The 57,671-nt window shown below is 37.6% G+C and carries 48 protein-coding genes (1 of these 48 running past the window's edge); 19 read left to right on the top strand and 29 right to left on the bottom strand.

From position 1 onward, the window contains the following. Positions 1-96 precede the first annotated feature (96 nt). The 6 genes from RBQ61_RS03845 to RBQ61_RS03820 form a co-directional block, all read right to left on the bottom strand. Positions 97-306: a type II secretion system protein gene (locus RBQ61_RS03845; protein ID WP_308139204.1), complete on the bottom strand. Its 210-nt coding sequence runs from the start codon at positions 304-306 to the stop codon at positions 97-99. A gap of 342 nt (positions 307-648) precedes the next feature. Next, positions 649-2,547, bottom strand: a complete 1,899-nt coding sequence (locus tag RBQ61_RS03840; RefSeq protein ID WP_308139203.1) for a nucleoside-diphosphate sugar epimerase/dehydratase — start codon at positions 2,545-2,547, stop codon at positions 649-651. A 17-nt stretch (positions 2,548-2,564) separates the two neighbouring features. Further along, complete coding sequence (locus RBQ61_RS03835; RefSeq protein WP_308139202.1) at positions 2,565-4,397, bottom strand: O-antigen ligase family protein; 1,833 nt, start codon at positions 4,395-4,397, stop codon at positions 2,565-2,567. A 113-nt stretch (positions 4,398-4,510) separates the two neighbouring features. Continuing rightward, positions 4,511-5,416 (bottom strand): LCP family protein, encoded by a 906-nt coding sequence (locus RBQ61_RS03830; protein ID WP_308139201.1) that lies wholly within the window; start codon positions 5,414-5,416, stop codon positions 4,511-4,513. A gap of 439 nt (positions 5,417-5,855) precedes the next feature. After that, positions 5,856-8,648: an S-layer homology domain-containing protein gene (locus tag RBQ61_RS03825; RefSeq protein WP_308139200.1), complete on the bottom strand. Its 2,793-nt coding sequence runs from the start codon at positions 8,646-8,648 to the stop codon at positions 5,856-5,858. Positions 8,649-8,973: 325 nt separating this feature from the next. Continuing rightward, on the bottom strand, positions 8,974-9,522 hold the full coding sequence (locus tag RBQ61_RS03820) for a hypothetical protein (RefSeq protein WP_308139199.1): 549 nt from the start codon (positions 9,520-9,522) through the stop codon (positions 8,974-8,976). Between the two features lie 126 nt (positions 9,523-9,648). On the opposite strand from RBQ61_RS03820, the gene RBQ61_RS03815 reads away from it, so the two are divergent. The 3 genes from RBQ61_RS03815 to RBQ61_RS03805 all read left to right on the top strand — a co-directional run bounded on the left by RBQ61_RS03815 (position 9,649) and on the right by RBQ61_RS03805 (position 14,265). Further along, on the top strand, positions 9,649-10,665 hold the full coding sequence (locus RBQ61_RS03815) for a M14 family zinc carboxypeptidase (RefSeq protein ID WP_308139198.1): 1,017 nt from the start codon (positions 9,649-9,651) through the stop codon (positions 10,663-10,665). Positions 10,666-10,746: 81 nt separating this feature from the next. After that, positions 10,747-11,994 (top strand): competence/damage-inducible protein A, encoded by a 1,248-nt coding sequence (locus RBQ61_RS03810; protein ID WP_308139197.1) that lies wholly within the window; start codon positions 10,747-10,749, stop codon positions 11,992-11,994. 189 nt (positions 11,995-12,183) lie between these two features. Further along, positions 12,184-14,265, top strand: a complete 2,082-nt coding sequence (locus tag RBQ61_RS03805; RefSeq protein WP_308139196.1) for a methyl-accepting chemotaxis protein — start codon at positions 12,184-12,186, stop codon at positions 14,263-14,265. 247 nt (positions 14,266-14,512) lie between these two features. Here the strand turns inward: RBQ61_RS03805 and RBQ61_RS03800 are convergent, their stop codons facing one another. The 8 genes from RBQ61_RS03800 to RBQ61_RS03765 all read right to left on the bottom strand — a co-directional run bounded on the left by RBQ61_RS03800 (position 14,513) and on the right by RBQ61_RS03765 (position 25,506). Then, positions 14,513-16,045 carry a Na+/H+ antiporter NhaC family protein gene (locus RBQ61_RS03800; protein WP_308139195.1) on the bottom strand — a complete coding sequence of 511 codons (1,533 nt, stop codon included), beginning with the start codon at positions 16,043-16,045 and terminating at the stop codon, positions 14,513-14,515. Positions 16,046-16,064: 19 nt separating this feature from the next. Then, positions 16,065-17,168, bottom strand: coding sequence for an alanine dehydrogenase (locus RBQ61_RS03795; protein ID WP_308139194.1), 1,104 nt, complete (start codon positions 17,166-17,168; stop codon positions 16,065-16,067). Between the two features lie 206 nt (positions 17,169-17,374). Next, on the bottom strand, positions 17,375-18,439 hold the full coding sequence (locus RBQ61_RS03790) for a sigma-54-dependent Fis family transcriptional regulator (RefSeq protein ID WP_308139193.1): 1,065 nt from the start codon (positions 18,437-18,439) through the stop codon (positions 17,375-17,377). A gap of 12 nt (positions 18,440-18,451) precedes the next feature. Continuing rightward, positions 18,452-19,321, bottom strand: coding sequence for a MurR/RpiR family transcriptional regulator (locus tag RBQ61_RS03785; protein WP_308139192.1), 870 nt, complete (start codon positions 19,319-19,321; stop codon positions 18,452-18,454). Positions 19,322-19,633: 312 nt separating this feature from the next. Beyond that, positions 19,634-22,111, bottom strand: coding sequence for a Lon protease family protein (locus tag RBQ61_RS03780; protein ID WP_308139191.1), 2,478 nt, complete (start codon positions 22,109-22,111; stop codon positions 19,634-19,636). A 159-nt stretch (positions 22,112-22,270) separates the two neighbouring features. Next, positions 22,271-23,308 (bottom strand): XdhC family protein, encoded by a 1,038-nt coding sequence (locus tag RBQ61_RS03775; protein ID WP_308139190.1) that lies wholly within the window; start codon positions 23,306-23,308, stop codon positions 22,271-22,273. Positions 23,309-23,352: 44 nt separating this feature from the next. Then, positions 23,353-24,255, bottom strand: coding sequence for an NTP transferase domain-containing protein (locus RBQ61_RS03770; protein ID WP_308139189.1), 903 nt, complete (start codon positions 24,253-24,255; stop codon positions 23,353-23,355). 114 nt (positions 24,256-24,369) lie between these two features. Beyond that, positions 24,370-25,506, bottom strand: coding sequence for an ABC transporter substrate-binding protein (locus RBQ61_RS03765; protein ID WP_308139188.1), 1,137 nt, complete (start codon positions 25,504-25,506; stop codon positions 24,370-24,372). Between the two features lie 192 nt (positions 25,507-25,698). Between RBQ61_RS03765 and RBQ61_RS03760 the strand changes: the two genes are divergently transcribed. From RBQ61_RS03760 to RBQ61_RS03740, 5 genes are read left to right on the top strand one after another with little or no spacing between them, the layout of a single operon-like run. After that, entirely contained in the window at positions 25,699-26,739 is a 1,041-nt protein-coding gene (locus RBQ61_RS03760; RefSeq protein WP_308139187.1) for an iron ABC transporter permease, read from the top strand. A gap of 7 nt (positions 26,740-26,746) precedes the next feature. After that, entirely contained in the window at positions 26,747-27,568 is an 822-nt protein-coding gene (locus RBQ61_RS03755; RefSeq protein ID WP_308139186.1) for an ABC transporter ATP-binding protein, read from the top strand. Positions 27,569-27,588: 20 nt separating this feature from the next. Further along, positions 27,589-28,152, top strand: coding sequence for a nucleoside-triphosphatase (locus RBQ61_RS03750; RefSeq protein ID WP_308139185.1), 564 nt, complete (start codon positions 27,589-27,591; stop codon positions 28,150-28,152). Further along, positions 28,149-29,087, top strand: coding sequence for a class I SAM-dependent methyltransferase (locus RBQ61_RS03745; RefSeq protein ID WP_308139184.1), 939 nt, complete (start codon positions 28,149-28,151; stop codon positions 29,085-29,087). Before RBQ61_RS03750 ends, RBQ61_RS03745 begins: the two co-directional genes overlap by 4 nt. Before the next feature lies 1 nt (position 29,088). Then, complete coding sequence (locus RBQ61_RS03740) at positions 29,089-30,276, top strand: molybdopterin molybdotransferase MoeA (protein ID WP_308139183.1); 1,188 nt, start codon at positions 29,089-29,091, stop codon at positions 30,274-30,276. A 235-nt stretch (positions 30,277-30,511) separates the two neighbouring features. On the opposite strand, the gene RBQ61_RS03735 is transcribed toward RBQ61_RS03740, so the two are convergent. The 6 genes from RBQ61_RS03735 to RBQ61_RS03710 form a co-directional block, all read right to left on the bottom strand. Further along, positions 30,512-31,270 carry an OAM dimerization domain-containing protein gene (locus RBQ61_RS03735; RefSeq protein ID WP_308139182.1) on the bottom strand — a complete coding sequence of 253 codons (759 nt, stop codon included), beginning with the start codon at positions 31,268-31,270 and terminating at the stop codon, positions 30,512-30,514. Next, positions 31,270-32,826 (bottom strand): lysine 5,6-aminomutase subunit alpha, encoded by a 1,557-nt coding sequence (locus tag RBQ61_RS03730; protein ID WP_308139181.1) that lies wholly within the window; start codon positions 32,824-32,826, stop codon positions 31,270-31,272. Before RBQ61_RS03730 ends, RBQ61_RS03735 begins: the two co-directional genes overlap by 1 nt. 96 nt (positions 32,827-32,922) lie before the next feature. Then, positions 32,923-34,497 (bottom strand): DNA mismatch repair protein MutS, encoded by a 1,575-nt coding sequence (locus tag RBQ61_RS03725; protein ID WP_308139180.1) that lies wholly within the window; start codon positions 34,495-34,497, stop codon positions 32,923-32,925. A gap of 8 nt (positions 34,498-34,505) precedes the next feature. Further along, the gene (locus tag RBQ61_RS03720) at positions 34,506-35,534 is read right to left on the bottom strand and encodes a hypothetical protein (protein WP_308139179.1); all 1,029 of its coding nucleotides are present in this window, start codon (positions 35,532-35,534) and stop codon (positions 34,506-34,508) included. A gap of 97 nt (positions 35,535-35,631) precedes the next feature. Further along, complete coding sequence (gene ablA, locus RBQ61_RS03715) at positions 35,632-36,882, bottom strand: lysine 2,3-aminomutase (protein ID WP_308139178.1); 1,251 nt, start codon at positions 36,880-36,882, stop codon at positions 35,632-35,634. An 84-nt stretch (positions 36,883-36,966) separates the two neighbouring features. Then, the gene (locus RBQ61_RS03710) at positions 36,967-38,007 is read right to left on the bottom strand and encodes a zinc-binding dehydrogenase (RefSeq protein ID WP_308139177.1); all 1,041 of its coding nucleotides are present in this window, start codon (positions 38,005-38,007) and stop codon (positions 36,967-36,969) included. Positions 38,008-38,297: 290 nt separating this feature from the next. On the opposite strand from RBQ61_RS03710, the gene murI reads away from it, so the two are divergent. The 3 genes from murI (at position 38,298) to RBQ61_RS03695 (ending at position 41,031) form a co-directional block, all read left to right on the top strand. Then, positions 38,298-39,104, top strand: a complete 807-nt coding sequence (gene murI, locus RBQ61_RS03705) for a glutamate racemase (protein ID WP_308139176.1) — start codon at positions 38,298-38,300, stop codon at positions 39,102-39,104. 14 nt (positions 39,105-39,118) lie between these two features. Then, positions 39,119-39,538, top strand: coding sequence for a DUF1934 domain-containing protein (locus tag RBQ61_RS03700; RefSeq protein WP_308139175.1), 420 nt, complete (start codon positions 39,119-39,121; stop codon positions 39,536-39,538). Positions 39,539-39,627: 89 nt separating this feature from the next. After that, entirely contained in the window at positions 39,628-41,031 is a 1,404-nt protein-coding gene (locus RBQ61_RS03695) for a sigma-54-dependent Fis family transcriptional regulator (protein ID WP_308139174.1), read from the top strand. A 58-nt stretch (positions 41,032-41,089) separates the two neighbouring features. Here RBQ61_RS03695 and spoIIR read toward each other — a convergent pair whose 3' ends face one another. The 6 genes from spoIIR to RBQ61_RS03665 form a co-directional block, all read right to left on the bottom strand. Beyond that, the gene (gene spoIIR, locus RBQ61_RS03690; RefSeq protein WP_308139173.1) at positions 41,090-41,791 is read right to left on the bottom strand and encodes a stage II sporulation protein R; all 702 of its coding nucleotides are present in this window, start codon (positions 41,789-41,791) and stop codon (positions 41,090-41,092) included. A gap of 11 nt (positions 41,792-41,802) precedes the next feature. Further along, positions 41,803-42,903, bottom strand: a complete 1,101-nt coding sequence (locus tag RBQ61_RS03685) for a Ger(x)C family spore germination protein (RefSeq protein WP_308139172.1) — start codon at positions 42,901-42,903, stop codon at positions 41,803-41,805. A 37-nt stretch (positions 42,904-42,940) separates the two neighbouring features. Then, a complete protein-coding gene (locus tag RBQ61_RS03680) occupies positions 42,941-44,035 on the bottom strand; it encodes an endospore germination permease (RefSeq protein WP_308139171.1) in 1,095 nt (364 codons plus the stop codon). Then, positions 44,036-45,538: a spore germination protein gene (locus tag RBQ61_RS03675; RefSeq protein WP_308139170.1), complete on the bottom strand. Its 1,503-nt coding sequence runs from the start codon at positions 45,536-45,538 to the stop codon at positions 44,036-44,038. Between the two features lie 9 nt (positions 45,539-45,547). Further along, on the bottom strand, positions 45,548-45,748 hold the full coding sequence (locus RBQ61_RS03670; protein ID WP_308139169.1) for a CLC_0170 family protein: 201 nt from the start codon (positions 45,746-45,748) through the stop codon (positions 45,548-45,550). Between the two features lie 146 nt (positions 45,749-45,894). Further along, positions 45,895-47,574, bottom strand: coding sequence for a sigma-54-dependent Fis family transcriptional regulator (locus RBQ61_RS03665; protein WP_308139168.1), 1,680 nt, complete (start codon positions 47,572-47,574; stop codon positions 45,895-45,897). 268 nt (positions 47,575-47,842) lie between these two features. Here RBQ61_RS03665 and RBQ61_RS03660 point away from each other — a divergent pair, with 268 nt between their 5' ends. From RBQ61_RS03660 to RBQ61_RS03625, 8 genes are all read left to right on the top strand, one after another. After that, on the top strand, positions 47,843-49,021 hold the full coding sequence (locus RBQ61_RS03660) for an acetyl-CoA C-acetyltransferase (RefSeq protein WP_308139167.1): 1,179 nt from the start codon (positions 47,843-47,845) through the stop codon (positions 49,019-49,021). Positions 49,022-49,160: 139 nt separating this feature from the next. Then, a complete protein-coding gene (locus tag RBQ61_RS03655) occupies positions 49,161-49,817 on the top strand; it encodes a CoA transferase subunit A (protein ID WP_374049897.1) in 657 nt (218 codons plus the stop codon). Beyond that, the gene (locus tag RBQ61_RS03650; RefSeq protein WP_308139166.1) at positions 49,817-50,473 is read left to right on the top strand and encodes a 3-oxoacid CoA-transferase subunit B; all 657 of its coding nucleotides are present in this window, start codon (positions 49,817-49,819) and stop codon (positions 50,471-50,473) included. Before RBQ61_RS03655 ends, RBQ61_RS03650 begins: the two co-directional genes overlap by 1 nt. Positions 50,474-50,616: 143 nt before the next feature. Next, positions 50,617-52,101: a cell wall metabolism sensor histidine kinase WalK gene (locus RBQ61_RS03645; RefSeq protein WP_308139165.1), complete on the top strand. Its 1,485-nt coding sequence runs from the start codon at positions 50,617-50,619 to the stop codon at positions 52,099-52,101. Position 52,102: 1 nt separating this feature from the next. Further along, a complete protein-coding gene (locus RBQ61_RS03640; protein WP_308139164.1) occupies positions 52,103-52,777 on the top strand; it encodes a response regulator transcription factor in 675 nt (224 codons plus the stop codon). Positions 52,778-52,909: 132 nt separating this feature from the next. Then, entirely contained in the window at positions 52,910-53,872 is a 963-nt protein-coding gene (locus RBQ61_RS03635; RefSeq protein ID WP_308139163.1) for a metal ABC transporter substrate-binding protein, read from the top strand. Positions 53,873-53,882: 10 nt separating this feature from the next. Further along, entirely contained in the window at positions 53,883-54,659 is a 777-nt protein-coding gene (locus tag RBQ61_RS03630) for a metal ABC transporter ATP-binding protein (protein ID WP_308139162.1), read from the top strand. Next, positions 54,631-55,473 (top strand): metal ABC transporter permease, encoded by an 843-nt coding sequence (locus RBQ61_RS03625; RefSeq protein ID WP_308139161.1) that lies wholly within the window; start codon positions 54,631-54,633, stop codon positions 55,471-55,473. Before RBQ61_RS03630 ends, RBQ61_RS03625 begins: the two co-directional genes overlap by 29 nt. 59 nt (positions 55,474-55,532) lie before the next feature. Here the strand turns inward: RBQ61_RS03625 and RBQ61_RS03620 are convergent, their stop codons facing one another. The 3 genes from RBQ61_RS03620 to RBQ61_RS03610 form a co-directional block, all read right to left on the bottom strand. Beyond that, positions 55,533-56,780, bottom strand: coding sequence for a S1C family serine protease (locus RBQ61_RS03620; RefSeq protein ID WP_308139160.1), 1,248 nt, complete (start codon positions 56,778-56,780; stop codon positions 55,533-55,535). Positions 56,781-57,054: 274 nt separating this feature from the next. Beyond that, entirely contained in the window at positions 57,055-57,417 is a 363-nt protein-coding gene (locus RBQ61_RS03615) for a P-II family nitrogen regulator (protein WP_308139159.1), read from the bottom strand. Between the two features lie 4 nt (positions 57,418-57,421). Next, positions 57,422-57,671: the 3' portion of a hypothetical protein gene (locus RBQ61_RS03610; RefSeq protein ID WP_308139158.1), read on the bottom strand. 113 nt of this gene lie beyond the right edge of the window; only the last 250 of its 363 coding nucleotides appear in the window; the start codon falls outside the window, past its right edge; the stop codon is at positions 57,422-57,424.

Raw genomic sequence — 57,671 nt, 5'->3', positions numbered from 1 at the left:
CATCATCTTCCTCAGAATCATTCACTCCACCAACATCATCAGCATACGCACTACACCTAGCCTCACCATCAGGACAAATTTTCTGATCATACTGACTTAAGAAGGCATTAAAATTAACATCAGTATCCGATTTATCATTCTCAACAAGATATATTTCATGTGCAATTCTACTCTACTAGCCTCACATACATCTCTTCTGACATTTTCACTAATAGTTAAAAACCTAGTAATTGCAATTAATGATATAATTCCAAGTATAGAAAGAACTACTATTACTTCAATTAAAGTAAACCCTTTATTATTCATAAGAATCACCTGATATACCTAAGTCACAATTTCATTTACAACTGTCAAGGATTCCTTGATCATTCATTTTTCAATGTCTCAAATTCGATTATATTAAATATTTCACTTGTCGCAAATTAAGCAACAACTCAAATATAATAATCAATCTCACTATTAGTGTAGACAAATTATGCCCTTACTGCAGTTATCAATTCGTCAAACGATGCGTATCTATTTGAATCCTAGTTAAACTTATTTTGAACTACTCAAAATTTTCGGGTAGTTGCCAACTTTTCTAATTCTCCACTTTTATAGATTTCTTTAATATGATAATTAACAGTATAAGATTCTACCTTAAACAAATCAACAATGAGCATATTCAACACTCGTATCTCCACTGTCATTCAAGGTTCTTTTATACGTAGGAACAAGTCTTTCTATTAAAAATATTATTTTATCTACATCCAAATCATAAGCTGCTTTTTCCAGTTGTCCTATTAATTCAAACAATTCCTGTTCGTCAAACTCTGTTGGTCTCTCTATGAATATTTTATCTATACTTGTCTTAATTTGGTTTTTACCATGGCTTATAAGCAATTCTTCATACAACTTTTCACCGGGTCTTAGTCCGGTATACTCTATATTTATATCAACTTCCGGCTCCAGTCCTGACAGTCTGATTAAATTATATGCTAATTCCTTTATCTTAACAGGCTCACCCATATCCAGCACAAAAATTTCACCACCATCAGCCATGGACGAAGCGCGAAGAACTAATTGTACCGCTTCCGGTATTGTCATAAAATATCTTGTTATTTCTTCATGAGTAACAGTTACCGGTCCGCCCTCTCTTATTTGTTCTTTGAATAAAGGAATAACTGAACCGTTACTGCCCAGTACATTTCCAAATCTAACTGCAACAAATTCTGTTTTACTGTGATTATTATAGGATTGAATTATCATTTCTGCAATTCTTTTTGTTGCACCCATTATATTAGTTGGGTTGACTGCTTTATCTGTTGATATAAGAACAAATTTTTCAATTTCATGCTCATGGGCAACCTGTACAACATTGTATGTTCCAATTACATTGTTTTTAATTGCCTCCTCAGGATTTTTTTCCATAAGAGGCACATGCTTGTGAGCAGCAGCATGAAATACAATATTAATATGATTTAATTCAAATAATTGATTCAGTTTGTTTTTATCTCTTACGGAAGCAATTTCAACTTCCATATCTAATTTATCGCCATATGTTCTTATTAATTCCTGTTGAATATTATAGGCATTGTTCTCATATATATCCAAAATAACTAATTTTTCAGGAGAATAGGAAGCAATCTGCCTGCAGAGTTCAGAACCAATGGAGCCGCCTCCGCCTGTCACAAGGACAGTTTTTCCTTGGATGTATTCTTTAGTCATAGTACAGTCAAAAATAATAGGTTCTCTACCTAATAAGTCCTCTACCTGAACCTCTCTTATTTTATTCATTATTTCATTATCATTTGTCAAAAGGCTGTATACTTCAGGTAAAATTTTTAATTTACACTTTGTATCTGCACAAATATCAAGTATACGCTTTTTATTATCCTTGTCAACAGAAGGAATTGACAATATTATTTCTTCAACATCATACCTTTTTACCATAATAGGGATCTCATTCGTTGAGGAAACAACAGGTACGGAATTTATATTTCTGCCTATTTTTATTTTATCATCATCAACTATGCATCGAACCATGTAACTGTTGGGGTTGTTCCTGCTTATCTCATTCAATATAGCAACTGTAGCCTGCCCAGCACCAACTATCATAACATTTGTATAATGGCTTAGCTTTTTTGCTCCTCTTTCTCCAACAATAAGCACCGCTCTGTACACAACTCTTATTGCCATCGTACAGAAGCTTGTAACTATGAAAGCCACCAAATATACATAGTATCTGACAAATATGTTGGCAGACCTGGTTAGTATGAAGAATACTAAATTAGCTATTACAGAGGCCTTTAAACACTTGTATATATCCTGTATGCCTGCATATCTCCATATGTTTTTGTAAACGCCCATAGCAATAAATGTTACCATATAAATTATTGTATAGATGTACCATGTATTCATAAACCATTTAATTTTATCAGGATGAATACCACTTATAACATGCGGTGACAGGTATGAAATTACAACAATAAATGTATCTATAAACATCAATACATATTTGCGATATTTATTTAATAATTTATAAATACTGTTATATATACTTGACATAGTTCCCCCAATAAACATTAAGCAACATTGTTTTTCAATCTTAAGTTTATGCTTATACCTAATCCTAATATGATCCAAAATATAGGTGCAACGCTTACGATGCTATCATTAAAAATCGCTGCAGCTAAATATCCTATAATGCTTACAAGGCAGGATGCTCCTATTAATTTTTCTAGTGAATCAAAGGTTATTTTACTATACAATTTTAAACTGATAATAATATATACACCCCATGCTGCTAATAAGGACATAAGAGAAAAAACTCCTGTGTTAGTTGCAATTTGGAGGTATAAATTATGCGGTTTATCTACTACAGTATTTGGATCCGCAAATACGTAAGACTTAGCTAATATATCGTCCTGTGGAAAAGCCATAGGATAATTGTCCGGGCCTGATCCTGTGCCTATATATTTGTTCAATAATGGTATTGTTCTTCCCCATATATAGCCTCTGCCTGAAGCCAACTTTTCTAATCCATCAAGTAATTTGTAATTTTCTGCTTCTACAGGCTCAGCTATACGTCCTCCGGAGCTTATTAATTTAACTCCACTGTTTGTAAAATAAAAATTAAAATTTCTGCCCACTCTTGTGACAATAACTCCTGGATAATCTTTGGCAATCTTAATTTTATACCCAGCATATTTTCCAGCATTTATAGTAATTTCATTCCCTTTTGTGGTTATTTCAAGCTCATTATTGTTTTCATCCATAAAATATAACTTATTTCCATCAATTTTAAAATTTAATGTTTCTCTGTTTGTTTTTATAGTAAAACTATCTTGTCCTAAAATAATGTCTTCAAACTTAAATGCCTTTTCATTATTTTCCTTTATTAACTCAATTTGTTCTTTTATATTAAATGTCTTTAGCCTTGTAAATATTTTACCTTCAGAAGCTTTATTAAGACCAAATAATAATATTACAAAAACTATAATCAATCCAGCAAACAAAATCCAATATTTTTTTATAATCTTTCTGAACAACCACAAGGCAAATACTACCGCTACTACCATACCCAAGTATCCTGCCCTTGAATTACAGCCTATCCATACAAATATCATCAATACTACTGCTATTGCTGAAATAATTCTTTGTTTATTTGTTTTCGCTCCCAATAGAAAAGCAACAGACAGCGGCAACATTAAAGTAGCAAAGCTACCCACAAAGTTTGTATTAAACAGTGTACCATATATTGTCTTAGGTCCGAACGAAAATGATAGATCCTCAACAACTAAATTACTCGGCAGCATCAGTTTTTTCCCTATTTCTGTTTGAAAAAAGTCGTGTCCAAAATATTGCCCTACACCGATTATTCCTTCAACTATCATAAGGAATAAAAAGGCATTGGCGAACAGCCTTATATCTCTTTCATTGTTGACAAAATTAATAGTCAAAAATGTAAGTAGTACATAACTTAGCAACACAAACATGCCCTGGTACATATCTACAAATCCCCAGAGTGCTGTTTGTGTGTCTATGGCAAATATGGTTGATATAATTACAAATATTGCATAAATTCCTAATGGTATATAGTATTGTTTTAAATTCTTATATGGTAATTTCTTTTTCAAATATAAAATTATATAAAATACCAATGATATTGCTGTAAGTGTTACTACCCAGCGTGATTTCCAGTAGCTAAAAAAATCCAGGTACTGCTGCTGGCCTGTCCAGTACAAGGCTTGAGTTGTTCCGCTCAAATCCACATACTTTGCATGGACTATAAGAGGTACAAATCCCGCAATTAATAGCAGTGGCAAAAAGTAAAAGACAGATAGTCTTTTATTTTCATAATCTATAGTTATAGTGTTTTTTATTTTATTTGCTTTCTTTTCATTCTTGGTTTTCACATTGTTCTCCCACAGAAATAATTGTATTTACATTCGTATAATATTTTAACACCTTATTATATATGTTTCAATGGTTTTTGTATATATAAATGTTGCAATACTTACAATCTTTTCTAGTATCCCATATATTCTTTCAATAATTTTCTGTTCTCCGGCAAATCAGGAACAAGCACAGACATTCCACCTATCGTATCAGGTAAAAATTCGCCATCTGCAGGTATACGGTATGATTCTATTCCCGATGCATCCATAACAATCACCCTAGTTACCAGGCTCAAAATTTGTGAACTCGTTAAATTGGTTGTTACAAGAGGTAAGATGTCGTCTGACAGTTCCAGAAGTGTTTTTATATCAGAATTTTTAAGTTTTTCAAACACTGCAACAAGAACCTTTCTTTGGCGCTCTGTGCGTTCATAGTCATCGTTTCCGACATATCGTATTCGTGCATAGTTTAGTGCGACATCTCCTGTCAGACTGTTTATACCTGTTGTTAGATTTAATTCTTGAGACCTGCTAAGATAGTATGCTTCATCCTCATTTAATTCTATATCAACTCCGCCAATTTTATCGATTATTTTTTCAAACCCGGAAAAATCTACCTCTATACAGCCATCTATTCCTATGTCGAAGTTTTCTTCAACAGTCTCAGTTAGGAGATCCATTCCTCCAAAAGCATAAGACGCATTAATTTTATTGTCTTCATATCCTGGTATCTCAATATACATATCCCTCATTAGGGATATCAGTTTTATAGAATCGCTTTTTTTATTTAATGAGGCTATAATCATTGAGTCTGATCTTGCTCGTTCCTCTCCAGGTCTTTTGTCCTGTCCTATTAAAAGTATGTTAACTATATTTTTGTTTGTTAATGAATCTATGCTACTGTCTCTCGGTTCGCTGTTTCGGCTTGGTACATTTGATGTCCTGCTTATATCTTCATTTGGAAGCAGTGTCTTTTCCTTATAATTGATTTTGTTCAAATATGAGTTTATATATATTGTACCCAGTAATAGAATCATAGACGTTATTATAATTGCATACAATAATTTTGAATGTAGTAGTTTCTTTATATTTTGCATTTTATTATTCCTTATGTTTTTATCTTATCTATTATATTATTACCCGGCTTCATATACAACTCTTTTTAAGTAACTTGGTGCGAAAAATATTAAAAGCTGAGAAAAGTACATATTAAATTCTTTTATTTGTACTTTTACTAATGGATACACTGAAAGTGTAAACAACAAAATGGTTTAGAAACAGAATTCTTCATGTTATGAATTAAAAATTATGGCTATTAAGCTAGTACTAGCTTAATAGCCATAGATAATATTGTATTTTGTAACTTTATTTAGTATTAGGATTTAAGACCCCCAGCAATTGACAAGGAGCCAAAAACATAAATAACGGTTAAGATTTTATCTTAACCGTTATTTTTATAACCTTAGCAAAGAATGATTATTCAACAATTTTTGTTAAAGATACAACTACTCCATCTTTAATTTCTATATCCTTTACTTTATCACCTACTACTAAAGCTCTTTCATCTTCAGTTTCACCCATTATATCTTCATACCCTACAGCAATGATAGTACCATCTTCACCATAAATTGCTGTATCAGAATCAAATGTCAGAGTCTTAGTTCCATCAACAACTACTTTTGTAAATGTAGAGTTAATATAAGTTACTTCTCTTACATCTTCGTCTGTTTCATCATCAGATGTTTCATTATAGTCACTGTCTTTAATTACTATAAGAACAACTTCTCCGCCATAAACATATACATCAAGTATTGACTCATTCTTTTCGATTGCAGATAATTTTCTTATAGCATCCACATCGCCTGCATCATCAAGCTCAACTATTGTAGCATCTTCAGCTAATGTCAGCCATCCTTTTCCAGAAATTTCAATAGTTCCTGAACTGTTGCTAACACCTGTAGCCACTTTATTTTTAAACATTTCTAAATCATCGCTAGAAACAGCTCCAGGTGTAACTACATCTGTAACTATTCCATCATCATCAATGTCTAATGCATAAACTGTTTTAACATCAGTTACAAGGCTATCTTCATCTGTATAAAGAGGATCTACCAATTTGCCATCTAAATAAGCCTTTAATGCTTGAACTTCATCGCCATTTTGTTTAGCTTCTTGTACTTTAGTAATATATGCAAATTTGTAATTAAGTCCATCAACATCTTCTGTCAAAAGAACTTCTATTTCACCGTTTTTATTACGTACAGCAATTCCTTCAACCTTAGTATCTAACTTATTTTCTGCAACTGCTTCTTCATCTTTAACGCTAAATAATAAAGCATTGTCAGCTAATTTAAATGATGATTTTGTTGTGTCTAAATCTACAGATCCAGAAGCTACTTCCTCTAATCTTGTAATTTCGTTGCTAGAATTTAATTTGATTTTTAATACTGTGTAATCTTCAGCTTCAAGATCAGAATTCGTAGGATCAGCTGTAGGTTCAAATTTTACAAAGTTTACTGCTGTTATATCATCAGTAGGAGTGCCTGTAAATAAATCTTCTACCTTGTTTCCTTCTTCTGTTGCATATTCATATTTTGCACTTCCTGTTATTTTTCCATCAGAATTCAATTTAACATATACATTATATATTACTTCGTCTCCTGACTGAGTTATAACTTTTAACCTAGGATAATCATCGATACTGTTTTTGAATCCATCTTTATCAATTTTTCCAACTGCAGTTCCAATAACAACAACATAATCAGTAGCGCCATCTGCTTCTCCATCAAATGCAGCTATTTTTCCGTTATGATCCAAGTAGAATACACCTGTATCTCCAAGTAACAGACTATCTTCAGCACCTGATGTTGTACTTAATTTGTATTTAGTACCATCAACATAAACGTCAGTTCCACCAATTCTTGTAATTTCACCTTCAACAGTGTCTCTTGTTACTACAAGTGTTGTAAATTCGTCATCTTCTGCAAGATATTCAACAACGACATCGTCAATTGCTATATCTTCAAGAGAATCAACCGCACCCTTAACTATAATTTTATTGAAATCAGGTTCGTCTTTGCTGTTTTCAGGTAATGTGAATACGTCAACTTTAGTATCTCCATCTTCATATTCTTCTTCTACTCTTGCAACCTTTGTCTGAGTTTCAAGAACAAAGCCGTCAACTTCATCCTCTTCTATTTTACCGTTTGATTTGTCGCCTTCATTTGCAACAATTTTAATAGTTTCAACTTCATCGTTTACGTATTTAAAAGTGGCATCGCTCTTAACTGCACGATTTTCAAATACATTAGCTGGAAGTTCAGCTTCAAGCTTTTCAGCATCATCAACTGTAAAGTCAACTTTTTCAATTGAACCATTTTCAGTTTCAATTGCTACAGTAGCTATTTTTCCGTTTTTTGAAATAGTTACTTCGTCAATTTCACCTTCAACAACTAATGAATTAGAATCTTTAATATATACAACTTCGTCATCGTCATTCAAGTAAACTTCCAAATTCTGATACATATATGGAGCTAAATCAACAAAATCGCCTGCATAATTTTTGTTTGTAGGATCAAATAAATCAGAAGATACTACATAGTTTTCATCCAATTCTGCTATTCTGCTAAGCAACTCTTTTGTTTTACCTTTTCCATCAACAACGTCTTTTACATTTTTGTCGTTGTCAACAGTGACAATTTTAGCTTCCAGTGCATTAAACATTGCCTGTGCAACTCCACCTCTGTCAGCTCCAGCAACATCAATTTTAACATTTTTAGTAATTCCAAGTTCTGCAGCTTTTACTTTGAAGTTTGAAGGCCAAGTTCCTTTAATTTCATTACAATCGTCAGTATAACCTAAGCCTCTAACAATCATAGTTAAAACTTCATCATAAGTTACAGTTCTTTCAGGATCGAATTTACCATCGCCTGTACCAATAACAATGCCTTTTCCTGCTGCCAATGCAATCCAAGGATCTGCCCAGTGTCCCTGAGTATCTGTAAAGTTACTCTGTGAACCTGCTACTAAATCTCCATATCCAAGAAGCTGAACCATTAATTTAGCCATCTCAGCTCTTGTTACAGTTTTTTCAGGTTTGTATGTGCCGTCTTCATAACCTGTAACTACGTTTAACGCAACCAATGTATTAATTGCATCTTCGTAATCATCTCCATCAACTACGTCTGTAAATGATGTGCTTGCAAATGCAAAGCTCATGCTTGATAATACCATTGCTATTACCAAAACAAGTGATAATACTTTTTTCATTCTTTGTTTCCTCCTGTGAAATTTGTACGGGTGTTCAGGCCCCCGACGCCTTCATTGTGTCAGCACAATGACTATAAGATTATAACACCGTAGAATTATGTAGTCAATAAAATTAGATTCAATGTAACCTTACTGTAATATTCACAGTGTTCGTGCTAACATCTCATGTATATAATATAGCATATGTTTTTGCAAGTAATATTACAGAAGTGTTACAGGTTGGACAGTTTGACTTACTAATGTTTAAGTATGGCTTATGGGGCAAGGGATGTAGAAAAACAGGGTTCAGTATATACCGAACCCCTTGAAATTTATGTGGTTTTTATTACATGTCATCTGTGTCATCAAAGTCGCCGATGTCGCTCACTGAGCTGTTTCCGTGCTTTTTTACTATGATTTCGTACAATGACAGGCAGCCTGATACTGTTAGTATTATACCGATTATAGTTATTACTGTATTCAGAGCGGCTTTTGCGCTGAGGATGCAGAAGAGAGCAAACAGCACTCCTATAACATTGATTATAATCATTACTATGTCGGAATAATCTTTTTCTTTTATTGTTTTAAACAGCGTCGGTACCGTAAAGTATAATATGACGGCTCCTATGAGAAGCATCGTAAGCTCTGTCTTGATTATGCCTGCAATTGATGCCGCCGTTGCCACTGAATAGTTTATTTTTTCTTTTGAGGTCATGTATCTGTACGTCATTTTTATGTTGACTATACAGAATATGAGCAATATAAGCATTGCAATTCTGACCGCCAGCGCTCCTATGTATTCGGATGCAAGTATGAATATAATTCCTGCCAGAGTCATGGACAGGCTCATGATTTTAATGGTCTTAGGTTTTAAATTTAAATTCGTAAACAACATAACTCCACCCCCCTGGGACTGATAACTAATTATAACATTTTGCCGTTGGTATATCAATTTATAAATTATTGAATAAAGCGAGGTTTTTATATTATAATAATTTTATTACAAATGATGAGGTTAATTATGAATAAGCATATAGTTGATACGTCTGATACTTATTATTTAGATAGAATTTATGGAGATATTGATGAGCTGTGTGGAATTTACAGCGACATTTTGAGCAAAGAGATTATAGGAAAATCCGTTGAAGGAAGGGATATTGCTGCATTGAAGCTGAGCAGCGGCAAAGGAAGAACATCCGTTCTTCTTGCGGGAGGTATACATGCCCGGGAGGATTTTTCGGTTATGCTTTGTATGAAGATGCTTGATTACTACTGTTATTATTATAAGGAAGATAAAAATTTTGGCGAGTATGATGTGAAAAAAATTATAGATAATGTTGACATGTACTTTATTCCCGTTGTTAACCCGGACGGTCTAAATATTGTGCATAACGGACTAAAAGCTTCATCTAATTATAATGCACTGAAAAAAATGAAAATCTGGGGCGAGGATCATACATACTGGAAGGCTAATGCAAACGGTGTTGATTTGAATAAGAATTTTGATGACGGAAACTGGGAAATAAGAACCTGCGTTCCGGGAACCCATGTGCCGTGCTCTGACAGATTTAAGGGTTTCGCACCCGGCAGCGAACCTGAGACACAAGCTCTGACAGATTTCTGCAGCAGACATAGCTTTTCTCTGATGGCGACCTATCATTGCTCGGGAAACTGCACGTTTTGGGCTGACAGCGGAACCCACGGTATGTTTAGCGGAATTGACGAAAAAATTATGAATGAGCTAAATAAAAAATATATTTATCGAAAGACTAAGATAAGTCAAGATCCGAAAGTTTACGGTTGCGGCTTTGAGAACTGGTTCCGGGCAAAAATGAAAAGGCCTGGGTTCTGCATAGAGCTTTCGCCCTTTGTTGAAGGCGGAAAACAGCACCCGGATTATATGTTTGACGAGCTTGTTTGGCAGCATGCCGGTACAACGGGACTATTTTTTGCCGAAAAGGCACTTTATGTGCATGATGAAATTTACGGTGACGCTGAGAGATATGCAGCGCTTACCAAGGAGGAAATTCTTCGCTGATGAATCTATGGCTGAAGGGTTGAATTATTTTATATTTAGATTTATAGTAGTTTTATATTAATTTACTTATGGGAGGATACAATGAATGCAGAAATACTTTGCGTAGGTACTGAGCTTTTGCATGGAGACATAGTCAATACAAATGCCCAATATATATCTAAAAAATTAGCTGAAATAGCTGTTGATGTTCATTATCAAACTGTGGTTGGAGACAATCCCGGAAGGATTAAGCAGTGCTTTGGAACCGCATTTTCCAGAGCTGACATAGTGATTTGTACGGGAGGTCTGGGCCCTACTCAGGATGATATAACCAAGAATGTACTGGCTGAATACTTCAACGTTGAAATGGTTTATGACGAAGAAAGTTTCCAGCATGTGAAGGATATGTACACCCACATTAAAAGAGACTTCCCTAAAAACAATATACGACAGGCATATTTCCCAAAGGGTTCTGTCATACTGAACAACCCTAACGGAACTGCAAATGCATGCATAATGAAAGGCAGTATAGACGGAAAAGAGAAAATAGGAATACTTCTGCCCGGGCCTCCTAAGGAAATGGAGCCGCTGGTGGATAACGAAGTTGTTCCATATCTGAAGCAGTACACGAAACAGGTAGTCTACGGTGAAAAGCTGGTGGTTGTCAATATAGGAGAATCTGCTGCCGAAGAAATGATAATTGACATAATTGAAAAACAGACAAACCCGACTATTGCTCCTTACGCAAGTGCCGGAAAGGTAATTTTCAGAATTACGGCCAAAGGGGAAAGCAAAGAAGACTGCATCAAAATGATTGAACCTGTCAAGGAAGAACTGACTAAAAGGTTCGGCAGAGAAAATGCGTATGTTTCCGAGACGGGAAAGGTCGAAGATAAGGCATCTGAACTGCTGCTTGAGAAAAATATTACCGTGGCTGCAGCAGAATCACTGACAGGAGGAATGGTTGCGTCGAGATTGGTAAGCTATCCGGGAATTTCAAAAGTTTTTATGGAGGGCTTCGTTACATACAGCAATGAAGCGAAAATGAATACTCTGAATGTTAAAAGAGATACGCTGAACAAATACGGTGCAGTAAGTGAGGAAACAGCAAAGGAAATGGCATACGGAGCAGCTAGAGCTGCCGGCACAGACCTGGGTGTTTCAACCACTGGAATAGCAGGGCCTGATGGAGGAACAAAGGAAAAACCCGTGGGACTTGCCTACGTTTGTGTCTATTACAAAAATAAGTTTACTGTCAATAAAATTATGGCTACAGGCTCAAGGGAAATCGTCAGAGACAGAGCCGCTACATCAGCTCTGGACTTGATAAGAAGCTGTATTGAAAAATAATTTCATTAATATAGAGCCAATGGCTGCAGCTTTTTTGCTGCAGCCATTTTTTGCTTAAAAATATAAATTTTTTCCATTTTAGGCTAATTATTATTATTTTTCATACGATATATTTGTAACACGCTGTCTGTCTTTGGCGAATTTTGTAGAATACTTTTCAAAAATTCCATATGAATGGAGGTTACAAAAATGAAAATTAATAGATTTCAAACATTGCGCTTTAAATTAAGCCTGGTCATAATTTTATTTGCTTTAGTTCCGGTACTTGTTCTCAGTACGGTTTTTATTAATAGAATGAAAGCAAGCGTTATATCAGAGCAGAAAACCGCTGTTGAAAAACAGCTGTCACTTGTCAGTGACAACATAGACGTTGTTTTCAGCGACATGCAAAACAATGTAAGCTATTTTGCCCATAACAGCACTATAAAGCTTGCAGATGACACTCTTACCTCATATGTAAACAACAAAACAAAAATTAAGATGACGCCCGGCAGCAACGGCGGTATTGAACAGCAGATTTTTCAGAATTTTAAGGAATTCGGAGAAACACACCCCAGTTATCAGTATGTGTTTATGGGAACGGAAAAAGGCGGGTACGTACAGTATCCCGATGGAAATATGGACGGTGCTTTTGACCCTCGCAAAAGGCCATGGTATCCCAGCGCCGCCGCAAACCCGGATGAGGTTATACTTGGTTCGCCGTACTATTTTGCCACAGATGACATTGTAATCATCGGAGCCTCTCAGGCAATTAAGGATGACAGAGGCAAATTTATAGGTGTTATGGCAGTGGATATGAGCCTTGATGTACTTACAACCATGTTTGAAGAAGCCAGCAAGGATTTTTACGGCTACTACATGCTTGTAGACTCAGACGGCACAATAATATCAGATCCCAGCAACACAGAAAATAATTTCAAAAATATTTCTGAGGCATATGATTCACAGTTAGCCGATGCGGTTTCCGCCAATGCTGATTTTAAGCCTTTTGAAATCAAAGGAAATAATTATTTGATAAAAAGCATTCATTCTGACAGCACAGATTGGAACTATGTCTCAGTTGTAGACGAGAAAGCAATGCTCAGTGCTGTAACCACTTTAGAAAAATTGATTTACATAGCAGTTATATTGATATTTGCAGCTGCAGTTGCATTTGCACTGATTGTAAGCAACAGCATTTCAAAACCGATCAAGGCAGTTGTAAAATCGGCAAATGAGGTTGCCGGCGGTGACTTTGACGTGAAAATAGATGTGAAGGCTGACGGTGAAGTGGGACTTTTGGTTGACTCATTTAAATCGATTGGAAAAACACTTCAAACATATAAATTATACATTGATGAAATATCCGTCATACTAAATCAAATAGCTGACGGCAATATGAATTTCAAGCTTAAGTCTGATTACATAGGCGAATTTAAAAAAATAAAAGATGCTTTGTTAAATATTTCAAATACACTTACCTACACATTAAGTGAAATAAAAATAGCTTCAGACCAGATTGCAAACGGTTCTGACCAGGTTGCAGCAGGTGCTCAGGCTCTCAGCCAGGGAGCAACGGAGCAGGCTTCCTCTATCCAGGAGCTGTCGGCAACAATACAGGATATTTCATCACAGATTGATGATAATGCAAAGGCGGCACAAAATGCAAACACTCTCTCCAACCAAACCGAGACAGACATATCGGAAGCCAACTTGGACATGCAGAAGCTTATGACGGCAATGAAGGAGATAAATGATAAGTCAAATGAAATCAGCAATATCATAAAAACAATAGATAATATTGCATTCCAGACAAATATTCTGGCTCTTAACGCAGCCGTTGAAGCTGCAAGGGCGGGAAGTGCAGGAAAGGGCTTTGCGGTTGTAGCTGATGAGGTTAGAAATCTTGCTCAAAAATCGGCTGAAGCCGCCAAGGATACAACAACGCTAATAAGTGATACGGTTCAGGCTGTAACTAAGGGAACACAAATAGCTGAAAAAACAGCCTCATCATTGAACGCTGTTGTAGAAAAAACAGACGGATTGAAGACACTTATTGAAAGCATCGCCCAAGCCAGCATTCATCAGGCAGAAGGTTCCAGCCAGATTGCGACAGGCATAGAACAAATTTCTGCGGTTGTTCAGACAAACTCCGCAACATCGGAGGAAAGCGCCGCGGCAAGCGAGGAGCTTTCAAGCCAGGCAGTACTGCTGAATGGGCTTGTAACTAAGTTTCAGCTGAATGATGATGTGTCAGACAATGACAATGATGAATTAAGCAAATCATATTAATTTCCTCCAAATATTTATATAAAGGAAACTCATCGGGGATAACTACTCGATGAGTTTCCTTTTGCTATTATGTTGGCTTATATTTCATTTGCTATTTTATATTTCTGAAATTTCCGCTGTCATCTGTAACAGCATCTCCCATGTAGAATCCTCCTGTAGGTGTATGACGCCAACAATTCCCTGTTATCAGAAAAGAAGTGACGCCATATACAGACACCGTGCCCTGTAAAATTTGAGTGTAATTATATTATTCTACCGTAACTTTCTTGGTAGTGTATTTCTTCAGGCTAATTTTGTGCAAAAGGTAGATTAGCGCAAACAAAACCGCTATGCCGGGAATTAGTATTGCCGAGCTTTGATATAATCCCGCAAATATATACATAACACATGCAACTGCAGCAACAGTAAGCGCATATGGAAATTGTGTTTTAAAATGGTCAATATGATCGCATGCTGCCCCCATTGAAGCTAATAATGTCGTATCGGACAAAGGAGAACAATGGTCGCCAAATAGTCCTCCGTTTATGATGGCTGCTACTGTTACCAAGACAGGTGCACCCATCTGAATAGCTATAGGAATGCCAATAGGCATTAAAATTGCATAAGGTCCCCAGGATGAACCTGTAGGCAGTGACATTAAACATCCGACTATAAACATAATGGCCGGAAGGAAAGCAGGATTCAAAAAGTCTTTTGTAACGTCCATTATATAATAAGCAGTTCCAAGATCTTTTGTAACACTTCCCAATGACCAGGCAAAAACCATCAGTACCATCAGGTATACCATGTCTTTCATTCCGTCAAATACAGTTGTTTCAGCCTCTTTTACAGTAAATATTTTACTTCTTATGGATATTACCGCAGCCAGTATGCCCCCGGTTATAAATCCCAAGGATATTCCCTGTCTGATTACAGAACCTTTTAAGCTGGCTGCAGGGAAACCATTCATAAAAAACACTGTAAACATTACAATAAGAAGCGCCGCTAAAGGTAAAAGTACAGCTTTGGCTTGAGGTACAACCCCTTCAGGAAGTTTTGCTTCTTTTGTATTTCTTAATGGAACCGCCCCTTCTCTGAGTACCAATCCTCCCTCTGCACGTTTTTGAGCCGCAAGCATTGGACCGTAATCAAATTGGGTATATGCGACATATCCTACCATTAATAGTGTAAGTATGCTGTAGAACTGAAACGGTACCGCACCAACAAATATATCCCAGCTTGTCATACTGTAAGCTGGCAACGCGTCAAGTTCCACTTGAATCAAACCCATAATATATACTCCCCAGCTTATTATAGGAACCAATGAACATATAGGTGATGAAGTAGCATCCAGAACATATGCAAATTTCTCTCTTGACACTTTATACTTATCTCCTATGGGTTGGAAGATAGGTCCTACTAAAAGAGAATTTGCCGAGTCGGAAAACCATACGAAAATTCCTCCAAACCACATTGACAATTCAGCTTTTCTTTTGGTGTTTATCATCTTACCTGCAAACTTTGCAAATGCCGCTGCTCCGCCTGTTGCACCAATTAGGGCTACAAACGCTCCAATTATCAGTAAGTTTGTTAGTGACTGCACATTTGAATCAGATGCAATTTGAGCATATATGTAATTTGGGATTAAATTTGAAAATCCCAGGATAGGATTCCAACCGGCCAAAGCAGTCGCTCCAAAATACAAACCAACAAAAAGTGAAAATAAAACGTTTTTAGTCTTTATAGCCAGAATGATTGCTATTATTGGCGGTAAAATTGATATAAAACCATAGTGTTCCATAAAACCTCCCGTTTTTAAATTATATTTTTAAATTGTTCAAATAGTTTGACAAAGAGCTTCTGAAAAGTGCCCTTTCGAAAAAATTATCACTTTCTTTGTCTATTTCTTCAATATCCTTGGTCAGCAAGATGTTTAAATAATCCTTTATGATCACCTCATAAAATTGAATTGATTCTTTTGGCGTTACTCCAGGCCACGCATTGCAGCTTACGGTCGTTCTTCTATTGCTGTGTTCTACATTTTGAGGAAGATTATTGTACAGCTCATCATTATTATAGATTATCATTTTGGACAAATTTCCCAGAATTGTTCCTTCAATTGGTTTAAACTGACCTTCATCATATCTGTCTGCTGCCAAATCAAGAATTATTGCATGATCAGGCAAGTAACCTAAAGATTTGTTTTCAATTATCACTTCACTGAGATCCCTGCGACTTGTAGCATCTACTAAAATATCTGTAGTTTCCAGTATAGTCTTCATTAAATTGTGGCTGTATGTAACAGTTCTTGGGAGCAATTTGATAATGATTCCGGGAATATTTTTACCCAGGAATTCTTCATCGCCAAGAATCTCAAAGGATCTAGCACAATGCTGAGCAACAAATCCAACCCCCAGCACCGTCACGTTAATAGGCCTCCTGTGCGGGCTGTAAAAACCGGGCATTGACTTTTTCAACTCTTTAAAAGCAATAGCTGAACCGTTGTAAGCTGTTCTGAAATAGTCAACAAAGATTCTTTTTCCATAATCATCAACAATTGCATCCATAGAAAAAGATTTTACTCCTTTTCTTTTGAATAGCTCAACATATGATACCCTTGTGTGATAATGGCACATTGTAAAGATACTGCATCCGTCCTTAAGTTTTTCAAGATTCTTTAGTTCGGGCATTTTAATAATTACTATCAAATCCTTGTTGTAAACTTCTTCTTCCGCAACAAATTTTATCTTTGGATTTGCCTCAATGTAATCGATTTCATTTAATCCAAATCCAGACCCATAACCTTTTTCTAAAAACACTTCAATGTTATTGAATTTCTTTAAATAACTAAATAGGGAAGGAAGAAAATCCCTTACATCACCTCCAAAATTTTTGATTTTAGGAAATCCTACTGTCAATATCATCTCTATCACCTCTTCATGTATGTAACTTCAATTACATCAAAGCAAAACCCATGCCATTTTTCTAAAATTTTAGAGATCGATATTTTGTTGAATTTTGAAGGATTGATATATTGCTTGGCAAAAATTTATATAAAATTTATATAAAAATAAAACACTGTTTTAAAATTAAAACAGCGTTCTGTTCCATAAATAAAACAATATCAAAATTATTTTGACTTTTGTTTATACAAAGACAGCTTTCGAGACAAAGTCGCAGGAGATGTTCTCAATGCTTTTGCAGCATTTCTGAGAGAACCTTTTTTTTCTATATAATAGTTTATCAAGCCTATTTCATAGTCATCCACCAAATCCTTTAATGATTTATCTAACAGCAGTGTATCATTTGTAATTCGCTTAATGTTTGAAAGAGAAACATCAATTTTTTTGTACTCGTCATCATTAAATTCATTTTTGCTTTGTTCGGGATTAGCATTAACTATAATATCATCGGTAGATAACAGCATTGCTCTTTCAATTGTATTTTTCAGTTCTCTTACATTTCCCGGCCAGTCATATTCAATGAAGTTGCATAAAGACCTGCAGTCAAACTTTTTGCTATATCCGTACTTTGCATTGTACAAATTCAAGAAGAAAAACGAAAGCAGCACTATATCTTCTTTTCTGTTACGCAGTGGTATAAGATTGATAGGAAAAACATTAAGGCGATAAAACAAATCTTCTCTGAATTTATTTTCCTTTACTAAATTTTTCAGGTTTTTATTTGTTGCAGATACTATTTTAACGTCTACATTTATCTCATGTTCACTTCCTATTTTAATGAAACATTTTTCCTGTATAACTCGTAAAAGTTTTGACTGTGTTTCTAATGGCATTTCTCCGATTTCATCAAGAAAAATTGTCCCCTCATCTGCAAGTTCAAATAAACCCTTTTTTCCGAACTTGGAAGCGCCTGTAAAGGCTCCGTTTGTATAACCGAACATTTCAGACTCGAACAAGGTATCGGGAATTGTTGAACAGTTCAGCTTGACAAACCTTTTGCATCTTCTGCTGCTGATTTTATGAATATATTCGGCATACACTTCCTTACCGGTACCCGTCTCGCCGTTTATCAAAATATTGACATCCTTGTTAGCAATTCTCTCTAATAGAGCAATTTGTTCCATCATAGATTTGTTACACGTAACTATTCCGTCAAAATTATATTCTTCTATAGGTACTTTCAATGTGACAAAAGAATTTTCAATTGAACACATTTCCTTGATAAGATTCATTTGATTTCTCCGTTAAAAATAATATTCTAAACTTCTTGCCGTCTCTTCGAAATCGTTAAGCCTTTTTACGACTTTTTTGTTATCCATTTTGCCTATAGCTAATGCCAAAGCATTTATGAGAACCATTCCATTGACAAAGGAATCTGTATATGCCAATGAATAAGCCTGTATATAAATTGAATAACTCGAAAAATTGCACAATGGAGAGCTTGAATTATCCGTAATAGATATTATTTTGAAATTTTTTCTGCTAAAATAGTTCAAAAGTTTAATTGTCTCTTTGGGATATCTTTTAAATCCGAAAGCAATTACCAGTGAAGATCTATCAAAATTTTGTATATTGTCGAATGAACTTGTATCTGCTGAAGTGATTTTTTTGACATTAACTCCTATTTTATTCAGCATATATGAGGCATACTGGGCTAATGTAATTGATGACCTTGTCCCTATTATAATCACTTCGGGAGAATTTAAAATATCATGAATCAAAGATGAAAACTTATCTATTTCAATTGAATCAAGTAAATTTCTCATGTTATATGCCTCTGCATCTGCCACTGAAGTAAATATATTTTTGATATCTGATTTTGTCAGGGTGCTTGAAAGGCAGGAAACAGATTCGATTCTAGGTATCAAACTGATAATTAATTCTGAAAACTTGTGCTGAAATTGCGAAAAGTCTTTATAACCATTTGATGTTAAAAATTTGTTTGCGTCATCCTCACTTAAATTTTGATCCTTCATAAATTGCGCAAAGTTTATGTACGGAATCTCAAGGTACTTGTCAAGAATATATTCAATTATTTGAGATCCTGTTTTTTCTGTATGTATGACTTTGGGCAGAGCATTTTTAACTAATTTTTTTTCTTCTTCGTAATTCATTATAAACTCCTTATTTGATATGAGTAAAGTTATTCTCCCATACCTAATACCTTTATAGTTTTTACCCCAATCTTCCTTGCAGAGCAAGCCTGTCCCTAAATCTCAGGGTCACGTTTTCCTTGAGAATAAAATAATATCTTTTGCCATTGCAGCTTTAGGCAAAGCATAAAATTAGCTTTATCTATAGAGTAGCACAATATACTTTATTTCACAATTATAAAATTAAGCAGATTCACGAATCTGCTTAATTTTATTTTATATTTCACTATTTGTAATACTTTATTTTTAATTATTGCCCTGCACCGGATTTGGTTATTCTTCTGCCGCTTCCAGCACTTTATTGAATTCCCTGAGTTTTCTGTCTGCCATATAGAATATGCTGCCCTCCGGATATTCTCCGAATTTGTCATGTTCTCCCGCAGGAATTCCTGTCAGGATCTCTATACCTTCTTCGATTTTTTTAACAGAATAAATGTGGAACATATTATTTTTAACTGCTTCAATAACTTCATCTTTCAGCATCAGATTATCCACATTGCTCTCCGGAATCATAACTCCCTGATCTCCTGTTAGACCTGTTAAAGAGCATATGTCAAAGAAGCCTTCGATTTTTTCGTTGACTCCTCCTATGGGCTGAATCTCTCCCATCTGATTTACAGAACCTGTTACGGCTATGCTCTGCTTAATAGGGGCTCCGGACAGGCTGGACAAAATTGCATAAAGCTCTGTGCTTGAGGCACTGTCCCCTTCAACTCCTCCGTAAAGCTGCTCAAAGGTTACCTGCGCCGTCAAACCCAGTTGTTTTTCCTGTGCGAATTTTCCTCCCAGATATCCGTTCAGCGTGAGAACTCCCTTTGAATGAATGTTGCCGCTCATTTCGGTTTCTCTTTCAATATTGATAATTCCTTCTCTGCCCGAATATGTTCTGGCAGTTATTCTTGACGGCAACCCGAAGGAATATCCTGAAGTGCTCATTACGGAAAGCCCGTTAACCTGACCTACCACAGAACCTTTTGTATCAATAAGCACTTTTTTCTGAAGTATCTGCTGCTGCATTTTCTCTTCAATCATATTTGAACGATACTTTCTGTTTTTAATTGCCATCTCCACATGCTTTGCATCAACAAAATCCGATTTATATTCCTCTGATTCCGCAAGGGCTGCTGCTTCGTATATTATTTCGCTGACAACGTTGAACCGTGTTGAAAGCTTGTTTTGATTATCCGCCATCCTTGATCCGAACTCCACTACCTTTGACATTGCGTCGCAGTTCAAATGCTTTAAGTTTTCTTTCTTGCACATTGAACCTATAAATGACATATATTGCTTAATATTATCCTGTGTCCTGTCCATTTCAACATCAAAATCCACATTTACCTTGAACAGCTTTTTAAAATCCTCATCTGCCGAAAGTATATTGTAGTATACATGGCTGCCTATGAGTATAACCTTGAGATTCAGCGGAATGGGCTGAGGCTTAAGTGTTACCGTTGGCACGTACCTGCTCTGTTCCCCTATATTTTCAACAACGGCCTTTTTGTACTTAAGAGCCTTCTTCAGAGCATCCCATGCATATGAATCCATTACCAGATCCTTTGCCTGAAGAATCAAGTATCCACCGTTTGCTCTTTGCACTGCTCCCGGTTTAATCATTGTAAAGTCTGTCATTGTTGACATCATGTGATTTTTATACTCTATTTTACCGAAAAGGTTGTAGTAGTACGGATTGCTTTCTGTTACTACCGGAACACCTATGGTATTCTCGTTGTTTATAAATAAATTTACCTTGTACCTTGTAAACGGATTCTTGCTGTCTTTCGTCTCCAATATTTTAGTATCAAATATATTATCTTCCTCTTCTTCACCGGAATCCGCATCCTGCATTTCCGCAGCATACTCTTCGTTTGAAATCGAACCTGCGCTTCTGAAGATTGTGTGATTTTCAGCCGCATCCTTCAAAACCTTTTCCAAATAATTAACAATTTCAGGTATTTGTTTATATTTTTCCTTAAGCTGAATAACAAGAGGCTCCGCTGCTTTGTATGCCGTCTGCTTTTCCAATTCACCAGCCTGCTCTTCCGCTTTTCGCTGTGCGATCTGTCCGTCTCTTATCATATCATCTATTTCAGACGCTATTTTTGTTCTTTTTGATTCAATTTCTTCGCGTATGTCCAATGAAAGCTCATTGTATTCTTCCGGCGTCATCATTTTATTGTCCTTGATGGGTACGAGAAGAATTTTTTGTCCTGCCTGCTGTATCCCGAAGCCTGATTCTGCTGCAATTTTCTCCATATCCCTGAGTATCGAGGTCATTTTTTCATTGACACTTTGTATAAGAGAATCCTTTTGCTGCTGAAAGTTGCTTCCTTCGAAGGCTTTTGGAATATATACAGTCATATTGACTATGAGTTTATCCATATCCTTTTGAAATTCCTTGCCTTTTCCCGGAGGCAGAGAAATCGCCAGTGGTTTATCCCACTCACTGAAGTTATTTATATAGCACCAGTCGTTGGGCACCGAACCTTTTGCCGCCAGTTTCTTGACTGCCGACTGAGCATAAGTGCTTTTGCCTGTTCCTTGAGGCCCCAGTACGAATATATTGTAGCCGGGAGCATTCATTGAAAGCCCAAAACCCATGGAACTTACCGCCCTTCCCTGACCAATAACTCCATCAAGTATATCAACGTTCTTCGAAGTCTTACAATAATTCAACTCGCTCTCTATATTGCAGGTTTTTTTCAGCCTTTCCGCCGGCAGCCTGTTTCTCATAGCATTACTAGGTCTGTCCATTAACGTCCTCCTTAAATAATTTATAAGATAGATATACCCCTAGGATTGTTAATTAAACTGTAAAATAATTGAATAATAAAAAGCGCCTATCAGTTACTTGAACTTCAGACGCCCGTAATTACGCTTCTTCCCTAGTACTGTTAGCCATTTTGACGTATATCAATGCATGGGACAACCGTGTGTTATAATTCCACAGGCTTCTCGAAGAAGCGCCCGTTCATAAATCATTTCTCCCGTTATACTAATTGCTATTTCTTCTGGAGTAACAGCTTTAATCTCTGTGCCAATGGGAGAGTGGACGTTCTGTATTACTTCATCTAAAAATCCTGCTTCTTTTAACCGTTGGTTTACAAAAGCTTTCTTGCTTTTTGACCCAATTACGCCTACATAAACCGGAGGATTCTTTAACACTTGTTGTTGCACATCCAAATCGTAGCTATGGCCGCTGGTCATAATTACAATGTAATCAGAAATAGACAATTGTATGTAATCCGCAATTCTCTTAAAATCACCACAGACAACAGATTCTGCATCCGGAAACAATTCTGGCCTGGCAAACTCTCGACGATTATCCATAACCGCAACCCTAAAGCCAACCTTGTTTAGCATCGGCACCAATGCCTGTGTACAATGGCCTCCGCCAAAAATAACAGCTCTTTCTCGGACTGGCAATGGCATAAAAAAACTATTTTTCGTCTTCAAATATTTGTTGTGTAAAAGTGATGGTACGCTTGCGCCTGTAGGCAATGCTCCCAAAACAACAATTCCTTCTGAATCTAATATAGCTGGAAGCGATCCGTCGGTATTTAACGCCAACCAACCACCCTGATGATTAGCTAATAAGTTTAAAAGCGTTCCAGCAAGCTGTCTCCAAAACGAAAGCGAAGAATCAACATACTGAAACCAAACTTCTATATCGCCTCCACAGACCATACCAATATCATCTTTATCGCCTGTTTTCAAAAAAAACACCTTTTTGCCCGATTGCTTTCCTTTGAGATAGTCAAAAGCGTTCTGTTCGCAATGCATTTCTACTGATCCACCACCGACAGTGCCAAGAATGCGGCCATGCTCACCCACTAGCATTTGTGCACCGACACCACGGGGAGAGGAACCTTCTTGCGAAACAATGCTTACCAGAACAAGATTATGGGACTTTTCCAACTCGTACAATATTTTTGCAAATATAGCATTCATAGTAATTACCTTTCAATGAGATATATAGGAGTATTCTTATCATCCTAAGTAAAATGTTTTTTAAATATTTTTTGGAGTACCGCTTCAGCTTCTTCCTGAAACGCAAAATAGCTATCCATCATTTTTTTCGCTTCTTCAGTTAAGCGAGAATAGCCTCCGGTTTTGCCTCCTTGTTTTGTATCAAGTACAGGTACTCCAAGCTGTTCTTCCATTGTGGAAATGATTTTTCGCCCCTTGGTATATGACATTCCCATGTGCTGGCATGCACTGGATAGGGAGCCGAATTCCTCAATCAACTGTAGCAGATGATGAACGCCCGGACCATAAAACCTCTTTTCCTTACTGATTTTGATTTGGAAAGAAGCTCTCATATTCATGATGTCATGATTGTCCAAAAGATTTCCATGCAGTGTTGGTGATTGGACATCTATCAGAATTCCTTCATCGTCAGTTTCGACAATTTCTTTTTTAATGCCAGAGGCTTCAATTGCGCCTTTTAATCCGTCATTCCCCCGATAAGAAATAATTTCTGCGAAACAAGTTGACCGAAGCAAGATGGGATGTCCACAACGTCCGCCATGAGACGGGATACACACATCTCCATCCGCATCCAATAAAAGTTGGACTGTATTTTTAGAAAATACCGGAACATCAGCATGGGTAATTAGCGCCTTTGTGCACTTGTCCCGTAAATAAAGAAGACCCTGTTTTATGCTATCCAACATCTCTCCGTTTGCCGACACTGTCAAAAAAACAAGATTCATGGAGGAAACTAATTTTTGAGGCAATTCATCTTCATCCCCAACAACAACAATGCGTTGAATGCCTGCTAATTTAAAAAGCAACACAATTCTTTCAATAGCCGTAATTCTACCAACTTGTTTTTCCGGCGAAAATTTATCTCTACGCTCTGTCTTTCCTGCGGCAATGATTAGAGCAGCAGTCATAACAATACCCCTTTCCATGATTTTTCGTATGGTATAATTATATCAAATTAATACCATAACTTCAAATGGAACGGAGAAAAAAACCGCCCGAAGCTCTCCGGGCGGTTTTTGCAATCACAGGGTACCCTTGAGAAGGTTGTTCATCTGTTCATCAGTCAAATCAACATGGTAGAACAGTTCAAAAAATTCGTGAACCTCTTCCTCAACGTTGCATTCAATATAATCCGAATATATCAATGCGGAGAACCAACGCATACCAATGAGACGGTTCGGTCCGGGCGGACGGTCAACCCAGCTAAACGGTGCGTTGGGAGTACCGTATACCTTCAGTTCCTGAACAGCTTTCAAAGAAGCGTAGTCAGGATTGTTCAGGATAGCATCCGCAGCAGAACCACCACTCATGTTCGCCTTAGGCTCTCCATTCACAACAATTACATCAGGATCCCAGGCAAGTAGCTGTTCCGCGGAAATTTGTACACGAGAACCATCACCGAGCTCGAGATCTGCTACGTTAATGGCATTGATTGTATCGAGAATCTGTGCGTGAGACGAGCTGTTGGGTGCAGTTTCGAGAGAATCTTCGCCATTGCCATAGTAAACACGAACTCTCTCTTCTTCAGGTATGTTCGCAAGAGTTTCAATATCACTGAAGGTTTGCTCAGCGTAAGCGGCAAGCGCTTCGCCATGCTCTTCCACTCCTAAGAGTTCCCCCATAAATCTGAATGCTGCCACAGAATTATTAAGATCACTGTCCACGGCAATGACAGGAATACCAAGACTTTCAGACAGGGCATCACAATCGGAAATCATCGCATCATTTATTGTGCCGCAGTTGACAGCAATAGTGGGATTCGCAGCAATAACTGCTTCATAGTTAACGGCATCACCCATACCGAAGTTTGGAAGATCATGATACTCCTCAAGAATGATAGATTTTTCGATATCATTCAGTTCATAATTCCATCCTAACAGTTTGTCCGGTGCAACCATATACAGAAAAATCGCCGAAACAGGACCGGTAGAAAAAGCAGAGTCAATTTCGGTAGGTACAGTCACGATACGGCCTGCCATATCTGTGATTTCACGGGTAGTTGGTTCTTCGGTCACATTGCTTTCATCCGAGATTTGATTTTGAGTTTCTGTCTGTTGAGATGCGTCTGAGGGATTTTCCGTCTGCGCACAACCAGCAAACAGGCTTACCATCATTAGAACAGTCAAAAGCATGGCAAGCAAGCGTTTTGGTTTCTTCATAAAGCAGTCTCCTTTAATATAATTTAACATTTTGCTCCATAGTATTCCATAGTATGTATTTCATTGGTCTTGACATTTTGGAGCTGTAGCGTTATACTTTTAAATGCGAATTGCTTTTAAAAGTATAACGCAACACACAGCATAACATTACGATTTTTATTTGTCAAGTACTAATTAAAGGGGACGCCGACTATGCGCATATCTCATGTTGAGGTTCAAAATGAAGCGGCTCAGCGACACCGTTACCGGTGTTTAATGCTGGGCATGCTGATTCTTCTGCTTTTGATTACACTATTTTCATTCTGGGTGGGCTATTATCCGTTATCACCTTCTCAAGTTATACAAGCCTTTTTATCCAGGTTCGGGTATAAAGGTGATATTTTGCCACAAGCAGTCACGATTTTCTGGAGTATTCGATTACCACGAATTTTATCCGCGGTTTTTATTGGTGCGTCGCTGTCTGTTGCTGGTTCAACTTATCAGGGAATGTTTCGAAATCCTTTGGTATCTCCAGATATTTTAGGCGTTTCATCCGGTGCGAGCCTTGGTGCGGCTTTTGCTATTTTGAATGGTGCGTCAAATTGGATGGTTCAGATTGCCGCCTTTATTGGTGGAATAGCCGCTGTTGCAGCATCTTATTTGATCAGCAGGAAGTCAGCTCATTCGCACACACTTAGTCTTGTACTTACTGGATCAATGATCATGTCACTTTGTAACGCTGGTGTGACAATGATAAAATACGTAGCAGATCCTAATGATGTCTTGCAACAGATTACATTTTGGCTTATGGGAAGTCTCACAAAAACGAATATGGATGCTTTTCAGCGGAGTGCCATTCCCATGCTAATTGGACTAATATTAGTGTTTGTTTTTCGTTGGCAAATCAATCTTATGACGCTGGATGAAGAAGAAGCAAAGAGCTTGGGTATCAATATCCGTCATTATCGACTGATTTTTATTATTGCATCTACTTTACTGAGCGCTGCGGCAGTTTGCCTTGGTGGCTTAATCGGTTGGGTCGGCTTAATGATCCCTCATTTAGCCAGAGCGCTTGTAGGCGTAGATTATGGCCGGTTGATCCCCGCCAGCGCTATGTTGGGTGCCGGATATTTGGTGCTGATGGATGACATTGCCCGCTCTGTTTTATCAATGGAGCTTCCTCTCGGTGTTGTGACCAGCATAATGGGAGCGCCGTTCTTTATTTATCTCATTATCAAGAGAAAGGAGCGGTAAAAATTATATGTTGTTGGAAATTAATGATGTATTTGGCGGTTATGGCAACGGTAATATCGTAAAAGGTGTGAGTTGCAATGCAGATTTTGGAGATGTTCTGTGTCTTGTTGGTCCAAACGGCTGTGGAAAAACCACTTTATTTAGACTGTTGCTTGGTTCAATTCCGATTTCGTCCGGAAGTATCCATATTGATGGGCACAATACCAAAGCTCTTTCTCCCAAGGAGTTGGCAAACCTGGTTGCATATATTCCTCAATACCATACGCCTATTTTTGCCTATACGGTTTTGGATATTGTAATTATGGGACGAGCTTCTCATTTCTCATCTTTTGAAACACCTAAAGCAACGGATCGTGAGTCTGCATTTGCTGCATTGGAAAAAGTAAACGCATTGCATCTCGCAAATAAAAAATATACAGCTCTAAGCGGTGGGCAGCGGCAGTTGATTTTGATTGCCCGTGCTATATGCCAATCCGCCAAGGTGTTTGTCATGGATGAACCGGCCGCAAATCTTGACTATGCCAATCACCAGCTACTAATGGAAGTAATTACAGATCTTGCAAGAAGAGGATATTGTATTGTCATGTCAACCCATAGTCCGGAGCACCCATTCTCCATTGGAAGTAAAGTCCTATTGATGAAAGAGGGAAAGGTTGAAGGTCTTGGCCCTCCGAAGCAGATTATCACACCTAAAAACTTAGAGTCTGTCTACGACATCGAAATGGATGTTGTTACAATACATGATCGCTATGGTATGGAAAGGACAATTTGCCTGCCTGTAAAAAACACAGAAAATCTCTTGCGCCAATATAAAATGAATGACGCATGACAGAAATTAGGAGGAATATAATGATTCATGCATTAATTGTTGGTCCCCGCCATATCGGTAAAACCACTTTGATCAATAGTGTTTTGCAGAAATTAGGGAGACCAATATACGGATATCAAACAAAGAAAGAATCGCTTCTTTCGGATTCCCAAATGAGAGAACCTGTTTATATCTATGAACCGGGAAAACCACGGGTTCAATCAACAAAAAACCTTCTTGGCTACTGCAGCCCTACTGAAGGGTTTAAAACCATGGCGGGTGTATTTGATGCTTATGCACCTAAAATTTTAGCTTCAGTGCCGAACAGTAGCGTAATAGTGTTTGATGAAATAGGATTTATGGAATCAAACGAAAAGCAGTTTTGTGATGCTATTATTTCAAGGTTAGATGGAGAAGTTCCTGTAATTGCTGCTGTGAAAAATCAGAAAGGGTTTGCATTTTTAGAACAAGTTCGGACGCACCCCAAATGCCATTGTTTTTATATCACGGAGGAAAATAGGGATGCCCTCAAAGTTGAAGTGCTGAAATTCATGCGAGAACAACTAAAATTTTCTGCGTGTGCATCCATAGAAAGGAAAAAATGATGAAGTATATAGATAAAATGGATATACAATATAAGCCAAATTACAATCTTGTCGATTTAGAGTACTTTGTACAAATGCAGGAGTCTCGCCTTCCGGATACACCGGATCATTCTGCGAAAAAATGGGACAAACGGGCTGAGTCCTGGAAAAAAGAGCGTATCAATCAACGCAAAGGGGATGAGCGTGTTTATAGTGCGGTCAAACTTTTAGAACAGCGTGGTGTTTTGAACAAAAGTTGTGATGTTGTGGATATCGGTTGTGGCCCCGGGCGATTTGTTGCTGAATTTGCTCGAAAGGCAAATAGTGTTCTGGGTTTGGACATCTCAAGTAAAATGATTGAACATGGAACGGAGCATATTGTGCAGCAGGGACTTACTAATGCTGTTCTTCGTGTCTGCGATTTTCAGACCATTGATATTGAAAGAGAGGGCTACAAAAGAGCTTTTGATTTAGTATTCTGCTCCATGACTCCGGCTATTCATGGCATGGATGGTCTAATCAAGTCTATGGAAATGAGTCGTGCATGGTGTTGCAACATTACTCATTTGAGTGGACATAATCGGTTGAGAGCCCAAATCATGCGAGAAGTTTTTGGACAAGAATTACCGAAACAATGGAGCGGCAGATGGTTTTATTCCCTTTTTAATGTCCTTTTCCTTATGGGATATAATCCTGAAACAAGCTATGAAAACCGGCATCAGGAAATCATTATAACGCCAGGTGAAGAATATGTAGCGTTCATTATGGAGCACATGTTGCCGGAATACGAACAAACCGATAGAAACGCTGCCAAAATTTTATCTTGGCTAAAATCACATGCGGACGAGGACGGACATCTTCTGGAAATTACCGATTCGAGTTATGGTACTATTCTGTGGAATATTAGGAATAAAACCGAACGTCCGGACTATCGAATATTGGAGCAGGGGGTATAATATGCAGTTACCTACGAGAAGTCAAGTTCTCAAAACATTATTTGAAAAATGGACACCTACAGTTTCGGCCGAGGTTATCCCTACTGATGAAGCACTGGGACGTGTTCTGACCCATGATTATCATGCGCTCTACTCCATTCCTGTTGTGCGGGCTTCGGCTATGGATGGCGTTGCTGTAATTAGTTCCCGATTTGCGAGTGGAATACCCGATACCAAGCTGTGGGTTAACGGAGTTGATTACTGTCGAGCAGATACAGGAGATGATTTCGATGACCGATTTGACGCTGTGATCCCCATCGAGCGGGTATCCATTACAGAATCGGGTTTATGGATTAATCCTGACATAACGGTTCAAAAGAATATGAATATTCGGCCCCATGGAAGTACAATCTCGAAGGGGACGCTCGTTGGTAAAGCCGGGCAGAAACTATGTTCTTTTGATTTGGCTTGTCTTGCAATGGGCGGTGTAACAGATGTGGAGGTTCACAAAAAGCCTCGAATTGCATTCTTGCCTACAGGGAGCGAATTGGTTCCATTAGGGGCAGAAGTCCTAAGAGGAAAAAACATAGATAGCAATAGTGTTTTTGCGAAAAACATTCTTTTGGAGATGGGTGCTGAACCTGTAGTCTACCCTATTGTAAAAGATATTCGGGAAAAACTTGAAGTCACGTTGAATCAAGCTCTCTCTGAGGCAGATGTAGTTATTCTCAGCGGTGGTTCTTCTAAAGGAGAAGAAGATTTCAACGCACGTATTTTGGAAGATCGAGGTGTTGCACTGTTCCATTGGGTAGCGGCAGCACCCGGAAAGCCAATGTGTGTTGCTGTTATTGATAATAAACCAGTAATCAATATTCCGGGGCCCCCAGTTGCGATGTTGTATGGGATGGATTGGTGTATCCGTGCAATTGTTCATCGTATGTTGCACATCCCTATGCCTAAACGTCAAACGATTACTGGTGTACTGACTGAAGAAATTAAGGCACCTCCCTCCATGGAAATTCTGTGTTTAATGGATGTGGAAAATGGGCCCGATGGCTATTTGGTCAAGCAAAAGCCATGGAAGGGAGGAAGTATGGCAAACAGTCTGGCCGCTGGAGCTTTCTACATAACCGAATTGGGCGTGGAAACTAAACACCCGGGGGAACCTTTGGAGGTCACTTTATTGCGTGGAGAAGAATATTTTGTATAGTGTTTGGTTATATTTATTTCAATTAGTCGTTTACCCAAAAAATAGTGTGAACACAGCTTACCTGTGTTCACACTATTTTGTCTTGTTATCGCTCCCAATCGTCCCGATTTTTCTTCGGCTGGGTCTGTTGGCGTTTTTATTACCTGAACACAATTTCACCATATATATGAAACTTTGCAACCGAATATTTTATCGCACAAAAAAAAGAAGGACTCTCGTCCTCCTATGTGTACTTTTATACAAGATTTCTTTCCACAATCTGCTTTACTATGAATGTAGCAACGTGGTTTGCAAAACTTCCAGAGCCAAAGCCCGCATCATACCCCAGCTCTTGTGCCAGATCATGAAAAATACGAGGGCCTCCGCACACTAATACAATTTTATCTCTCAGCCCTTCTGCTTCCAGCATTTCAACAAGCTGAGTAAGATTTGCTATGTGAACGTCTTTCTGGGTAACAACCTGTGATACAAGAATTGCATCCGCGTTAACTTCAATAGCCTTAGCTATAAGTTCCTCGTTTGGAACCTGGCTTCCCATGTTTATTGCTTCTATTCCCTTATATCTTTCTAGACCGTAGTTTCCGTCAAAGCCCTTCATGTTCATAATCGCATCTATACCAACGGTATGGGCATCTGTTCCTGTGCAGGCGCCTACAATGACCACATCTCTCTTTATGTTTTCTTTGATGTAGTCCTGAATCTCATATCTGTCCATAAATTCCATATCAACTTTTGGAACCTCAATGGATGTATAATCAACAGTATGTGTGCACTTTCCGTACATTATGAAGTAAGTATAGCCTATGCCAAGATCCTTTGAATAAACAACTGCAGGCTCATCAAAGCCCATTTTTGAAACCAGCTGCCTTGCAGCCTCACTTGCTTCATCTCCGTAAGGTATCGGCAGTGTAAAACTCATCTGTACCATTCCGTCGTTTAAAGTATCTCCATATGGCTTAACCTTTGTAAGATCAACCTTCTGAATACCTTCCATTACTTTGCACCCCCTAACATCAAATCTATGAACGGGTTAAAGTATTTTTCATGTTTTTCAATAACACCTTCCAGACCTTTTCCGCCTGTAAATGCTCTTTTAACTCCTCCAAATTTTCCCTGTTCAATAGTGCTGAATATTCCCTCTTTTTCAATATCCTTCAGAAGGCTTTCAGCTTTTTCAAGAACTTCCTGTGCTCTTTTCTGAATTATACCGTCTTTTTTATATTCTATTTCATCACCTATACTCCTGGCATTGTTGAATATATATTGCGCATTTTCAATGGACAGCATTCTATCCTGAAGATGCGGTGTATGAATTGCTTCCGTAGGCATACCCAAAAGCTGAATTCCCTGATGGGTCCATATGGATATCAGGTTGAATAAAGCATCCTGCAAATGTCCGCGGAATATGTTACCTGTCATGAACTTTGTAGGAGGCATGTATTTAAGAGGGGCATCAGGGAATATTTCTCTAGCCATCTGTGCCTGAGCAAGTTCAAACAAAAATCCATTTTCTAAAGCAGGATTCATTTCAAATGCATGGCCAAGTCCCATTTGTTCCTCAGGCAGCCCTGCTTTAAGAGCAAATTGCTCATTTATAAACTGAGATGCCAGCACCGTATGAGCCTCTTCTACAGCATCTGACGTAGTCAGGTAATTGTCCTCTCCAGTGTTGATAATTATTCCTGCAAAACCATTTATTATTCTTGAAAAATACTGATCCACCAATGTTCTCTGCATGTTTATATCTCTGAACAGTATGCCGTAAAGAGCATCATTAAGCATTACGTCAAGCCGTTCCATTGCACCCATTGCGGCTATCTCAGGCATGCATAGTCCCGAACAGTAGTTGCAGACACGTATGTATCTTCCTACCTCTTCGCCCACCTCATCCAGAGCTTTTCTCATTAATCTGAAGTTTTCCTGAGTTGCAAAAGTTCCTCCGAATCCTTCTGTTGTTGGTCCGTATGGAACATAGTCCAAAAGACTTTGTGCCGTGGTTCTTATAACAGCTATAACGTCAGCGCCTTGTCTGGCAGCAGCCTGTGCCTGGATAACATCTTCATAAATATTTCCCGTAGCAACAATTACATATAAATATGGCTTTTTACCTTCGCCGATTGTATTTAAATATTCTTCTCTTTTTGCTCTGGTGAGTCTCACTCTTTCAACCATTTTCTTTGCGGTTTCATAGACTGCATCCATAATTTTATTTTCATCGGCAATGGGAAGCTTTGTAATTTCTATTTCTCCCGCACTTACCGCTTCAGCTATCTCCTGAGGAGTCTTGCCGGTATGCACCATTGCATTACCTATCCAAAATGCTGCTCCTCTGGATAATCCACCACCCTCTTTAATGCTGTCAATCAGCACGTTGGGAAGCGGTTTGTCAATTTCGTCCACTCCGTCAACGCCCATTAGCCTTGCCACAGTTCTTTCAACAGTAACAGTAGTGTTTTTGTCTATAAACTGCTGCGTCTCTTCTGCTATGCTTGCGGCAGCTGAACGCGCGCTGTCAATGAGCTCAGGGCTTAAGTTTAACTTGCTATCCATAAATCCTCCTTTACCTCCGTCATTCTGACAGTAGATTGATAATCTCCTGCTGAAACAACACGAGATACTCATCTGTAATTCAGTATGACAGTATCACTATAAATAATTTTCTGCATCATTTATCACTTCTTCAGGTATGCCTGCCATTCTAGCTATCTTAATGGCATCCTTAGGTATATCATTTTTATATTTGACCTCAATTAGTCTGTAATCCATATATTTTGAAATCTGCTCTATATTGTTTATTTTGAACAAATCATCGCTGTCAGGAAGAGTTAATCCCGCAACCTGGAGATTCTGCACATCTTCATCATTAGCCACATTGTCGTAATGGGTTGTCAACACTGTTATGCAGCTTTTACTTTTCAGATACTTAACAACAGCCTTTGTAATAGCATATCCTTCTTTGGGATTTGTGCCTCCGGCCAGCTCATCTATGAGAATCAGGCACCTTTCCGCCGAGTATTCCAGCGCTTCCTTTAAATTAACAATTTCCGCACCAAATGTACTCAAGCCTTTTTCAATGGACTGATCATCACCTACAGATATGAATATATGGTCAAAAAGACAAAGTTTGGCATACTCGCAAGGTACAAACATTCCATACCCGGCTAATGCAGCAATCTGTCCTATCATCCTAAGACTTACAGTCTTTCCTCCCATGTTTGCGCCGGTTATACAGGCGACATTTTTCCTTAAACTCACATCTATGGGCATATACTCCTTACGCTTTTCCTTCAATGATTTTTCAAGTTTCAGGTTTCTGCCAGATTTAATTGTTATTTCAAGCTCATGAACAATTTCAGGTTCAACAGACCTTGTTTTCTGAGCAAAATTTGCTCTTGCTATGAGATAGTCCGTTTCTCCTATGATATTAATGTTGCTCATTATTAAGTCATAATATCCTTTTATTTCCTTGGAAATTTTTTGACGAACTTTGAACTCTTCATCATCTTCTTCATTCTTCAAAATTTCCATCCTCTTCTCAAGCTCGTCTATTTCTGAATTGTTTTTAATTTTAAAAATAATATTTAAGTAATTTTCTCCGCATATTCTTAAATTAGCATCATTTGAAAACTCTTCTGCCTTTTCCTGTTCCGATTTGCTTATGGTTATTTCATCCTTGAGGTTTAGCTTTATGCCGTATTTTTTTTCTACTTCTTCCTTTATTGCTTTTTTAAGCACTCCAATATTTTTTTCAGCAGCCTTTTTTTCATCTCTTATAGATTTTAGTTTTTCAGAATAATCATCATAAATATAAAATGTGTTCATTCTTTCATTGGCAGGATCTAAAAGCTTGTAAAGCTGCGGTATGGGCGTTAATTTTAAATCGTCAATGGATAATGTTTTTAAATATTTCTCCATTTTTTCCGTTTGAATTTGGAAATTTTTTATTTCAAACAATTCAACTTCATCTAATACCTGATTATGCTTCGTTCGCTCCAATGTTTCATATATGTTTTTTATATGTTTGAGCACATCAATGATATCACGCCTTCTAGGGCTTTCAATAAATGCCCTGATTTTATTGAACTCTTTTTTAAGGTCTGCCTCTTGACCTTTCCTAAAAGGCTTTGCTTCCCGCTTTTTTTTGATACCATATTCGGTTATAGGCCTAACCTCATTAAAGATATAGTTCATATCTATATTTTTAATTGTGTTTTCTGTCATAAAACTGGTCACTCTAAATCACCGCCCGCTACCACATCAATTATTTTAACTTCCGGCAGATATTTTTCCATTTCCGACTTAAATATCACACTGTCAAAAAAGTATCCTACCGGAGATACAGGATTCAGGGTAACCGCAATAACATTTATTGTATTAAGAGTTTCAGCCTTCAATCCTTTTCTTTTCAGCTCGTTCCACACATTTATGTCTGTAAACACCTTTGTTCCGTCTTCAATTACTATTTTAATACCTCTTAAATATTTATTTTCGCCTATGTCTCTTAACAATGAAGTGGTTACCGCTCCCTTTATAAAGACATGTGTCGTTTTTTCATCCACCAGATCGTTTATTTTCTTGCCTCCGGTTATGCTGGTTTTAATGTCGGGCACAATTACATCGCCGGTGTTTTGAATTATGCATGTTGATTTTTTCCTGAATATAATTTTCCTGATACCATCGTCCGTCTGCTTCAGAAGCATGCACTCTACCGCATGAGCTGTTTTTTCGGCGACCTTTTTTATGTCCCTGCTAAGCACCGCTCCAGTGGCAATGATGCATGCATCCGATATCACAGGCGAGGAAGCTGCCTTTCTGTCGATTGCTCCATCGATAAAAACAACTTTTGCCCCGTAGTGCTTCAGACGTCCCGACACGTACTTCATGTCCGTCACGCTTACAGGCCCGGCAATCTGCATATTGCCGCTCTGCCTTATCCTGACGATTATAACCTCTCCCATAGGTGTAGAAATTCCTGTGGTTTCCAGAATTTCTGCCTTTGCATCCGAAAGCATAAATGTTTTTTTTGCCGTAGCAACATACATGCCCTCTGTTACAAATATGGACGGTTTTTGTGTCTGTGTAACCAAATCTAAATTTTCTCCGTCCCTGCCCGCAGAGGTAATTCCTATATTCAATCTTAAATTTTCTGCCTCACCTATGAGATAATTGAGAGCCACAGTCTTTCCCGCGTTTTTCGCAAGACCGACTATGGATACTGTTTTGTATTTATTTTTCTTAATACTTTCAATTAATCCCATAGCTGCCCTCTTAATATCTATAATTAGCAAATTACGTTTCGGTCATTCTGATTGCAGTTATTATTTGCTATCAGAACGACCGGTTTATTCTTTATTGTTATTTGTGTACTCTGTCTCTTCTTGCCAGTTTAGTAGGCTCCAATGCCAAGTCGCTTCCCTGCAGCAGTCCGGCTACTCCTGTTAATGTATCCTCTTTTTTGCCTTGACATACATCACATGTACATTCCATATCCGGAAGATGCGGTTCTGTATATGTTGTAATAACTCCCTCATAATTCCTCAGAATGATCCTGTCAGCAGACTGCGAAAGAACATAGTTAGGCATTACAGGAATCTTTCCGCCGCCTCCCGGTGCATCAACAACAAATGTAGGAACGGCGTATCCTGAAGTATGTCCTCTCAAACTTTCAATAATTTCAATTCCTTTTGCAACAGGTGTTCTGAAATGTTCAATGCCCAATGAAAGATCGCACTGATAAATGTAGTAAGGTCTTACTCTGTTCATAACAAGCTTATGAACAAGGTCTCTCATAATATGCGGACAGTCGTTAACTCCTCTTAAAAGAACTGACTGATTTCCAAGAGGTATACCTGCATCCGCCAATTTTCTCAATGCCTCCATTGATTCCGGAGTAAATTCGTTCGGATGGTTGAAATGAGTATTCAGCCAAATTGGGTGGTATTTTTTAAGCATGTTAACCAGATCGTCTGTTATTCTCTGCGGCAATACAACAGGTGTTCTTGAGCCGAGACGAACTATTTCAACATGAGGTATCTCTCTTAATTTCTTTATGATATATTCTAATTTTTCATCTGAAACCAGCAGACAGTCTCCCCCTGACAGCAGTACGTCTCTTACCTCGGGATGATTTCTTACATAGTCGATGCACTTATCGACATTTTCCATTGAAACCTCATCGTCGCATTGCCCTGCAAATCTTCTTCTTGTACAATGTCTGCAGTACATTGAACATTGATCTGTTATAAGAAATAAAACCCTGTCCGGATATCTGTGAGTAAGCCCCGGAGCCGGTGAGTCCGTATCCTCGTGAAGAGGATCAAGCATATCAGCAGAACTTACATGTGTCTCGACAATTGTCGGAACTGCCTGCATTCTGATTGGATCTCTGGGATCATCCTTATCCATATGAGCAGCATAGTACGGAGTGATGCCCATTCTGAATTTTTCCAAAACCTTTGATATATCTTCTGCTTCCTGTTCAGTTATATTAATTATTTTCTTAAGTTTATCAACTGAATCAATTCTGTTTTCAACCTGCCATTTCCAGTCGTCCCACTCTTCAGGCTTTACGTCCTTCCAGAGTTCGATTTCATTATAATAACCCACTATAATACCTCCATTTATAAATTAAATTAATAGGTAAAATACTAATTGAAAAAACTCAATTAGTATTTAAACTCAGATGCCTGATTAAGCATACAGCTCTGTATACAGCTCTCTTAACCCTTTGCTTTCTCTCATTATCTGCAGAGCCGTATCCGCATGTCCTTTTGTATATCCGTTACCGATAATCATATTTACATCTTTACCCACGCCCTCAGCTCCTAATGCTGCTTTTGTAAAGCTTGTAGCCATGCTGAAGTAATATACGGTACCTTCATCTTTTGTCGCAAGGATTGCCGACATTTCGCAGTTAGGTCTTGATACGCAGCTTATTACCAGGTCGCACAGTTTACCGTCTGTTGCTTCCATTACTTTGTCGTACACTTCGATTGCATTTGTAGCATCACCAGCTATGCACACGTCAGCAAGACCGAGTTTTTTAACTGTTTCAAGAGTGCTTTGTCTGTGAGCCCAGCATATAACTTTTCCGCTTGCACCTGCTTTTTTCTTTGCTTCGTACAGGCAGAGAAGTCCGGATTTTCCTGATCCTCCAAGAACCAACACTGTATCTCCTTCTTTTACCAGCTTAACAGTTTGCGCAGGAGCTCCTGCTACGTCCAATACAGACAATGCAAGATTTTCAGGTATGTCTGAAGGAAGTTTCGCATATATTCCGCTTTCAAATAAAATAGCCTTTCCTTTAATGTCCACCTGATCAATATCTTTTCTTACAGTAAGTATTTCTTCTATAACCAAAGGTGTCAATGATAATGAAACCAGCGTAGCAATCTTATCTCCCACTTTAAGATCAGTCTTTCCTTCCAATGCAGGTCCTACTTGCTCTACAGTTCCGATGAGCATTCCGCCTGATCCTGTTACAGGGTTTTGATGCTTTCCTCTTTCTGCTACGATTCCCTTCATTATTTCTTTAATTTTTTCTACGTCTCCGCCTGCCTGGTCGCTTATTTGAGTGAAACTTGCCGAGTCTACATTCAAAGTTTGAACGTTTATCAAAATCTCGTTGTCGTATATCTCCATTGTGTTATCGATTTTAACTGCCGGCTGCGGCAATACTCCTTTTGGCTCAATTACTCTGTGTGTTCCGTATGGGTTTCCTTTTTTGATCATAGTGCCTCCTAAAATAATTGCAAATTTTTTATTGGGTTTGGGTTAGATATGGGTATTCACACACATATAGTGCAAGTACCGTGCCAATTTCTTCAAAAAACAAAAATCCCTGTTTTTCAACGTTTGTATCGTTCCCATAATGACATTTTAACCCTAAGTGCCGAAAATTCAGCTTTTAATATTGCTCTGTGAAACATATTTTGTTATAATGCCATTATACAACATAATTATTGATTATTCACATATTAATTAAATATTAATAAATTTTCATAAAGAATGAAGAGGTATATATGGATAACAGACCAATCGGAATCTTTGATTCAGGAGTAGGCGGACTCACTGTAATGAGAGAAGTAATGGAGCAACTTCCTTACGAAAACATCATATATTTGGGAGATACCGCAAGAATTCCATACGGTTCAAAATCTGAGCAAACCATAAAAAAATATGCTAACCAATGCTCATCCTTCTTAAAGAGCAAGGATGTTAAAACCATTGTAATTGCATGCAACACAGCAAGCTCAATAGCTCTTGAGCACGTGCAGAACAATTTTGATCTTCCCATAATAGGTGTGATTAATCCCGGAGCAAAAAGTGCGGCTGCCGCTACAGAGAACGGAAGAATAGGTGTAATAGGTACAATTGCAACAATAAATTCTAATGCTTACCAGGCAAAAATTATGGAGTATCTCCACGATGCAGAAGTGATTGGGATTCCGTGCCCGCTGTTTGTTCCCATAGTTGAGGAAGGCTGGGAATACTCAAACGTAGCATTTTTGACTGCGGAAAAATATCTTGATGAATTGATTGAACACGATGTGGACACTTTGGTGCTGGGATGCACCCATTATCCTATTTTAAGGCACACAATCAAAAAAGTGGTTGGTCCTGATGTTAAGCTTGTCAATCCCGCATTTGAAACCGCAAGAGATTTGAAAAAACTGCTTACAGATGAAAACATGCTTAACGAAAATTACGATAAAGCCAGATACGAATATTACGCCAGCGATGCACCTGAACGCCTAAGAAGAATAGGAGGCAATTTTCTAAAGAAGGAAATTGATAATCTTTACGAAATCGCAATAGATAACCTTTAAAAAGGAGGTACAGAATGAATAATGCCAAAATAAAAATTACTACAGCCCAGACAATAGACAAAGCCGGAAACGAAGAAGTTATGGAGCTTGTTACCGAGGCCGAAAGACTTTTTCATGAAGATTGCATAGTTATAAATTATGATGAAAGTGACATAACCGAAAACACTTCTTCTAAAACAAGGTTGAAGATATACAAAGATAAATTAATACTGACCAAAGTTGGAGATATATCTTCAAGAATGGAATTTGAAGAAAATCAAAGCTACAGTAATATTTATTCAACACCTTACGGTAATTTCGACCTGGACTTCAACACCATGATATATGAGAATAATTTGGATGAGGTGGGAAATGGAACTGTCAAGATAGAATACCAAGTTGTTTTTGCCGGAAGTGAAAAAAGCTATAACAAATTAGCTATTGATATTTTTTAGGCAATCTTAACCTGTTTGATAAGAAAAAACAGGACTTACCGCCTGTTTTTCGGCATGTGGCGCTGATTTTTCGGCGCAGAAGGAGATTTATGGATATAAAATATTTTGATGCACTCATTCACGCAATAGATTTAATAAATGATGGAATTCATGTAGTTGACGCCTACGGTAAAATTGCTTATTACAATTCATCCGCAAAGCAGCTTGATGAAATCGATGTGGATAAAGCAATAGGAAGACATATTCTTGAGGTGTATCCTTCTCTTACCTTTGAGACAAGCACTCTGTTAAAAGTTTTACGAACAGGCAAGCCGATTTATAATGTTGAACAGAACTTTATAAATTATAAAGGTGATAAAATATCAACATTGAATTCAACAATCCCCATTTATTATAACAACAAGGTACTTGGAGCTCTTGAAGTTTCCAGAAATATAACTAAGGTCAGAGAATTGTCGGAAAAAATAGTAAACCTGCAAAAAGAACTGTATGAAAGGAACGACAGAGGGCACGACAAGCCGTCAAAACCTGTTGCAAAGTTTAATTTTCTTGACATCATAGGACAGAACAAAGAGATGCTTAAGCTTAAATCACTTGGAATAAAAGCGGCCATGTCTGATTCACCTGTTATGATAGCAGGGAGTACAGGAACAGGTAAGGAACTTTTTGTACAGTCCATACACAATTCCAGCAACAGAAAGCACAAGCCCTTCATAGCGCAGAACTGTGCGGCTCTGCCTTCTAACCTGCTTGAAAGCATATTGTTTGGCTCTGTTAAGGGTAGTTTTACAGGAGCAGAAAACAGACCGGGTTTATTTGAGCTTGCCGATGGCGGAACCTTGTTCCTGGATGAAATAAATTCCATGCCCCTGGAGCTTCAGACCAAGCTTTTGAGGGTTCTGCAGGACGGAAGGGTCAGAAGAGTAGGCTCAGCTACCACAATAGATGTTGATGTAAGAATTATATCAGCTATAAATACAGATATTAACTTAGTTGTAGAAACTAAGCAACTGAGACAGGACTTGTTTTTCAGATTGAACGTAATAACTCTCGTTATTCCTGATTTGTCAAAGAGGATAGACGACATACCTCTTCTTGTGGATCATTTTATAAAAAAATACGACGAACGATGCAATAAGTTTTTCAGCGGCGTTTCTAAAGAAGTGCTTGATATATTTACGGAATACAGCTGGCCGGGAAACGTCAGGGAATTGGAACACGCAATTGAAAGTGCCGTTTCGCTGTATGACGGAGAGCTTATAAGAGAAGAACACCTTCCTTTCCAGTTTAAAAACTACAGCAGGAGGAATAACAATTTACAAAACATCGGCGCGCTGCAACACTTGAATGCGGCCGTAGAAAAAGTCGAGCGCGATATTATAAAATCTGCCTTAGAGCAAACGGATTACAACATCACAAAAGCTGCAAAACTTATAAATGTTCCGAGGCAGACACTTCAATATAAAATTAAAAAGCTTGAAATACCAGGCTAAAAAATCTGCCCCCGCCGAAAAAAACGACGGGGGCAGATTTTTGAAACAATGAGGGATTTTATTTAGCCAATGAACGGGCATATACACTAGGTGTCTGGCTTGGCTCTAAACCTGTATGTTCTACTTTTCCTTTTTCTATAAATTCATATATCTTTGATTTAAACTTAATATCTTTTATGCCTCTTTTTGTTTTTATAGCCTCAATTTCTTCCTGAGTCAAAACTTCCTGGAGCTTTTTTTCTGTTTCTATATCAAATACCGGCTCTGCATTTTTGTCCTGTCCGAAATCCACAAAACACAGAGGAGGGAACATCACGCACCACCAATTGTTGCCTTCTGCCCTGCCTATTTCTATTCTTACGGCATCATAATAGCCTTCCGGAAGAACTATGTCCTCGTATATTTTCCGTGGAAACTTAAAATTCCCGTAATATACATTTATTTCATAATCATATCCTTCCTCTGAAATTATTTCCTCTGCTTCTTTTCTTATTTCATTTATCTTTTCTATAACTAAATCTTCGCTGTCATCTTTAGACGTTATGTTTTCAAATTCACTGTCAAACTTACTAATCACATGATTTCTGACCTTGTATTTTAACTGTTGGTCATAAACAGTGTTTGAATTTGCAATAACATGTAACCGTATAACTTTGTCATTTATTTTTGCCATTCCTGTGTATGCATCTACCGTATATGAAACGGCAACGGCAACGGCAACAAATATTACCGAAATTAAAATTTTTTTATAATAGCTCATACGCCCTCCCTTTATTTAACCAATCCGGTGCTTTTTATATCTACACTCAAATGTACATTTATGTCCGCTGCCTCAAAAACTTCATCATATTTGTCTTCGATTTTGTCGAACTCGGATTTGTGATACTTGTATAATTTATCTTTTATTCTGATAAGATCTGATCTGTAGTAATGCTGAAGCTTATCGACTGTATTTGAAGCCACATCTGATATCATTCTTGCAGACTCAGTCTTGATTTTATCCATAAAATTTTTATCCTGCAACTTGTCATTACCTACGATAAACGAATCTATGTAACAATATAGCGTAATATAATAATCAACGCTTAATTTATTATTTTTTAAATTTATATCTTCCGTCATGCTCACATCAACGGCACCCAGCCCTACGGTTGTATCATCAACAGATATATTGAAATTGCTGATATTGGCTCTGTCGGGATTTAATAAAACCATAATGATTTCAACTTCCTCCGGTTCCAAAAAACCCACCAGTTCGTATTCCTTAACAACGGCCGCCCTTTCCACTTTCAAGCTTTTATCGTTTACTTCCACAACCGGCACCATAACGTTTCCCGTCTGCCCCAAGTGGAGTATTGCCTCATCAAAGGTATAAACATCCTGGTAGCTTTCTCTTTTAAGTTTAACTAACATATCGCTCAAAAATCTGCCCACAATGGGATTGGTCGGTATTTCCATGTTTATGATGTCCTGAGCCTTTCCTTTGGCAATGCATATTTTAACTCTTCTGTTCATTTGAGGAGACCGCTGGATTTCGTCAAATATTTTTTTAAATGACTCCGGATCTCTGGCCACATCTTCTCCCAGTATTATTACCTGCATTAACCTGTCAGAAATGGCCTTTTCAGAATGGAGATAGCTGGTGCTGTAAAAATTCGCAAAATTTGTGCTTTCCTTTGAATAAACAATTCTCTGTTCCTCGCTGCCTTCATTTATTTTTGGAATTTCAGACGTAAAAGTCAGGTTCTTAGGATTTTTATCAATTCCCACAGCAAATAAGTATTCCCTTTTGTTGATTTCAAAGCTGTCCCAGCAACCTGTTAAAACTAATGATGTCAGCAGCATTAAAATTATTATTTTTATTTGTTTCATTTAAACCCCTTCGCTATAATCACGTAAAATCATAATATTATATGTTTTCTGTTCTATGCTTCTGCTTCCTTCTGTCCATCCATACAACGATAAGCGGTATGAAAAAATTCAGTCCGCTCAGCACTATTAACGGCCACTGTATGTACGGAAACATCATGTACATGCCGGGCAGAGCTGCAGCCATGGTATACAAAATGGGTATCTGGATGTAAATAAAATATCCGTCTTCTCTGGTCTTAAAAGTTTCCTGCATAGCAAGATTTGTAAAATATGCAATAATGCATATGCTTGTAAATGTAACTATTATTTGGAAGCATAATCCTACGATTTCAGTACTTTCAAAGAAAAATCCCGGTATATTAACAAATTTCATTACGGAAATAAATGGCCATACCATGTTTACAGCTTCCTTCATTCCGAATTTTACTACTATAAGCAGGTAGCATGCGGCATAAAGTACGGCACTTATTACGATAAATCTTTTATTTACCTTCATATTTTTTTCTTTAATTGACACCCTGCTGTTAGAAAACAAAAGTACGGAAAATCCGAAAAATCCCAGCATCGCTGCGGGAACTGACTTAACTATTCCTTTCACGTCTGCCGGAAAAATGGGAAACACATTTGTGTAATCAGCGTAATATGTTGAAAATATTATTATCAGTATATAAGGTATCAAGGCAATCAACACCGCTATATTAGCCAAATTTGCAATTGACTGTATTCCTTTTTTTGTCGCGTAACTGGCAATAAGCAAGAGAGATATTATTATTATGCTTATAGGTGTGTTGAAAAGCATCATAAGCTTTATCTGCTCCGCGAAATCTTTCAGCAATATGCTGTTTGCAGTAAGAAACATAAGTATGTAGTATACACCTGTGAGTTTTGCCAGGAATTTTGGAAATACCTTGTGGGATATACTTATTATTGTATCTTCCTTGTACTTTATCATCAGCCTGTTTATGGGTTTCATTGTAATATATATGAGAAATCCCGCCGCTATAATCGACATCCACCCAACAGGACCGTCTATCTCAGACAGTAACAGCGGCATCAAAATAGATTGAGAAACAAATGATACTAATATTAAAATTGATATATTTTGATATGGAGTAATATCCTGATCGAACATCTATTTTCCTTTCTCTTTTTCAAATTGAAGATATTTTGGTTTGTGAACCATTTTCTTGATTCTCGGTCTTATAATTGTATCCCTCAAGTCTTTTCTGTTATCAACAAAACTAGCTAAAGGAGTCATGTACGGCACTCCGCAGCTCTTAAGAGTGCAGAGGTGAATTATCAAAAGACAAAGCCCCAGTGATATGCCAAACAATCCGAATATTGATGCAAGAACTATAAAACCAAAACGAATCATTCTCAATGACGTGCTGAAATTGTAACTTGGTATCGCAAAGGCCGAAATAGCGGTCAATGCCACAATGATTACGGCCAAAGGAGTTATAAGCCCGGCCGCCACAGATGCCTGACCTATTACGATACCTCCCACAAGACCTATTGTTGATCCAACAGGACTTGTAATTCTTAAAGAAGCCTCTCTGACCAGCTCCATTACCAGCTCCATTAAAAGCGCCTCAAAATAAGGAGGAAAAGGAACATTTGCCCTGGAGGCCGCAACATAAAGTGCCAGCTGTGTTGGCAGAAGATTAGGATGGAACTGGGTTACTGCCACATAAAGAGCCGGAAGGAGCATAACTATTGGCAACGCCAAATATCGTATCATTCTGGTTACACACGACGGCATCCACCTTTCATAGTAATCCTCTGAGGACTGCATGAACGATACAAATATTGCGGGAGCAATGAGAACAGATGGAGTATTATCCACAGTTATCACGACTCTCCCCTCTAAAATTGCCGATGCAGCAGCATCAGGCCTCTCGGTGTTTTCAATTTGAGGAAACGGAGAATATATATCATCCTCTATCATTTCCTCAATATAAGAACTTTCCAGCACAGCTTCTATATCTATATTTTTTATTCTTTTCTCCACTGTTTCCAAGACTGTTTTATTTACAATATCCTCTATATATATAATTGCAATGTCTGTTTTAGATCTGCTTCCCACCTGCATGTATTTTACTTTTAGCTTTGGATCTCTTATTCTTCTTCTTATAAGTGTAATGTTTACCTTCATGGTTTCATTGAAACCGTCTCTGGCACCTCTTATAAGAGTCTCCGCCGAGGGCTCCTGCACGCCTCTCATTGGCCAACCTCTGGATGAGAGCATTATACCTTTTGAGCATCCGTCTATTAAAAGAACCGTCTCTCCGGAAAGCACCTTGTCAATGCATTCCTGAATAGTTTGAAGAGCTTGTATCTCTGTTACCGCTATATTGGTATTGGCAATTGCGTTCTGCAGCTCAGAATCACTTTTTTCCAAACTTTGCAAATCCATGTCCTTCATGAGCATTTGAACAGCAAATTCACTGATTGCTTCCTTTGTGGTCATTCCGTCAATATAAACCAAGAGCATCTTAGTTTTTTTGTTTTGACCGGCATCAATCTTTCTGAAAATGATGTCATTAGCATCCTTAAATATTTTTTTTAATTCCTTCTCATTTTTATTTAAATCTTTTTCTATATTAATATTCTCTAAGTTTTGTTTTTCGCCCATTTAAAACTCCTATATATTAATTGCAATTACAGCCGCCAGTGCCAGCAGTCCATAAACTATTCCAGTTGTTTTAACAATTTTATAATCTCTGTGAAATTTTTTCCGCTTCAATTCCTTGGCAGTTCTAAATATCAAAATAAAACTGATTATCAAAAACACCGTTATGGTGTCAGTATTAATCAACATTTTAATATCGTTGATAAAGTACATAACCCCTCCTATGCTTGTTCTACAATATTAGTAATATTTGCATTTTTAGGCTTTTTTATTCCAAATAATCAAATTTAGTTAAATAAAAAAATGTCTCATTGAGAGACATTTCTAAAAATACATTATTTTTTCGGAATTCGTTTGTTTTACATTTTATGTTTCTGCTTCTTCCTGACCAGAGTGGAAATATCTATTCCAAGCTTGAAAGCAGCCTCTTTCATAGTTTTCGAACTGTCTAAGGCTGTTTCTATTATAATTTTTTCATAATCATCAAGCTTGTCTTTCAGTGTCTTCCCGTCATACATAAATTTAGAATCTTCTTCCGGCGAATTGTTAAGCAAGAGCTGTTCCCTGAACAGTTTTTTGTCAATTGACGCCTCGTCTGTTATTAAAACCATACGCTCTATTATATTCCTAAGTTCTCTTATGTTTCCGCGCCAACCGTATACGAGAAAGCTTTCAAGGCAGCCAGTAGTAAAGTAACAGTTTTTGCCGTACTTGTTATTAAAATATTCAATAAACTGCTGAGCAAGGGGAATGATGTCTTCTTTTCTATGTCTTAGGGGCGGAACCACAAAAGATACCACATTCAGTCTGTAATACAGATCCGCTCTGAACTTCTTTTCCTCAACCAGCTGTGCTAAATCAACGTTTGTAGCTGCAATAATTCTTGCACTAAATTCTACAGGCGATGTTCCTCCTATTCTGTAAAACATCCTGTCATTTATGGAGCTCAAGAGCTTAACCTGTAAAGTGTACGGCATATCACCTATTTCATCCAGATATAGAATACCGCCGTTTGCCTCCTCGAAAAGACCCTTTTTGCCCCCTTTTTGAGCTCCTGTAAACGCACCTTCCTCATACCCGAAAAATTCTGACTCAAGCAGGTGTTCAGGAACTGCGCTGCAATTTATTTTTATAAATTTACCCTTATTCTTTTTGCTTATATTGTATATATACGTTGCTATAAAATCCTTTCCTACCCCTGTTTCTCCCAAAATTAATATTGTGCTGTCAACATTGGCAATTTTTTTAGCTTTATTGTATATATTTTTCATTTTTTCATTATTATTAATAGGCTCTTTCAGCTTGGTTTTAATTTCAAAATTCTCGTAATCACCATTAACAATAAACAAATTTTTTTCTTTAGTAATATTTTTCATTAATACATCCAGCTCTGATACATCTCTTATAACCGCTATGGTTTTTCTGAGATTTCCGTTTTCATCAAATATAGGCGAGCCGGAAACCAAACACCTCTGGCCTTTGTAATAATTGTTTATTGTAGAAACGGGACCATTTGTTTCAATAACTCTGGCACAGCAGGAATTAGGCAGCACATCCAGCTTTCTTAAATCATAAACCGACTTTCCTATTATCTGTTCTCTGGATAAACCCGAAAGATCAAGAAACGCATCATTTACATAGGTTGTTGTACCTTCTTCATCAGTTATATAAATACCGTCCTTAAGCTTGTTCAGCATTTCATTATATAAATATTTCTGGCTGCTTAGCCTGGTAATTTGCTTTTCCAATTCACTGCCTATAATTGAATCATAGAAGAAAAACAGAGACAGCTCATTTCCATAAAGTTTAAATTTATTATGAACAGCATAGTAAACAGAATTATCGATATATTTGACAGAGCTAATATTCTGATCCTCATCGCCCTTTATATCATGAAAATACATTGTTAATTTTTTATTTAAAATTTCTCCACTAACCTTACATATGTTTGCTTTAAAGTAATTATTGCAGTATAAAATATTGTATTTAGTGTCTGTTATAACAAATCCTATTGTAAAATCAACATTTTTAATTCTCATATTATTATCCTTAAATACGTATTATTAAAATTTTTAGTTAAATTTTCTAGACAGTATGATACAATAAACAGATACATACCTATCCTCTTATATTATACAAGTCCATATGCAATTTTGCAATAAATGCTTTTGTGAAATATGCAATTTTGCATATTGATAATTAATGGATTAACGTTTCTAAGATGTTAAATACAGTATTTTACATGCTTTTATTTATGGCATGACATTTGCTACTTATCTTAGTGCAAAAAAATTTAGGAGGATGATTATGAAAAAGGCAGTAATAGTATCTGCAGCAAGAACACCGATAGGATCATTTGGAGGATCGCTGACTCCATTGTCAGCGGTAGATTTGGGAGTTATTGCAGCAAAAGAGGCAATTAAAAGGGCAGGAATCGAACCAACAGCTGTTGAAGAAGTATATTTTGGAAATGTTCTAGGTGCTGGCCTGGGTCAAAATGTTTCCAGACAAGTATCTCTGGGATCAGGAGTCCCGGTTGAAACTCCGGCATTAACAATTAATATGGTATGCGGTTCAGGACTGAGAGCAGTGAGCATGGCTGCACAATTTGTTGAAAGCGGACAGTGCGACATTATATTATGCGGCGGAACAGAAAGCATGACAAACGCTCCTTACCTGCTTCCCAAAGCAAGATGGGGTCACAGAATGGGTGATGGCAAAATTGTTGACTACATGGTGTATGACGGATTAACTGACGTTTATAATCAGTATCACATGGGAATAACAGCAGAGAATGTTGCAGAGAAATACGGCATAACAAGAGAAGAGCAGGATAAATTTGCGGTTCAAAGCCAAAACAGAGCAGAAGAAGCGCAAAAATCCGGAAGATTTAAGGATGAAATAGTACCTGTGGAAATACCTCAGAGAAAGGGAGACCCAATAGTAATAGACACAGATGAATTTCCAAGACACGGTTCAACATTGGAGAAAACTGCAAAATTAAGGCCTGCATTTAAAAAGGATGGAACCGTTACCGCAGGTAACGCATCCGGTATAAATGACGGGGCAGCAGCTTTCATTTTAATGAGCAAGGAAAAAGCAGATGAGCTTGGAATTAAATATTTATGTGAAATTTCAGGCTACGCTTCAGCCGGAGTTGATCCTAAAGTAATGGGATTAGGACCTATTCCTGCTACTAAAAAAGCTTTGGCTAATGTAGGCTGGACTGTTGGAGACCTGGATCTTGTAGAAGCAAATGAAGCATTTGCATCACAGGCTATTGCAGTAACTCGTGATTTAGGACTGAATCCGGAAACTACAAATGTTAACGGAGGTGCAATAGCACTGGGACATCCTATAGGAGCTTCCGGAGCAAGAATTCTTGTTTCGCTTATATATGAAATGCAGAAACGAGATGCCAAGAAAGGACTTGCCACTCTTTGCATAGGCGGAGGAATGGGAACCGCATTACTTGTTGAAAGATAGTTTTTAGCGGAGGAAACGGCAGCTGAATAGGATGCCGTTCGTCAGAATTGGAAAGGTTTCCTTGCCTGACGGGAGGTAATATACCGGTTCAGCCGCTTAATTCCTCCTATTAATAAAAAAATTCAAGAGGAAGGTATGTATGATTAATAAAATTATTTCTGTGAAAGAAGCCGCAGAAAAAGTCCAGGATGGCATGACTGTAATGGTCGGCGGATTTCTGGCCAACGGCACTCCCGAAATTTTAATCGATGCCCTTGTAGAAAAAAATGTAAAAGACCTTATTCTGATTTGCAATGACACAGGTTTCCCCGACAGAGGCGTTGGCAAAATGGTTGTTAATAAACAATTCAAAAAAATTATTGCTTCCCATGTGGGAACTAATCCTGAAACAGCAAATCAAATGAACTCCGGAGAAACCGAAGTTATCCTTACACCTCAAGGAACCCTTGCAGAAAAAGTAAGATGCGGCGGAAACGGTTTAGGCGGATTTTACACACCTACAGGTATCGGAACCGAAGCTGAAACAGATAAAGAAAAGAAAGTTATCGACGAAAAAGAATATATACTTGAAACTCCGTTAAAAGCTGACGTTGCATTGCTGAGAGCGTCCATAGCCGATAAAAAAGGAAATATGGTTTTTAATAAAACAATGAAAAACTTTAACCCTTTGATGGCTACCGCTGCAGACACAGTAATAGTTCAAGCTGATAAAATAGTTGAAGTAGGCGAAATAGACCCTGATCATGTTATGTGTTCCGGTATATTCGTTGACTACATTGTCGGAGGTGATAAATAATGGATGCAAAAACAGTTATAGCAAAAAGAGTTGCACAGTTATTGCACGACGGAGATGTTGTAAATCTCGGTATCGGTCTTCCTACAATGGTGGCAAATTATATTCCTGAAGGAATCGATATCACATTTCAGTCCGAAAACGGATTTCTGGGACTGGGATCAGCGCCGGAATCAGGTAAAGAAGACTGGGAACTTGTTAATGCAGGCGGTATGCCTTCATCAATAGTCCCCGGCGGCATGTTCTTTGACAGCGCAACCTCTTTTGGTATAATCAGAGGAGGACATGTTGACGCAACAATATTAGGCGCAATGCAAGTCGACGAAAAAGGCAATCTGGCAAATTGGAAAATACCCGGTAAAATGGTCCCTGGAATGGGTGGAGCAATGGATCTTGTTGTAGGAGCGAAAACCGTTATTATATCAATGGTTCACACTCAAAAGGGAAAGCCTAAAATTTTAAAGCAATGCACACTTCCTTTAACTGCTAAGGATCAGGTAAATATAATTGTTACTGAAATGGCATTGATCAGAGTGACGGACAAAGGGCTTGTTCTTGAAGAGCTGGGTCCTGAAGCCACAGTTGAGGATGTAATTGCAGCTACAGAAGCTGATTTGATAGTTTCACCTGATTTAAAAAGATTTGGATTAGATGATTAATATATAGTAATAAAGAGTATTAAAATAAAATGTCCTTGGCAAAGGTAACCATTTTACATTAATACTCTTTTTTTTTCACTATTTTATCACATTTGTGGTATATTATATTTAAAAAAAATGTACAATAAATCTCGAGGGGTTGTATGATATTGAAATTTAGTTTAAAAAACAAACTTTTTTTAGCAATACTTTGTGTGTTAATTTTAAATGTCCTTATATCTGCCATACTTGGAACCACAATGTTCGACAAGCTTTATACCAATGACAAGATAAGCAGTCTTAAAAGCGGCGTTGAAAGCATAAAATCAAAATATTTAGCAGGAAATTTAAACGAAACTGTTGAAGAAATAATTAATTATGAAGTGCAAAACATGACCATTTGCATTTTTTCTTTGAATACCAAAACGGGAACAGGAGAAATTGAATACTATTCAAGGCAGAGATATTTTTCCACGAGTCCATTTGACAATGAAATTTTAAGGCTGATAGAAAGGCTTTATAGCGAAAATGCTTTTAATGAGCTATCTAACTCAAAATATTACATTAAAAATATAGAAACAGAACGCCCGGATAACAATATAACGGTTTTATCAAATATAAAAGAAAACACATATATCATAATGCAGACCCCAAAAAAATTCATAAATGACATTTCATATTCGGCCATAAAGTATTCTTTGTTAATTTCATTTTTTTCACTGCTGATTGCCGCAATAATAATGTACTTTGTTGCCGATAAAACAACACGTCCTATTCGACAGCTGCAGGTAATCGCAGATAAAATTTCAAAACTGAATTTTTCAGAAAGATGCTCCGTATTGTCGATGGACGAGGTGGGGCTGTTATCTGTGAGCATAAACAACATGGCTGACAAATTACAGGACTATGTTGAAAAATTAAAGGATGACCTTTTGAGACAGGAAAAAACCGATAACATGCGAAAACAGTTCATAGCTAACGTATCACATGATTTTAAAACTCCTCTGACGTTAATAATAAGTTACTCGGAAGCTTTAACCGACATGAAGGACATAGATGAGCCGACAAAAAAGGAATACCTTGATATAATAATTAACGAAGCACATAAAATGTCCGAGTTTGTTCAGGAACTTCTTAAACTGTCGCAGCTTGAGGTTGGAATAATAAAATTGGAAAAGTCCAATTTCAGCATAAATGATATTATTGATTCAACAATTTATAAAAATTTAATAATTTCAAATGAAAAAAATATTTCAATTGACAAGGAAATTTCTGAAAACTGCATAGTATTTGCAGATTATTTCAGAATTGAACAGGTATTTCAAAATCTGTACGAAAATGCAATTAAATACTGCAATCCCGGAGGCTCCGTGAAAGTATCCACCTCTATCTCAGATGATAAATGCAGAATTAGTATTTTTAATACCGGTAATCACATATCTGATGAAGATGTAGAAAATATTTTTGTAAGCTTTTACAGAGCTGATAAGTCAAGAAACAGTCTTGGGAGCTACGGACTGGGACTGGCAATTGTCAAAGTAACCATGGATATGCACGGTGAACGGTATGGTGTTAGAAATTTTGAAAACGGAGTTGAATTCTGGTTTGAGCTTGAGAATTCAGAAATAAATTTAAAAGCGGAGGATTAATATGGAAACTAAAATATTATTAGTCGAAGATGAAAATAATATAAGAAAGCTTGTTGCCAGCTACCTTGTTAAAGAAGGCTTCCGTGTAGTTGAAGCCGGCGACGGAGAAGAAGCAGTGCAAAAATTTGATAAGGAATATGATTTTTCTCTTATAATACTTGACGTAATGATGCCCAAAATGGACGGCTACCAGGTTGCTTCATATATACGCAAGACCTCGGATGTTCCTATACTTATGCTTACTGCCAGAGATGCGGAAATCGATGAAATAACAGGTTTTAATTCCGGCGCCGACGAATATATTTCAAAACCTTTCAGCCCAAGAATTTTGGTTGCAAGAGTAAAAAATCTTTTAAAACGAACTTCACAGAACAGTATGCAGGATATAGAAGTGGGTGGAATATGCATTAAGTACAGAGAGCGCATTGCTTTAATAGATGGCGAAAAAGCTATTCTCACTCCAAAGGAGTTTGATTTGTTGTACTACCTGATTAATAATAAAAATCTTGTTTTAACAAGAAGCCAGATACTCTCAACAGTATGGGGATGGGATTACTTCGGAGATGACAGAACAGTTGATACTCATATTAAGTGTCTACGTTCAAAAATAGGAAAATATGATAAAAATATAGTAACCGTAAGAAAGATAGGCTATAAATTTGAGTATGAAAATTAATTACTCTGCTGCAATCTTTTCATTATTAATATTGACATAGCCATCATTTCAAATTATAATAAATGCAAATGCGAATTAGTTGCAATTATTTGATTGATAATTAAACTACATATATTTGGAGGTTACTAAATAATGAAAAAATTTTGCAGCCTATTGTTAATAGGGATTCTTATTCTTTCTCTTTTTACCGGTTGTAGCGGAACTCAAGAATTAACCGATTCAGACGATGACGGTAAACTTTTGGTATATGCCAGTTTTTACCCCATGTACGATTTTGCTTCAAAAATCGGTGGAGATAAAATCAAAGCAGTAAATATGGTTCCGGACGGAACAGAACCACATAACTGGGAGCCTACCCCATCGGATATAGTCGGTCTTGAAAAAGCCTCGGTCTTCATATATAACGGAGCAGGTATGGAGCATTGGGTTGGAGATATTCTTGAATCTATACAAAACGACAAGCTTCTTGTAGTTGAAGCCTCTGAAGGCTTGACGTTGCTGGAAGACCACAGTCATGATGAACATTCAGAAAATGAGGATGAGAATCATGAAGATGAGGAACACGACCACGGAGAATTTGACCCTCATGTCTGGCTTGATCCCATGAATGCAAAGGCTGAAATGGAGAAAATTAAAGATGCATTTATACTGGCTGATCCGGATAACAGTGATTATTATGAAGCAAACTATACTAAGTATGCAGCTGAAATAGAGGAGCTGGATAAAGAATTCAGTGATACACTTTCTCCTCTTGAAAATAAGGATATCATCGTAACTCATCAAGCGTTTGGCTATTTGTGTCATGCTTACGGATTAAACCAAGTTCCAGTAGAGGGCATGGCTCCCGATTCTGAACCTGATCCTGCAAGAGTAGCAGAAATCATAGAATTTGCCAAGGAACACCAAGTAAATGTGATTTTTTTTGAAGAGCTGGTAAACCCTAAGGTAGCTGAAGTCATAGCAGATTCTATCGGTGCCGAAACAGATGTCCTGAGCCCCTTGGAAGCTCTCAGCGACGAACAGAGGGAAGCGGGATATGACTATTTTGCTGTTATGAGACAAAACCTGGAATCATTAAAATCAGCTTTAGAATAAGGAGGACAGAATGTCTAAAGTAATAGAAGCCGAAAATTTAAGCTTTAGCTACGGATATGAGCCGATTTTTACAAAAATCGGTTTCTCTGTTTATAGGGGAGACTTTGTAGCTGTTATAGGTTCAAACGGAACCGGAAAAAGTACGCTTATGCGCATAATGTTAGGTGAACTTGCCCCCACTGGTGGACGCATCAAGCTTTTTAATCAGGATGTATCTCACTTTAAGGACTGGCCAAAAGTTGGTTACGTACCTCAATCCGGCATACATTCTGCCGACAGTTTCCCTGCTACTGCTGAGGAAATAGTAACGGCAAATCTTTTTTCACAAATCGGGCTTATGCGATTTCCTAAAAAAAAGCACAGAGATAAAGTTATGCCAGCTCTTGAGCTTGTAGGGATGGAAGCATACTCCAAGCGCATGATCAGTGAGCTTTCCGGCGGACAGCGACAGAGAATAATGCTAGCACGGGTTTTAGTAAACGATCCTGAGATAATGCTGTTAGATGAGCCTACAACAGGAGTAGACACCAGCACAGTAAAATCTTTATATGAATTGCTGTACTCTCTGAACAGAAAAACCGGGCTTACAATTGTAATGATCACTCACGATATAGGCCGGGCATCAAATTATGTATCACGTATTCTATGCCTGGAGGAAGGGTCTCTTGTAGAGCTTGGCAAAGAACAGGTTGCAGAAGAACTTTCTCACAAGCATAAGCATCCCATGCAACATACTCATACTGTACAGAAAGGTAGTGATGGAAATGGCAGCAATTTTAGAATATGAATTTATGAGACGTGCATTTGTTGTTGGAATACTTCTTGCCGTCATTACACCATGCGTGGGTATAATCGTAGTGTTTAAACGTCTTTCCATGATTGGAGATGCGCTGTCACACACGTCTCTAGCCGGTGTGTCCGCAGGTCTGGTAATGAGTATAAATCCCATTCTTGGTTCCCTGCTTGCCTGCATAATTGCTGCGCTGAGTATAGAAGCAATACGAAAGAAAATCCCTAAATATGCCGAAATGTCCATAGCAATTATAATGTCAGCAGGTATAGGTCTTGCTGGCGTTTTATCAGGCTTTGTGAAAAGCTCGGCTAATTTTAACAGCTTCCTGTTTGGCAGCATAGTTGCCATCAGCGACTTTGAAATGATATTGGTAATTATTATAAGCTGTGCAGTAATTTTATCATTTTTCCTTCTGTACAAGGAGCTGTTTTATATTGCTTTTGATGAAAGATCGGCACGTCTTGCAGGCATACCTGTAAAAACCATAAACTTTATTTTTACAATACTTACAGCCGTAACCGTATCTGTTGCCGCGCGTACCGTAGGTGCTCTTATAGTATCATCTCTAATGGTAATACCTGTGGCATGCGCTATGCAGTTTGGTAAAAGCTACAAGCAAACTGTTATATATTCCATTTGCTTTGCGGTTTTTTTTATGATGGCAGGACTTTATACCGCCTATTACCAAAGGCTTAAGCCGGGAGGAACCATTGTTCTTATAGGTGTCGTATGCCTTGTCCTGATTTTAAGCGCAAAAAGCCTTACAGCAGGCCTCAGGCATTGCAAAAAAATTCGTCATTTTAATTAAACTCTTTACAGCAAAAAACAGGAAACTCAGTTTCCTGTTTTTTATTTGGAGAGTTTAAATTAATTATTGAAATTTTCGGGCTTTTCCTTTAAAGTCATTGTTACCTTTTGTTCCTGCCCGTTTCTGATTAATGTAATTTCCGTCTTGTCATTTTCTTTGTATTCATATAAATTTCTCTTTAAGTCGGACATGCTTTCTATCTTATCACCGTCTATTGCAGTAATAACATCGCCTGATTCAATTCCTGCTTCTGATGCCGGAGAATTGCCCATTGTCTCAATTACAACAACTCCGTAATCTGCTGAAACATCAATTCCTAAAGCTGTCTCATATGTTTCCACATCTACTCCAGTAATACCTATATATACCGCGGAAAGCTTGCCGTCCTTAATTATCTGCTCTACTATTGGCTTAGCAATATTGATAGGAATTGAAAATCCAAGTCCCTCTGCCGTGCTCATCTTAGCCGTATTGATTCCAACTACTTCACCTTCGGCATTAAACAATGGACCGCCGCTGTTGCCGGAATTTATTGATGCATCTGTTTGAATCAAAGGCTCAATTACTATTCCGTTTTCAAACTGTATTGATCTGTCCAGCCCGCTCACAATACCCTGTGTAACTGTTCTTTCAAGATCCAAAGTCATCGGATTACCTATGGCTACAACCGGCTCTCCTATCTTAAGAACTTCGGAATCTCCCAAATCAACAGTCGGAAGGCCTGTTCTGTTAATTTTTACTACTGCCAAATCCAGCGCGGTATCATACCACAGAACCTCTCCTACCTCAGTAGTTCCGTCTATCAGTGAGACTGTTATACTTTCATATTCTCCGTCTCCGATTACATGAGAGTTTGTCACAATATATCCGTTGGAATCAACTATGAAACCTGAGCCCATGCTCTGCCCTTTCTGGGTCTGAGGACCAAAGAAAGTGTCATATTGTTTGACAACATCTGTTGTAATTCCCACAACTGTTTTCTGAGCTTTTTCCGCAACCGCAACCGCAAAGTATACATCATCAGTAAGGTTTATGTTAACATCCTGAGCAGTCAAAGCCGAAGTAACGCTGCTTTCCGGGCTTAACTTGCTTGCTGCCATATAGCCTCCATATCCTCCGGCCAGACCTCCTATAAGAGCGGCAACCAACGCCACAGCCACATACCTAAAAAACAAATTTTTCTTTCTTTTTTTCTTTTTAGGTTCTTCCGGAGACGGTATTACAAAATTAATTCCGTTCTCATTACTGTTATATTCCTTGTTATCATAACTGCTATTTTCATTGAATAAGTTTCTTTCATCATCCATAATATTTTCCTCCCATACTTTTAATATATATTATTGATTTCATATTTAGAATTTACCCATTTAATGTGATAGAAATGTGATATTTTTCAAATCTTTAAAATTTATTTATAATTTTTTATAAAACAAATTTTAATAATTAGTACCTTTCTACATTTATATATTACCATTAATTTCTTAATTGAAACTAAAAAATAGCAATCCACTTATAAAAAATTAAAAAGAGCTGCCATCGGCAACTCTTTGTCCCTTATAAACTATAAATATCACTATATAATTAATCTTCATTTTTATCTTTAAAATCAACATTCATATGGACAATGCCGCATACTTCCTCAACAGGTATTGAAAATGACAAACCCTTTCCTTCTCTGTTAAGCCCTGCTTTATTTCTTATGGCATGCATTATTTGTTTTTTATCTTCGCGCTTTGTGAGTATGAGAATTACATCTTTTTCGGGATGTATGGAAATTCCGAAAAACTTTTCTGCTTCATGGATTCCGGTTCCTCTTGCATTAAGAACTGTTCCTCCGGTTGCACCGGCCTCCCTTGCAGCATCCATTACAACGTCGTCAAACCCTCTGTTAACAACTGTAATTATCAAATCAAAATCTATATATGCATCTGTTCTATCTGCCATATACCTACTCCTTTCTATTATCTGCAAGACTGCAGATATACTCTAAAGCCAGAGCACTGTCTATACTGCTTACAGGTATCGTAAAAGCTATGCCGTTTCCCGGTTCGCTCAGATTAAATTTTTCTTTTAGCTTGTTCAATATAATTTTGATGTTTTCTTCGTTGCCCACAGATATAATTATATCCTTTTCAGTACGCCCCAGGCCAAGGTAGTCAAGCATTTCAGATTTTGCTGTCCCCTTACCCAAAAGCATC

Source organism: Sedimentibacter sp. MB35-C1, from assembly GCF_030913635.1.
Taxonomy (GTDB): Bacteria; Bacillota; Clostridia; order Tissierellales; family Sedimentibacteraceae; genus Sedimentibacter.
The sequence above is the reverse complement of the archived record's forward strand: the minus strand, read 5'-3'. Positions and strand labels throughout refer to the sequence as shown.

Bases quoted from the DNA above. Each gene is read 5' to 3' on its own strand.
- RBQ61_RS03655 (WP_374049897.1), top strand. From the start codon at position 49,161: ATGATTAATAAAATTATTTCTGTGAAAGAAGCCGCAGAAAAAGTCCAG.
- RBQ61_RS03735 (WP_308139182.1), bottom strand. From the start codon at position 31,270: ATGGAAGGTATTCAGAAGGTTGATCTTACAAAGGTTAAGCCATATGGA.
- RBQ61_RS03730 (WP_308139181.1), bottom strand. From the start codon at position 32,826: ATGGATAGCAAGTTAAACTTAAGCCCTGAGCTCATTGACAGCGCGCGT.
- RBQ61_RS03665 (WP_308139168.1), bottom strand. From the start codon at position 47,574: ATGAGAATTAAAAATGTTGATTTTACAATAGGATTTGTTATAACAGAC.
- RBQ61_RS03650 (WP_308139166.1), top strand. From the start codon at position 49,817: ATGGATGCAAAAACAGTTATAGCAAAAAGAGTTGCACAGTTATTGCAC.
- RBQ61_RS03795 (WP_308139194.1), bottom strand. From the start codon at position 17,168: ATGATATTGACAGTAGGATTTCCTAAAATCAAAAATTTTGGAGGTGAT.
- RBQ61_RS03830 (WP_308139201.1), bottom strand. From the start codon at position 5,416: ATGATTCTATTACTGGGTACAATATATATAAACTCATATTTGAACAAA.
- RBQ61_RS03755 (WP_308139186.1), top strand. From the start codon at position 26,747: ATGTTGTTGGAAATTAATGATGTATTTGGCGGTTATGGCAACGGTAAT.
- RBQ61_RS03745 (WP_308139184.1), top strand. From the start codon at position 28,149: ATGATGAAGTATATAGATAAAATGGATATACAATATAAGCCAAATTAC.
- RBQ61_RS03810 (WP_308139197.1), top strand. From the start codon at position 10,747: ATGAATGCAGAAATACTTTGCGTAGGTACTGAGCTTTTGCATGGAGAC.
- RBQ61_RS03615 (WP_308139159.1), bottom strand. From the start codon at position 57,417: ATGGCAGATAGAACAGATGCATATATAGATTTTGATTTGATAATTACA.
- RBQ61_RS03740 (WP_308139183.1), top strand. From the start codon at position 29,089: ATGCAGTTACCTACGAGAAGTCAAGTTCTCAAAACATTATTTGAAAAA.
- RBQ61_RS03635 (WP_308139163.1), top strand. From the start codon at position 52,910: ATGAAAAAATTTTGCAGCCTATTGTTAATAGGGATTCTTATTCTTTCT.
- RBQ61_RS03625 (WP_308139161.1), top strand. From the start codon at position 54,631: ATGGAAATGGCAGCAATTTTAGAATATGAATTTATGAGACGTGCATTT.
- RBQ61_RS03770 (WP_308139189.1), bottom strand. From the start codon at position 24,255: ATGACTGCTGCTCTAATCATTGCCGCAGGAAAGACAGAGCGTAGAGAT.
- RBQ61_RS03765 (WP_308139188.1), bottom strand. From the start codon at position 25,506: ATGAAGAAACCAAAACGCTTGCTTGCCATGCTTTTGACTGTTCTAATG.
- RBQ61_RS03780 (WP_308139191.1), bottom strand. From the start codon at position 22,111: ATGGACAGACCTAGTAATGCTATGAGAAACAGGCTGCCGGCGGAAAGG.
- RBQ61_RS03845 (WP_308139204.1), bottom strand. From the start codon at position 306: ATGAATAATAAAGGGTTTACTTTAATTGAAGTAATAGTAGTTCTTTCT.
- RBQ61_RS03820 (WP_308139199.1), bottom strand. From the start codon at position 9,522: ATGTTGTTTACGAATTTAAATTTAAAACCTAAGACCATTAAAATCATG.
- RBQ61_RS03670 (WP_308139169.1), bottom strand. From the start codon at position 45,748: ATGTACTTTATCAACGATATTAAAATGTTGATTAATACTGACACCATA.
- RBQ61_RS03725 (WP_308139180.1), bottom strand. From the start codon at position 34,497: ATGACAGAAAACACAATTAAAAATATAGATATGAACTATATCTTTAAT.
- RBQ61_RS03800 (WP_308139195.1), bottom strand. From the start codon at position 16,045: ATGGAACACTATGGTTTTATATCAATTTTACCGCCAATAATAGCAATC.
- RBQ61_RS03630 (WP_308139162.1), top strand. From the start codon at position 53,883: ATGTCTAAAGTAATAGAAGCCGAAAATTTAAGCTTTAGCTACGGATAT.
- RBQ61_RS03645 (WP_308139165.1), top strand. From the start codon at position 50,617: ATGATATTGAAATTTAGTTTAAAAAACAAACTTTTTTTAGCAATACTT.
- RBQ61_RS03680 (WP_308139171.1), bottom strand. From the start codon at position 44,035: ATGTTCGATCAGGATATTACTCCATATCAAAATATATCAATTTTAATA.
- RBQ61_RS03675 (WP_308139170.1), bottom strand. From the start codon at position 45,538: ATGGGCGAAAAACAAAACTTAGAGAATATTAATATAGAAAAAGATTTA.
- RBQ61_RS03720 (WP_308139179.1), bottom strand. From the start codon at position 35,534: ATGGGATTAATTGAAAGTATTAAGAAAAATAAATACAAAACAGTATCC.
- RBQ61_RS03825 (WP_308139200.1), bottom strand. From the start codon at position 8,648: ATGAAAAAAGTATTATCACTTGTTTTGGTAATAGCAATGGTATTATCA.
- RBQ61_RS03750 (WP_308139185.1), top strand. From the start codon at position 27,589: ATGATTCATGCATTAATTGTTGGTCCCCGCCATATCGGTAAAACCACT.
- RBQ61_RS03700 (WP_308139175.1), top strand. From the start codon at position 39,119: ATGAATAATGCCAAAATAAAAATTACTACAGCCCAGACAATAGACAAA.
- RBQ61_RS03760 (WP_308139187.1), top strand. From the start codon at position 25,699: ATGCGCATATCTCATGTTGAGGTTCAAAATGAAGCGGCTCAGCGACAC.
- RBQ61_RS03815 (WP_308139198.1), top strand. From the start codon at position 9,649: ATGAATAAGCATATAGTTGATACGTCTGATACTTATTATTTAGATAGA.
- RBQ61_RS03620 (WP_308139160.1), bottom strand. From the start codon at position 56,780: ATGGATGATGAAAGAAACTTATTCAATGAAAATAGCAGTTATGATAAC.
- RBQ61_RS03710 (WP_308139177.1), bottom strand. From the start codon at position 38,007: ATGATCAAAAAAGGAAACCCATACGGAACACACAGAGTAATTGAGCCA.
- murI (WP_308139176.1), top strand. From the start codon at position 38,298: ATGGATAACAGACCAATCGGAATCTTTGATTCAGGAGTAGGCGGACTC.
- RBQ61_RS03790 (WP_308139193.1), bottom strand. From the start codon at position 18,439: ATGAATCTTATCAAGGAAATGTGTTCAATTGAAAATTCTTTTGTCACA.
- RBQ61_RS03775 (WP_308139190.1), bottom strand. From the start codon at position 23,308: ATGAATGCTATATTTGCAAAAATATTGTACGAGTTGGAAAAGTCCCAT.
- RBQ61_RS03685 (WP_308139172.1), bottom strand. From the start codon at position 42,903: ATGAAACAAATAAAAATAATAATTTTAATGCTGCTGACATCATTAGTT.
- RBQ61_RS03805 (WP_308139196.1), top strand. From the start codon at position 12,184: ATGAAAATTAATAGATTTCAAACATTGCGCTTTAAATTAAGCCTGGTC.
- RBQ61_RS03640 (WP_308139164.1), top strand. From the start codon at position 52,103: ATGGAAACTAAAATATTATTAGTCGAAGATGAAAATAATATAAGAAAG.
- spoIIR (WP_308139173.1), bottom strand. From the start codon at position 41,791: ATGAGCTATTATAAAAAAATTTTAATTTCGGTAATATTTGTTGCCGTT.
- RBQ61_RS03840 (WP_308139203.1), bottom strand. From the start codon at position 2,547: ATGTCAAGTATATATAACAGTATTTATAAATTATTAAATAAATATCGC.
- RBQ61_RS03695 (WP_308139174.1), top strand. From the start codon at position 39,628: ATGGATATAAAATATTTTGATGCACTCATTCACGCAATAGATTTAATA.
- RBQ61_RS03785 (WP_308139192.1), bottom strand. From the start codon at position 19,321: ATGAATTACGAAGAAGAAAAAAAATTAGTTAAAAATGCTCTGCCCAAA.
- RBQ61_RS03660 (WP_308139167.1), top strand. From the start codon at position 47,843: ATGAAAAAGGCAGTAATAGTATCTGCAGCAAGAACACCGATAGGATCA.